This window comes from Streptomyces sp. A1136 (genome assembly GCF_004795055.1).
In the GTDB taxonomy this organism is placed as follows: domain Bacteria; phylum Actinomycetota; class Actinomycetes; order Streptomycetales; family Streptomycetaceae; genus Streptomyces.
On sequence record NZ_SSBJ01000014.1, the window covers coordinates 115,344 to 172,844 of the forward strand.

The 57,501-nt window shown below is 72.7% G+C and carries 52 protein-coding genes and 1 pseudogene (1 of these 53 cut by a window edge); 48 read left to right on the top strand and 5 right to left on the bottom strand.

Features of this window, described 5'->3' with window-relative positions:
• From E6R62_RS15895 to E6R62_RS15925, 7 genes are all read left to right on the top strand, one after another.
• Positions 1-559 carry the 3' portion of a 4'-phosphopantetheinyl transferase superfamily protein gene (locus tag E6R62_RS15895; protein ID WP_136214080.1) on the top strand. Its footprint begins 269 nt before the window's first position, so the window shows 559 of its 828 coding nt (coding positions 270-828); the start codon falls outside the window, past its left edge; the stop codon is at positions 557-559.
• A 23-nt stretch (positions 560-582) separates the two neighbouring features.
• A complete protein-coding gene (locus E6R62_RS15900; protein WP_136214081.1) occupies positions 583-1,593 on the top strand; it encodes an ACP S-malonyltransferase in 1,011 nt (336 codons plus the stop codon).
• Positions 1,590-1,895, top strand: coding sequence for an acyl-CoA carboxylase subunit epsilon (locus E6R62_RS39525; protein WP_168714068.1), 306 nt, complete (start codon positions 1,590-1,592; stop codon positions 1,893-1,895). The genes E6R62_RS15900 and E6R62_RS39525 overlap by 4 nt, the downstream gene beginning before the upstream one ends.
• Positions 1,896-2,149: 254 nt before the next feature.
• On the top strand, positions 2,150-2,416 hold the full coding sequence (locus tag E6R62_RS15910) for a uracil phosphoribosyltransferase (RefSeq protein ID WP_136214083.1): 267 nt from the start codon (positions 2,150-2,152) through the stop codon (positions 2,414-2,416).
• Positions 2,413-3,321, top strand: a complete 909-nt coding sequence (locus E6R62_RS15915; RefSeq protein ID WP_136214084.1) for an EamA family transporter — start codon at positions 2,413-2,415, stop codon at positions 3,319-3,321. Before E6R62_RS15910 ends, E6R62_RS15915 begins: the two co-directional genes overlap by 4 nt.
• Positions 3,322-3,804: 483 nt before the next feature.
• Entirely contained in the window at positions 3,805-7,653 is a 3,849-nt protein-coding gene (locus tag E6R62_RS15920; RefSeq protein ID WP_136214085.1) for an amino acid adenylation domain-containing protein, read from the top strand.
• Positions 7,654-7,764: 111 nt separating this feature from the next.
• On the top strand, positions 7,765-8,595 hold the full coding sequence (locus E6R62_RS15925; protein WP_136214086.1) for an AfsR/SARP family transcriptional regulator: 831 nt from the start codon (positions 7,765-7,767) through the stop codon (positions 8,593-8,595).
• A 133-nt stretch (positions 8,596-8,728) separates the two neighbouring features.
• On the opposite strand, the gene E6R62_RS15930 is transcribed toward E6R62_RS15925, so the two are convergent.
• Complete coding sequence (locus E6R62_RS15930) at positions 8,729-9,217, bottom strand: DUF1772 domain-containing protein (protein WP_136214087.1); 489 nt, start codon at positions 9,215-9,217, stop codon at positions 8,729-8,731.
• A gap of 231 nt (positions 9,218-9,448) precedes the next feature.
• On the opposite strand from E6R62_RS15930, the gene gdhA reads away from it, so the two are divergent.
• Positions 9,449-10,804 (top strand): NADP-specific glutamate dehydrogenase, encoded by a 1,356-nt coding sequence (gdhA, locus tag E6R62_RS15935; RefSeq protein WP_136214088.1) that lies wholly within the window; start codon positions 9,449-9,451, stop codon positions 10,802-10,804.
• A gap of 133 nt (positions 10,805-10,937) precedes the next feature.
• Here the strand turns inward: gdhA and E6R62_RS15940 are convergent, their stop codons facing one another.
• The gene (locus E6R62_RS15940; RefSeq protein ID WP_136214089.1) at positions 10,938-11,792 is read right to left on the bottom strand and encodes an alpha/beta fold hydrolase; all 855 of its coding nucleotides are present in this window, start codon (positions 11,790-11,792) and stop codon (positions 10,938-10,940) included.
• Positions 11,793-11,940: 148 nt separating this feature from the next.
• On the opposite strand from E6R62_RS15940, the gene E6R62_RS15945 reads away from it, so the two are divergent.
• The 7 genes from E6R62_RS15945 to E6R62_RS15975 all read left to right on the top strand — a co-directional run bounded on the left by E6R62_RS15945 (position 11,941) and on the right by E6R62_RS15975 (position 18,748).
• Positions 11,941-13,308: an AMP-binding protein gene (locus E6R62_RS15945; RefSeq protein ID WP_136214090.1), complete on the top strand. Its 1,368-nt coding sequence runs from the start codon at positions 11,941-11,943 to the stop codon at positions 13,306-13,308.
• Positions 13,305-14,138: a thioesterase II family protein gene (locus E6R62_RS15950; RefSeq protein WP_136214091.1), complete on the top strand. Its 834-nt coding sequence runs from the start codon at positions 13,305-13,307 to the stop codon at positions 14,136-14,138. Before E6R62_RS15945 ends, E6R62_RS15950 begins: the two co-directional genes overlap by 4 nt.
• A gap of 76 nt (positions 14,139-14,214) precedes the next feature.
• Positions 14,215-15,150: a DMT family transporter gene (locus tag E6R62_RS15955; RefSeq protein WP_136214092.1), complete on the top strand. Its 936-nt coding sequence runs from the start codon at positions 14,215-14,217 to the stop codon at positions 15,148-15,150.
• A 253-nt stretch (positions 15,151-15,403) separates the two neighbouring features.
• A complete protein-coding gene (locus tag E6R62_RS15960) occupies positions 15,404-16,261 on the top strand; it encodes an AfsR/SARP family transcriptional regulator (protein ID WP_136214093.1) in 858 nt (285 codons plus the stop codon).
• Positions 16,262-16,554: 293 nt separating this feature from the next.
• On the top strand, positions 16,555-17,376 hold the full coding sequence (locus tag E6R62_RS15965) for an AfsR/SARP family transcriptional regulator (protein ID WP_136214094.1): 822 nt from the start codon (positions 16,555-16,557) through the stop codon (positions 17,374-17,376).
• A gap of 137 nt (positions 17,377-17,513) precedes the next feature.
• The gene (locus tag E6R62_RS15970) at positions 17,514-18,467 is read left to right on the top strand and encodes an aromatase/cyclase (RefSeq protein ID WP_240801699.1); all 954 of its coding nucleotides are present in this window, start codon (positions 17,514-17,516) and stop codon (positions 18,465-18,467) included.
• 98 nt (positions 18,468-18,565) lie between these two features.
• Positions 18,566-18,748: a DUF5302 domain-containing protein gene (locus E6R62_RS15975; protein ID WP_136214096.1), complete on the top strand. Its 183-nt coding sequence runs from the start codon at positions 18,566-18,568 to the stop codon at positions 18,746-18,748.
• 229 nt (positions 18,749-18,977) lie between these two features.
• Here E6R62_RS15975 and E6R62_RS15980 read toward each other — a convergent pair whose 3' ends face one another.
• Positions 18,978-19,835, bottom strand: a complete 858-nt coding sequence (locus E6R62_RS15980) for a LuxR family transcriptional regulator (protein ID WP_136214097.1) — start codon at positions 19,833-19,835, stop codon at positions 18,978-18,980.
• Positions 19,836-20,077: 242 nt separating this feature from the next.
• Here E6R62_RS15980 and E6R62_RS15985 point away from each other — a divergent pair, with 242 nt between their 5' ends.
• The 20 genes from E6R62_RS15985 (at position 20,078) to E6R62_RS16080 (ending at position 45,239) form a co-directional block, all read left to right on the top strand.
• Positions 20,078-20,374, top strand: a complete 297-nt coding sequence (locus E6R62_RS15985; protein WP_136214098.1) for a hypothetical protein — start codon at positions 20,078-20,080, stop codon at positions 20,372-20,374.
• 73 nt (positions 20,375-20,447) lie between these two features.
• Positions 20,448-21,275 carry a thioesterase II family protein gene (locus tag E6R62_RS15990; RefSeq protein ID WP_240801700.1) on the top strand — a complete coding sequence of 276 codons (828 nt, stop codon included), beginning with the start codon at positions 20,448-20,450 and terminating at the stop codon, positions 21,273-21,275.
• A gap of 28 nt (positions 21,276-21,303) precedes the next feature.
• The gene (locus tag E6R62_RS15995; RefSeq protein ID WP_240801701.1) at positions 21,304-22,227 is read left to right on the top strand and encodes an oxaloacetate decarboxylase; all 924 of its coding nucleotides are present in this window, start codon (positions 21,304-21,306) and stop codon (positions 22,225-22,227) included.
• A complete protein-coding gene (locus tag E6R62_RS16000; RefSeq protein ID WP_136214100.1) occupies positions 22,224-23,195 on the top strand; it encodes a 3-oxoacyl-ACP synthase in 972 nt (323 codons plus the stop codon). The genes E6R62_RS15995 and E6R62_RS16000 overlap by 4 nt, the downstream gene beginning before the upstream one ends.
• 1 nt (position 23,196) lies before the next feature.
• On the top strand, positions 23,197-25,503 hold the full coding sequence (locus E6R62_RS16005; RefSeq protein ID WP_136214101.1) for an iron-containing redox enzyme family protein: 2,307 nt from the start codon (positions 23,197-23,199) through the stop codon (positions 25,501-25,503).
• Between the two features lie 17 nt (positions 25,504-25,520).
• Positions 25,521-26,708 carry an acyl-CoA dehydrogenase family protein gene (locus E6R62_RS16010; protein ID WP_136214137.1) on the top strand — a complete coding sequence of 396 codons (1,188 nt, stop codon included), beginning with the start codon at positions 25,521-25,523 and terminating at the stop codon, positions 26,706-26,708.
• A 33-nt stretch (positions 26,709-26,741) separates the two neighbouring features.
• Positions 26,742-27,875: a cytochrome P450 gene (locus E6R62_RS16015; protein WP_136214102.1), complete on the top strand. Its 1,134-nt coding sequence runs from the start codon at positions 26,742-26,744 to the stop codon at positions 27,873-27,875.
• 113 nt (positions 27,876-27,988) lie between these two features.
• Positions 27,989-29,050 (top strand): saccharopine dehydrogenase, encoded by a 1,062-nt coding sequence (locus E6R62_RS16020; protein WP_206308733.1) that lies wholly within the window; start codon positions 27,989-27,991, stop codon positions 29,048-29,050.
• Complete coding sequence (locus tag E6R62_RS16025; RefSeq protein WP_136214103.1) at positions 29,040-30,263, top strand: saccharopine dehydrogenase C-terminal domain-containing protein; 1,224 nt, start codon at positions 29,040-29,042, stop codon at positions 30,261-30,263. Before E6R62_RS16020 ends, E6R62_RS16025 begins: the two co-directional genes overlap by 11 nt.
• Positions 30,260-31,591: an acetyl-CoA carboxylase biotin carboxylase subunit family protein gene (locus E6R62_RS16030; RefSeq protein ID WP_136214104.1), complete on the top strand. Its 1,332-nt coding sequence runs from the start codon at positions 30,260-30,262 to the stop codon at positions 31,589-31,591. Before E6R62_RS16025 ends, E6R62_RS16030 begins: the two co-directional genes overlap by 4 nt.
• Complete coding sequence (locus E6R62_RS16035; RefSeq protein WP_136214105.1) at positions 31,581-32,912, top strand: MFS transporter; 1,332 nt, start codon at positions 31,581-31,583, stop codon at positions 32,910-32,912. Before E6R62_RS16030 ends, E6R62_RS16035 begins: the two co-directional genes overlap by 11 nt.
• Positions 32,913-33,019: 107 nt before the next feature.
• Positions 33,020-34,348 (top strand): lysine N(6)-hydroxylase/L-ornithine N(5)-oxygenase family protein, encoded by a 1,329-nt coding sequence (locus tag E6R62_RS16040; RefSeq protein WP_136214106.1) that lies wholly within the window; start codon positions 33,020-33,022, stop codon positions 34,346-34,348.
• Entirely contained in the window at positions 34,348-35,436 is a 1,089-nt protein-coding gene (locus E6R62_RS16045) for an FAD-binding oxidoreductase (protein ID WP_136214107.1), read from the top strand. The genes E6R62_RS16040 and E6R62_RS16045 overlap by 1 nt, the downstream gene beginning before the upstream one ends.
• The gene (locus E6R62_RS16050; RefSeq protein ID WP_136214108.1) at positions 35,433-37,706 is read left to right on the top strand and encodes a class I tRNA ligase family protein; all 2,274 of its coding nucleotides are present in this window, start codon (positions 35,433-35,435) and stop codon (positions 37,704-37,706) included. Before E6R62_RS16045 ends, E6R62_RS16050 begins: the two co-directional genes overlap by 4 nt.
• Positions 37,703-41,038 (top strand): non-ribosomal peptide synthetase, encoded by a 3,336-nt coding sequence (locus tag E6R62_RS16055; protein ID WP_136214109.1) that lies wholly within the window; start codon positions 37,703-37,705, stop codon positions 41,036-41,038. The genes E6R62_RS16050 and E6R62_RS16055 overlap by 4 nt, the downstream gene beginning before the upstream one ends.
• Positions 41,035-42,621, top strand: coding sequence for an AMP-binding protein (locus tag E6R62_RS16060; protein ID WP_136214110.1), 1,587 nt, complete (start codon positions 41,035-41,037; stop codon positions 42,619-42,621). The genes E6R62_RS16055 and E6R62_RS16060 overlap by 4 nt, the downstream gene beginning before the upstream one ends.
• Positions 42,614-42,892 (top strand): acyl carrier protein, encoded by a 279-nt coding sequence (locus E6R62_RS16065; protein WP_136214111.1) that lies wholly within the window; start codon positions 42,614-42,616, stop codon positions 42,890-42,892. Before E6R62_RS16060 ends, E6R62_RS16065 begins: the two co-directional genes overlap by 8 nt.
• Positions 42,893-42,895: 3 nt before the next feature.
• The gene (locus E6R62_RS16070; protein ID WP_136214112.1) at positions 42,896-43,513 is read left to right on the top strand and encodes a GNAT family N-acetyltransferase; all 618 of its coding nucleotides are present in this window, start codon (positions 42,896-42,898) and stop codon (positions 43,511-43,513) included.
• Positions 43,510-44,523 (top strand): C45 family peptidase, encoded by a 1,014-nt coding sequence (locus E6R62_RS16075; protein WP_136214113.1) that lies wholly within the window; start codon positions 43,510-43,512, stop codon positions 44,521-44,523. Before E6R62_RS16070 ends, E6R62_RS16075 begins: the two co-directional genes overlap by 4 nt.
• Positions 44,524-44,555: 32 nt before the next feature.
• Complete coding sequence (locus tag E6R62_RS16080; RefSeq protein ID WP_136214114.1) at positions 44,556-45,239, top strand: 4'-phosphopantetheinyl transferase superfamily protein; 684 nt, start codon at positions 44,556-44,558, stop codon at positions 45,237-45,239.
• A gap of 129 nt (positions 45,240-45,368) precedes the next feature.
• Here E6R62_RS16080 and E6R62_RS16085 read toward each other — a convergent pair whose 3' ends face one another.
• Positions 45,369-46,355 carry a winged helix-turn-helix domain-containing protein gene (locus tag E6R62_RS16085; RefSeq protein WP_136214115.1) on the bottom strand — a complete coding sequence of 329 codons (987 nt, stop codon included), beginning with the start codon at positions 46,353-46,355 and terminating at the stop codon, positions 45,369-45,371.
• Positions 46,356-46,410: 55 nt separating this feature from the next.
• Between E6R62_RS16085 and E6R62_RS16090 the strand changes: the two genes are divergently transcribed.
• A complete protein-coding gene (locus E6R62_RS16090) occupies positions 46,411-47,640 on the top strand; it encodes an MFS transporter (RefSeq protein ID WP_136214116.1) in 1,230 nt (409 codons plus the stop codon).
• 79 nt (positions 47,641-47,719) lie between these two features.
• On the opposite strand, the gene E6R62_RS16095 is transcribed toward E6R62_RS16090, so the two are convergent.
• Positions 47,720-48,121, bottom strand: coding sequence for a diadenosine tetraphosphate hydrolase (locus E6R62_RS16095; protein ID WP_240801702.1), 402 nt, complete (start codon positions 48,119-48,121; stop codon positions 47,720-47,722).
• Positions 48,122-48,576: 455 nt separating this feature from the next.
• Here E6R62_RS16095 and E6R62_RS16100 point away from each other — a divergent pair, with 455 nt between their 5' ends.
• From E6R62_RS16100 to E6R62_RS16150, 12 genes and pseudogenes are all read left to right on the top strand, one after another.
• Positions 48,577-49,230: a helix-turn-helix domain-containing protein gene (locus tag E6R62_RS16100; RefSeq protein WP_206308734.1), complete on the top strand. Its 654-nt coding sequence runs from the start codon at positions 48,577-48,579 to the stop codon at positions 49,228-49,230.
• A gap of 128 nt (positions 49,231-49,358) precedes the next feature.
• Positions 49,359-50,051 carry a hypothetical protein gene (locus E6R62_RS16105; RefSeq protein ID WP_136214117.1) on the top strand — a complete coding sequence of 231 codons (693 nt, stop codon included), beginning with the start codon at positions 49,359-49,361 and terminating at the stop codon, positions 50,049-50,051.
• The gene (locus E6R62_RS16110) at positions 50,048-51,247 is read left to right on the top strand and encodes an MAB_1171c family putative transporter (protein ID WP_206308735.1); all 1,200 of its coding nucleotides are present in this window, start codon (positions 50,048-50,050) and stop codon (positions 51,245-51,247) included. Before E6R62_RS16105 ends, E6R62_RS16110 begins: the two co-directional genes overlap by 4 nt.
• The gene (locus E6R62_RS16115) at positions 51,244-51,855 is read left to right on the top strand and encodes a hypothetical protein (RefSeq protein ID WP_206308736.1); all 612 of its coding nucleotides are present in this window, start codon (positions 51,244-51,246) and stop codon (positions 51,853-51,855) included. Before E6R62_RS16110 ends, E6R62_RS16115 begins: the two co-directional genes overlap by 4 nt.
• 192 nt (positions 51,856-52,047) lie before the next feature.
• Positions 52,048-52,512: pseudogene (locus E6R62_RS16120) on the top strand (DNA polymerase III subunit beta); the annotation flags it as partial.
• Between the two features lie 268 nt (positions 52,513-52,780).
• A complete protein-coding gene (locus E6R62_RS16125) occupies positions 52,781-54,106 on the top strand; it encodes an MFS transporter (RefSeq protein ID WP_206308737.1) in 1,326 nt (441 codons plus the stop codon).
• 621 nt (positions 54,107-54,727) lie between these two features.
• A complete protein-coding gene (locus tag E6R62_RS39530; RefSeq protein ID WP_168714069.1) occupies positions 54,728-54,883 on the top strand; it encodes a hypothetical protein in 156 nt (51 codons plus the stop codon).
• Positions 54,884-54,947: 64 nt separating this feature from the next.
• Positions 54,948-55,568 carry an OvmZ protein gene (locus tag E6R62_RS16130; RefSeq protein WP_206308738.1) on the top strand — a complete coding sequence of 207 codons (621 nt, stop codon included), beginning with the start codon at positions 54,948-54,950 and terminating at the stop codon, positions 55,566-55,568.
• The gene (locus E6R62_RS16135; protein ID WP_136214118.1) at positions 55,565-55,774 is read left to right on the top strand and encodes a transcriptional regulator; all 210 of its coding nucleotides are present in this window, start codon (positions 55,565-55,567) and stop codon (positions 55,772-55,774) included. The genes E6R62_RS16130 and E6R62_RS16135 overlap by 4 nt, the downstream gene beginning before the upstream one ends.
• A 321-nt stretch (positions 55,775-56,095) precedes the next feature.
• A complete protein-coding gene (locus E6R62_RS16140; protein WP_168714070.1) occupies positions 56,096-56,470 on the top strand; it encodes a dehydrogenase in 375 nt (124 codons plus the stop codon).
• Positions 56,467-57,018 carry a nuclear transport factor 2 family protein gene (locus E6R62_RS16145; protein ID WP_136214119.1) on the top strand — a complete coding sequence of 184 codons (552 nt, stop codon included), beginning with the start codon at positions 56,467-56,469 and terminating at the stop codon, positions 57,016-57,018. Before E6R62_RS16140 ends, E6R62_RS16145 begins: the two co-directional genes overlap by 4 nt.
• Positions 57,015-57,497, top strand: a complete 483-nt coding sequence (locus E6R62_RS16150; protein WP_136214120.1) for an ester cyclase — start codon at positions 57,015-57,017, stop codon at positions 57,495-57,497. Before E6R62_RS16145 ends, E6R62_RS16150 begins: the two co-directional genes overlap by 4 nt.
• Positions 57,498-57,501: the final 4 nt, after the last annotated feature.

The window sequence follows — 57,501 nt, forward strand, 5'->3', positions numbered from 1 at the left end:
GCCGCGGGACGTGCGTTTCATGCGCGAACCCTGCCCGGGGTGCGGCGAACCGCACGGCCGCCCGGCGGTGGCCCCGCCGCCGCCACCGCTGCACTACTCCCTCTCGCACAGCGGTGGGGTGGCGCTGGTGGGCGTGGGCACGGTGCCGCTCGGCGTCGACCTGGAGAAGCTGCCCGGAGCGGAGACCGTCGACATCTGTTCGAAGGCGCTGCACCCGGACGAGCAGTCGGAGATCGCCGAGGCCGCGGCGGGTGAGGCGCGTCGACAGCTCTTCGGTGAGATCTGGACGAGAAAAGAAGCGTTTCTCAAGGGACTCGGGACAGGGTTGAGCCGATCCCCCGCCGAGGACTACCTCGGCACCGACCACGACCGGCACCCGGACGACTGGACCATGGTCGGCATCCCCGCCGACACCTCCCACGCCGCCGCCATCGCGGTGGCCGGGACCGCCACCGCGGTGGTCGACGTCCGCTGGGTTCCCGACAGCTGGCTGTCCGTCGCGGGCGTCGTGTGCGGTGCGTCGGCCCCCTGGCCGGACCGCACGCCCCCGGCCGGTTGACCGCAGATTAAGGACGTGACCGGATGACCCGTACCGCCTTCGTCTTCCCCGGCCAGGGCTCCGAACGCGCCGGCATGTGCACGGAGTTGCTCGCCCGGCGCCCGGAACTGGCCGAGACCTACTTCCGGGCCGCCGACGACCTCCTCGGGATCCCGCTGGCCCGGCTCTGCCGCGACGGCTCCGACCGGGACCTGGAGGACCCCGTCGTGGCGCAGCCCGCCCTGTTCCTGACCAGCCTGGTGGCCCTGGAAGTGCTGCGCGGCGAGGGTCTGGAGCCGTACGCCGTCGCCGGGCACAGCCTCGGCGAGTACACGGCGCTGGTCGCCGCGGGGGTCCTGGAGTGGACCGACGCGCTGTGGCTGGTCCGGCTGCGCAGTGAACTCGTCGCCACCGTCGGCGACCGGGTCGGCTGCGCCACCGCGGCCGTCATCGGCCTCAGCCGGCGCGACCTGGTGCGGCTGTGCGCCGAGACGCGCGCGGCGACGGACCGGGTCGTGGAGGTGGCCGGGGACAACGAACCCCGCCAGACGGTGGTCTGCGGGGAGGCCGAGGCGGTGTCCCACCTCGCCGAGGCAGCCCGCGCGGCCGGGGCGCGGGTGCGTCCGCTGCGGTCCGGCGGCCCCTTCCACTCCAGCCTGCTGCACGAGGCGGAGGCGGAGTTCACCGAGACCCTGATCGCCACCGCCTTCCGGGACCCGGTGCTCCCGCTGGTCTCCAGCGTCACCGGGGGGCGGATCGAGACGGCCGCCGAGGCCGTCGTCGCGCTGCGCGGCCAACTGACCAGCCCGGTGCGGTGGACGCAGGCCGTCATGACGCTCGCCGCCTCGGGTGCCGACCGGTACGTGGAGGTGGGGCCCGGGCGGGTGCTCGGCGGTCTGGTCCGACGCATCCTGCCGGGGGCCCGGGTCCACACGACGCACGCCGCCGTCGGGCCGGCCTCGCGGGTCGGCGCGCCGAGCGACACCACCGTCGGACCGGCGGGCCTTCCGTACGCGGGCGGGCCGGCCGTCCGCGAGGAGAGGAGCACCGTGTGAGCGGGAACGATCCGGGCCGGTTCATCCGCTCGCTGAGGGGCCGGCCCGACACACGCGAACTCGCGGCCCTGACCGCCGTCGTGCTCGCCCGGGCCGCGGCCTACGAGGGCCGGTACGGCGGCACGGCGGGCGCCGGGCCCGCCCCGGCGAGCCGGCACCGCCCCGAACGCCGCCGCGCCTTCGGCGGCGGACCCGACAGGCGGGACGACTGCGCCGCGGACCCCCGCCCGATCGGTCCGGGGGTCCGCGGCGTCCCGCACCCGGCCGCATCGCCCGCCCCGCCGACTTTGGCCGACAACTGACGGTCCCTGACATGGACCTGGCGAAGGTTGACACTGATCTGACATAGGGCCCGTTGACCCACGGATCGGTACCAACGAGGCTTTTCGTGAGCGTCCGCAACGTGTACTGAAAGCCGTCATACCGGGGCGCAACCCCCCGGGCGATGCCGGCAAGAGTTCTGGTCGATCAGCTTCACCCTGAGGCCGCCCCGGGGCACCCCCCGTCGGGCCCCGGCCGCAACCCGTCTCCACCGACCGACGAGAAGCAGGTTCCCATGGCGACCGGCCACCACAACGTCCATCCGCTGCCGCAGACCGACCGGCCACGGGCGACGCACACGGTCATCCGAGACCGTGCCGCCTCCCGCGCCGCCTCCGTCTCCTCTTCCCGACGCGTCGTCCGCCTCCTGCTCGCATCCGCGCCGGACCCGTTGCCGTTCGACAAGCAGGAAGTGGTCACGCCGATCGGCGAGACCTTCGACAGGGTGAAGTCCACGCCGAACCCGTGCGCCGTGCCCGTGATCCGGTGCGTGGTCCGATGAAGAACCGCGCGTTGTCCGACTCGGCCCTGACCGCGCTCGCACCCGCCGTCTGGGGTTCGACGTACCTGGTCACCACCGAGCTGCTGCCGGAGGGCCGTCCGCTGCTGGCGGCCGTGTTGCGGGCACTGCCCGCGGGCCTGTTCCTCGTACTCATCGGCCGCACCCTGCCCCGCGGCATCTGGTGGTGGCGTGCGCTGGTCCTGGGCGTCCTGAACATCGGCGCCTTCTTCTACCTGCTGTTCGTCGCGGCGTACCACCTGCCGGGCGGGGTCGCGGCGCTGGTGATGACCGTCCAGCCGATGATCGTGCTGCTCCTGGGCGCCCTGCTGCTCAAGCAGAAGATCAGGCAGATCCACCTGGTCGCCTGCGTGCTCGGCGCCGCCGGGGTGGCCCTGCTGGTCCTCCAGCCGGACGCCGGCCTCAACGCCACCGGTGTCGTGGCCGGTCTGCTGGGCGCTCTCAGCATGGCCTCCGGCATCGTCTTGACCAAGCGCTGGGGCCGCCCCGAAGGAGTGGGCCTGCTGACCTTCACGGGCTGGCAGCTCGCCGTCGGCGGCCTGGTGCTCCTACCGGTCCTGCTGATCGGCGAGGGCCTGCCCGACACGATCAGCGGCAAGAACGTGGCGGGTTTCGCCTACCTCGGCATCATCGGGGCCCTGCTCGCCTACGCGATCTGGTTCCGCGGCGTGGAGCGGCTGCCCGCGCTCGCCGTCTCGTTCCTGAGTTTCGGCTCGCCGCTCGCGGCCACCCTGCTGGGCTACTTCGTCCTCGACCAGGCCCTGTCGCCGCTGCAACTCCTCGGCGCGCTCACCGTGGTCGCCGCCGTCCTCCTGGCCCAGCCGCGCCCCGGCCGGGCCAGGAGGCAAGCGGCCAGGGCCGGCGCGCGGGAGACCGTCGACGCCTGACGCGACGGAGACCCTCCCCGACTTCCCGGCCCACCGCCCCCCTGGTGGGGACCGGGAGCGGCGGTGGCACACCGAGGCATCCCCCGTCCTCGGTGTGCCACCCGTCCGCCGCCGACCAGGAAACGAGAAGTGAGAGACCTTCGATGAGCACAAGCGGCGGCGTCCCCGTCGTCCACACCGAGCAGGACCGGTACGGGAGGGGCGGGCGGCCCGAGGGGGCCCGCCCGTTCCCCGGGGCCGTGCGCGGGGGCGCACGTCCCGACAGCCCTGCCGGGGGAGTGCGTCCGGTCCCCTGTCCGTCGGTTCCTCCACGCCGGGTCGCCGCCCGGCGCTTCCGGCTCACCCCCGCGGTGCGCCCCGGCCCCGCGGGTGCCGTCCGTACCGCGTGAGCCGCTGCAGACCGGTCCGCCGCGAAGCGCGGCGGGTGCGCGGGCGTCGGGCACGCCCGCTGTTCCACGAAGGAAGTCAAGGAAGAAGCGAGAAATGACCTTTCAGGAGACCAGCGTGCTCGAGCCCACCCCTCTGGGGACCAAGGCGTTGCCGGATCTGCTCGCCGAGCGGGTCGCGGAGCACCCGGAGGCGACCGCGGTCGTCTACCGCGACCAGCGCCTCACCTATCGCGAACTGGCGGCCAGAAGCTCGGCCCTGGCCGAGTACCTGAGACATCTCGGTGTCTCGGCGGATGACTGCGTCGGTCTTTTCGTCGAGCCGTCGCTCGACCTGATGATCGGCGCCTGGGGCATCCTGTCCGCCGGCGGCGCCTACCTGCCGCTGTCCCCGGAGTACCCCGAGGACCGGCTCCGTTACATGATCGAGAACAGCCAGACGAAGATCATCCTCGGTCAGCAGCGCCTGGTGGCCCGACTGCGCGAGCTCGCGCCCAAGGACGTCACCGTCGTCACCCTGCGCGACTGCGACGCGTTCCTGCTGCCCGAGGGCACGCCCGCGCCCGCCGCCGAGGGCATCCGCCCCGACAACCTGGCCTACGTCATCTACACCTCCGGCAGCACCGGGAAGCCCAAGGGCGTGATGATCGAGCACCGCAGCGTCGTCAACCAGCTCGGCTGGCTGCGCGAGGCGCACGGGATAGACCGGAGCAAGGTCGTCCTGCAGAAGACCCCGATGAGCTTCGACGCCGCCCAGTGGGAGATCCTCTCCCCGGCCAACGGCGCCACCGTCGTCATGGGAGCCCCCGGCGTCTACGCCGACCCCGAGGGCCTGATGGAGACCATCCGCAAGCACGGCGTCACCACTCTCCAGTGCGTCCCGACGCTGCTCCAGGCGCTCATCGACACCGAGCAGTTCGACGCCTGCTCCTCGCTGGAGCAGATCTTCAGCGGTGGCGAGGCGCTCTCGCGCAACCTCGCCCTCCAGGTCACCCGCGAGATGCCGGGCCGCGCCCTGATCAACCTCTACGGGCCGACGGAGTGCACCATCAATTCCTCCTCGCACACCGTCGACCCGGAGGTCTTGGACGAGGGCCCGCAGTCGATCTCGATCGGCAGCCCCGTCCACCGGACCGAGTACCACATCCTGGACAAGGACCTGCGGCCCGTCGGCGACGGCGAGATCGGCGAGCTGTACATCGGCGGCGTCCAGTTGGCCCGCGGCTACCTGCACCGCCCCGACCTGACCGCCGACCGCTTCCTGGACATCGCCCTCACCGAGGACGCCGCACCCACCCGCCTCTACAAGACGGGCGACCTGGCCCAGTGGAACCCGGACGGCACCGTGCAGTTCGCCGGCCGCGCCGACAACCAGGTCAAGCTGCGCGGCTACCGCGTCGAACTCGACGAGATCTCCCTCGCGATCGAGAACCACGAGTGGGTCCGCAACGCCGCCGTCATCGTCAAGAACGACGGCCGCACCGGCTTCCAGAACCTGATCGCCTGCGTCGAGCTGAGCGAGAAGGAAGCCGCCCTGATGGACCAGGGCAACCACGGCTCCCACCACGCCTCGAAGAAGAGCAAGCTCCAGGTCAAGGCGCAGCTGTCCAACCCGGGCCTGCGCGACGACGCCGAGCTCGCCGCGCGCCCGGCCTTCGACCTGGAGGGCTCCGAGCCCACCCCCGAGCAACGCGCCCGGGTCTTCGCCCGCAAGACGTACCGCTTCTACGAGGGCGGCGCCGTCACCCGGGCCGACCTGCTCGACCTGCTCGGCGCCAAGGTCGCCGCGGGCTACACCCGGGGGGCGGCCGACCTGGCCCCCGCCGAACTGGGCCAGATCCTGCGCTGGTTCGGCCAGTACGTCAGCGAGGAGCGGCTGCTGCCGAAGTACGGCTACGCCTCCCCGGGCGCGCTGTACGCGACGCAGATGTACTTCGAGCTGGAGGGCGTCGGCGGTCTCAAGCCGGGCTACTACTACTACCAGCCCGTCCGCCACCAGCTCGTCCTGATCAGCGAGCGCGAGGCCACCGGCAAGCCCACCGCTCAGATCCACTTCATAGGCAAGAAGAGCGGCATCGAGCCGGTCTACAAGAACAACATCATCGAGGTCCTGGAGATCGAGACCGGCCACATGGTCGGCCTCTTCGAGCAGATCCTGCCGGCCTATGGCCTCGACATCCACGACCGCGCCTACGAGCCGGCCGTGCGCGAACTGCTCGACGTCGCCGACGAGGACTACTACCTGGGCACCTTCGAGCTCGTCCCGCACGCGGGCCCGCGCGAGGACCACGCCGAGGTCTACGTCCAGACGCACGGCGGAAAGATCGCCGGCCTGCCCGAGGGCCAGTACCGCTACGCGAACGGCGAACTGACCCGCTTCTCGGACGACATCGTCCTCAAGAAGCACGTCATCGCGATCAACCAGTCGGTGTACCAGGCGGCCTCCTTCGGCATCAGCGTGTACAGCAGGGCCCCCCAGGAGTGGCTGCGGTACATCACCCTCGGCAAGAAGCTCCAGCACCTGATGATGAACGGGCTGAACCTGGGCTTCATGTCCTCCGGCTACAGCTCCAAGACCGGCAACCCGCTGCCCGCCTCGCGCCGCATGGACGCCGTCCTCGCCGCGAACGGAGTGGAGGGCGGCCCGATGTACTTCTTCGTCGGCGGTCGCGTCAGCGAGGAGCAGATCGGCCACGAGGGCATGCGCGAGGACAGCGTCCACATGCGCGGGCCGGCGGAACTCATCCGCGACGACCTCGCAGGCTTCCTGCCCGACTACATGATCCCGAACCGGGTCGTGGTGTTCGAGCGGATGCCGCTCTCCGCCAACGGCAAGGTCGACGTCAAGGCACTGGCCGCCTCCGAGCAGGTCAACGCCGAACTCGTCGAGCGGCCCTTCGTCGCACCGCGCACGGAGACGGAGAAGGAGATCGCGGGCATCTGGGAGAAGGCGCTGCGCCGTGAGAGCGCCTCCGTCCAGGACGACTTCTTCGAGTCGGGCGGCAACTCGCTGATCGCCGTCGGCCTCGTCCGCGAGCTCAACGCGCGCCTGGGCGTCTCCCTGCCGCTGCAGAGCGTCCTGGAGTCCCCGACCATCGAGAAGCTGGCGCGCCGCCTGGAACGCGAGGTCGCCCAGGAGTCCTCGCGACTGGTGCGCCTGCACGCGGAGACCGGCAAGGCAAAGCCGGTCATCTGCTGGCCGGGTCTGGGCGGCTACCCGATGAACCTGCGCAGCCTGGCCGGCGAGATCGATCTCGGCCGCTCGTTCTACGGCGTCCAGTCGCACGGCATCAACGAGGGCGAGACCCCGTACGCGACCATCACCGAGATGGCCAAGGCGGACATCGAGGCCATCAAGGAGCTCCAGCCGACCGGCCCCTACACCCTGTGGGGCTACTCCTTCGGCGCCCGCGTGGCCTTCGAGACCGCCTACCAGCTGGAGCAGGCCGGCGAGAAGGTGGACAACCTGTTCCTGATCGCGCCGGGCTCCCCGAAGGTGCGCGCCGAGAACGGCAAGGTGTGGGGCCGTGAGGCGTCCTTCGCCAACCGCGGCTACACCACGATCCTCTTCTCCGTGTTCACCGGCACCATCTCCGGCCCGGACCTGGAGAAGTGCCTGGAGACCGTGACGGACGAGGAGTCCTTCGCCGAGTTCATCAGCGAGCTCAAGGGCATCGACGTCGACCTCGCCCGACGGATCATCTCGGTCGTGGGCCAGACCTACGAGTTCGAGTACTCCTTCCACGAGCTGGCCGAGCGCACCCTCCAGGCGCCGATCAGCATCTTCAAGGCCGTGGGCGACGACTACTCGTTCCTGGAGAACAGCAGCGGTTACTCGGCCGAGCCGCCGACGGTCATCGACCTCGACGCCGACCACTACAGCCTGCTGCGCGAGGACATCGGCGAGCTGGTCAAGCACATCCGCTACCTGCTCGGCGAGGAGTGACAGCGCGGATCACACGGTGACGGCCGCCCCGCCGGAGCGATCCGGCGGGGCGGCCCCATCCGTCGAGGCCGTCGGGCCACCGCCGCAGTTTGCCGACGAGGAGTCACTCCCATGCGTTTCCGTCTCATCGGCCCGTTCGAGATCGTCTCCGACGACGGACGGGTGTACCGGCCCGGAACCCCGAAGGTCTGCCAGACCCTGGCACTGCTGCTCACCCGGCCGCATGAGATCGTCACGGCGGAGGCGCTCATCCACGAACTGTGGGGCGACAGACCGCCGCGCAGTGCCGTCAACACCCTCCAGACGTACGTCTACCACGCGCGCAGGATGCTGGTGCGCGAGAACCTGGTGCCGCCCGGGCGCTCCCTGATCGTCACCAGCCCGCCCGGGTACCGCCTCCTCGCCGACGACGGCGAGATCGACGTCCGCGTCTTCGAAGGGCTCGTCGCCGGGGCCCGTACCGCCCTCGCCGACGGCGACCCGGCCACGGCGCTGCGCGGCGTCCGGGAGGCACTCGACCTGTGGCGCGGCCCCGCGCTGTCGAACCATCCCGTCGGCGACGTGCTCGCCGGCCACCTCGTCCACCTGGAGGAGCTGCGCGTACGGGCCTTCGAGATCGGCATCGAGGCGCAGGAACACCTGGGCCTCACCCGCGAGTCCATCCCCGAGCTGCGCAAACTCATCAACGACTACCCGCTCAACGAGTGGTTCCACAGCCGGCTCATCACGGCCCTCGTCGCCGCGGGCCGGCGCGCGGAAGGCGTGCGGGCCTACCAACACGTCCGCCGGGTGCTCGCCGACGAACTGGGCATCGACCCCTCGCCGGAGCTCAGGCAGCTGGAGGCCCGGCTGCTCAGCGCCGCGCCCCACGTCCCGGGGGCGTCCGCCGTCGCGGTCCGCCGGGCCGGCGGCGAGCGGTCCCCCGTGCGGTCCGCCACCTGATCGGGGGCACTGGACTGCAAGGTCGCCGGTCCCGGGCGCCGCCCTGCTCTCGCCGCGGGACCCGGTGATTCCGCCGGACGTCGCCTCGGGGCGTCCGTGCCTCGGGGCGTCCGTGCCTCAGGGCGTCAGGGCGTCAGGGCGTCAGGGCCAGCGCCCAGGCCAGCAGGCCCGTGGCCGCCGTGCACAGCAGCGTGCGCCCTACGTTGGCCCGCACCCACGGTCCCTCGAACGCGCGGCGGACGGCGGCCGGATCCGCGATCCCCGCGACCGGACCGGCCTTCTCCAGGGCGTTGTTCAGCGGGATGTTGACCCGGCCCGTGACGGCCATCGAGGCGAGGTAGCAGACGAACGCCCCGACCAGCGGCACCAGGACGGCGCCGCGCGCGGACACGACGTGCAGCAGGAGGGCGAGGCCGGTGAACAGCAGGGCGCCGATGTATCCGAGGACGAACCAGCCGTTGAGGATGGCGACGTTGACGCGCTGCATCACCTCGATGACCGTCCGGTCGTCGGTGCGCCGCAGGGCGGGCATCACGGACACGGCGAACCCGTAGAAGAGACCGCTGACCAGCCCCATGGTGATCGTCGCGGCGACGAGCGACGCCAAACGTGCCATTTCCATACGGGTGCTTCCCCCCGGTCGACCGTCCCCCCACGCGCTGCGCCGATCCTAAGGGCCCCTCGTGTCACGGCCCGGGGCGAAGGCCGGTCGAAGCGCGCGGCTCCGGCGGGACGCGAGAGGGAGTCGAGGGGTGTTCCAGGGGGCGGAAGCCCTCTCCACGCCCGTGCCACGCACGGTACTCTCCGGCCTGGGCCCGCACGCCCGCTGCCACCCTCCGAGAGGAAACACGCCGTGAAGGACCCCAAGGACAGGCTGGACGCACTGCGGGCCGACATCGAGCGCCGCAACCCCGCCCAGCCCGAGTTCCACCAGGCCGTACGGGAAGTCCTGGACACCCTCGCCCCGGTGTTCGCCGCCCGCCCCGAGTACGCCGACCCGGCCGTCGCGCTGGTCGAGCGGATCACCGAGCCGGAGCGGCAGATCCTCTTCCGCGTGCCCTGGACGGACGACCGGGGCCGGGTGCAGGTCAACCGCGGCTACCGCGTCGAGTTCAACAGCGCCCTGGGTCCGTACAAGGGCGGCCTGCGCTTCCACCCGTCCGTGGACATCGGCGTGGTGAAGTTCCTCGGCTTCGAGCAGATCTTCAAGAACGCCCTGACGGGCCTCGGCATCGGCGGCGGCAAGGGCGGAAGCGACTTCGACCCGCACGGCAAGTCCGACGCCGAGGTGATGCGTTTCTGCCAGTCGTTCATGACGGAGCTGTCCCGGCACATCGGCGAGCACACCGACGTCCCCGCCGGTGACATCGGCGTCGGCGGCCGCGAGATCGGCTACCTGTTCGGCCAGTACCGGCGCATCACCAACCGCTGGGAAGCCGGCGTCCTGACCGGCAAGGGCCAGGGCTGGGGCGGTTCCGCGATCCGCCCGGAGGCCACGGGCTACGGCTCGGTGCTGTTCGCCGCGGAGATGCTGAAGGTCCGGGGCGAGTCCCTGGACGGCCTGAGCGCGGTGGTCTCGGGCTCCGGCAACGTCGCCCTCTACACCATCGAGAAGCTCCAGCAGCTCGGCGCCAACCCGCTGACGGCCTCCGACTCCTCCGGCTACGTCGTCGACGACAAGGGCATCGACCTCGCCCTGCTGAAGCAGATCAAGGAGGTCGAGCGCGGCCGTATCAGCGAGTACGCCGCGCGGCGCGGGGCTTCGGCCCGCTTCGTGCAGGGCGGTCGGGTCTGGGAGGTCCCGGCGGACGTCGCGTTCCCGTCGGCCACGCAGAACGAGCTGGACGTGGACGACGCCCGCACGCTGGTGGCGGGCGGCGTCAAGGCCGTCTCCGAGGGCGCCAACATGCCGACGACGCCGGAGGCGGTGCGGGTGCTCCAGCAGGCCGGCGTCGCGTTCGGCCCCGGCAAGGCGGCGAACGCGGGCGGCGTGGCCGTCAGCGCGCTGGAGATGGCGCAGAACGCGGGCCGTGTGGCCTGGGGCCGCGACCGGGTGGAGGAGGAACTGGCCCAGATCATGCGGTCGATCCACGCCGTGTCCTACGAGACCGCCGAGCGGTACGGGGCGCCCGGCGACTACGTCACCGGTGCGAACATCGCGGGCTTCGAGCGGGTGGCGGACGCGATGCTGGCACAGGGCGTCATCTGACCCCCGCCCACAGGCCGTGAGCCCCGGCCGGGCCCGTTCGCGACGCCGTCCGACGCGCGGGTCCGGCCGGGGCGCCCACCTCGGCCACCTCCGGACCGGTCGGGCACCCGGCGGGTGCCCGGGCCGGCGGGTGTCAGTGCGCCACGAGGTCGGCGAGCAACTTTGCCGCGGGCTTCGGGTGGACGAGCCAGCTCAGGTGGCTCCCTTGGAGCGTCCGGACCTCGAAGGGGTTGTCGGGGGTGAGCGCGTCGGCTTCGCGGATCATGCGGTCCTGGGCGGCGAGCGGGATGCTGGCATCGTCGGCCAGGCGCACATAGGTCTTGGGAACCCGGCCCCAGGTCGCGGCCTGCGCCCGGTCGGCGGACGTACCGACGTCGAGGTTCTCGTCGGGCTGGAAGGTGTTCAGGATGGTCCGGAACTCGTCATCGGTGAGGTCGGCGGCGAACGCCGCCTTGAACGCGGCGAGTGCCGCCGGGTCGGCGGTACGGAAGTTGACCCGTAGCAGGCCGAGTTCGGCCGGGTTGCCGACGAGCGCGGCGGCGAAGGCCGTCGCGTCGACGTCCGCCATCTCCGGTTGGGCGTAGTAGTCGCCCACCGTCAGATCGACGGGGCACCAGGCGCAGACGTAGACGATCCGGTCGATCAGCTCGGGCCGGGCGTTGGCGACGGCCGTGGCCGTGACGCCGCCCCTGCTGTGCGCGACGAGGACCGTGGGCCCGTTCCGCTTGGCCCGTTCCAGGACCTCGATCACGCGGGCCGCGTTGTCCGCGAGCGTGACCCCCTTGATGCCGCCCGGTTCCGCGGCGAGCGTCCCCAGGTCCTGGGGAGCCTGGTAGCCGGCGGGGAAGGTGGCCTCGAAACCGTGCCCCGGGAGGTCGACCGCGAGCGAGCGGTGCCCGTGCAGGGCGAGTTCGGCCTGTAGCGGGGCGAACGGGAACGAGTTCGCGAAGGCCCCGTGCACGAATATGAACGTCGGTGGATTCTGCATGCCTCAGCCTCCGACAGAACGATCTTCGGATCAAGATCATGGCGGCACCGCCCCGCCCCCCGCGCCCCGAACGCCGGCGGGGCCGACTCCGGGGGTGGGGTCGGGGGTCGGGTCGTAGCCTGGGGGGACCACTAACGAGGAGTCGCGCGTGCTTACCGCACTGAACGGGGTGTACGGGGATCGGCCCGATGCCGTCGGCGTCGCCGGACGGGTCTGTTCGTACGAGCAACTGCTGGGCGCCGCCAGGGCGGTGGCGGCCGATGCCACCGAAACCGGGGCCCCCGCCTTCGCCGTCACCGCGACCGCGTCGCTGGAGACCGTCGCCGCAGCGGTCGGCGCGCTGCTGGCCGGCGTGCCGCTCGTACCGCTGCCGCCGGACGCCGGGCCGGCCGAGCGGGAGCACATCCTGCGCGACTCCGGGGCGGTCGAGATCGATGTCGACTTCGCGCGCAAGGGCCCCGACCGCGGACACCGGCCCGCCGCCGACGGGGAACCCGCGCTGATCCTCTACACCTCCGGAACCACCGGGCCGCCCAAGGGGGTGGTGCTCACGGCGGCGGCCATCGCCGCCGACCTGGACGCCCTCGCCGAGGCGTGGCAGTGGAGCGCCGAGGACACCCTCGTGCACGGCCTGCCCCTGTTCCACGTGCACGGCCTCGTCCTCGGTGTGCTCGGCGCGTTGCGCACGGGCAGCCGCCTCGTGCACACCGGGCGGCCGACGCCCGAGGCCTACGCCGCGGCCGGCGGCAGCCTGTACTTCGGGGTGCCGACCGTCTGGTCCCGCGTCGCCGCCGACCCCCGGGCCGCCGCCGCCCTGTCCGGTGCCCGGCTGCTCGTCTCCGGCAGCGCCGCCCTCCCCTCGCCGGTGTTCCGCGACCTGGAGGCCCTCACCGGCCACCGGCCCGTCGAGCGCTACGGCATGACCGAGACCCTGATCACCGTGAGCGGCCGCGCCGGCGGCGACGTACGCCCCGGCACGGTCGGGACCCCGCTGCACGGCGTCCGTACCCGCGTCGCCGCCGAACCCGGCGCCGAGATCGGCGAACTCCAGCTCACCGCACCCACCTTGTTCTCCGGGTATCTGGGCCGGCCGGAGGCGACCGCCGCCGCCTACACCGAGGACGGGTGGTTCCGTACGGGCGACATCGCCGCCGTCGACGAGGACGGCGTGCACCGCATCGTGGGCCGGGCCTCCATCGACATGATCAAATCCGGCGGCTACCGGATCGGCGCGGGCGAGATCGAGAACGCCCTGCTCGATCACCCCAAGGTCAGCGAGGCCGCCGTGGTCGGCGTCCCGGACGCGGACCTCGGGCAGCGCATCGTGGCCTTCGTCGTCGCCGAGGGCGTCAGCGGCGCCGAACTCACCGACTTCGTCGCCGCGCACCTGTCGGTGCACAAACGCCCCCGCGAGGTGCGCTTCGTCGCGTCGCTGCCGCGCAACGCCATGGGCAAGCCGCAGAAGCGGCTGCTGCTCACGGACGCGACCGGCGTCGGCACGGGCGAGCGCCGGTGAACGGGCTCTACAGCGCCCCCCACGCCACCGGCAGCCCCTGGCTGCGCCGCTTCGACGCCGGCCCGTCCTCGCCGGACGCACCCGTCATCGTGTTGCTCCCGCACGCCGGCGGGAACGCCGCCTACTACCGCCCGTTCTCCCCGGCCCTGTCCGTGTACGCCGACGTGCTCATCGCCCAGTACCCGGGCCGTCAGGAGCGGTTCCGGGAGCCGGTCCCGGAGCGCGTCGAGACCCTCGTCGAGGCTCTCGCGGAGGCGCTGCGGCCCTGGCTGGAAAGGCCGTTGGCCGTATTCGGGCACAGCATGGGCGCGCTGGTCGGGTACGAGCTCACGCGCCGCCTGGAGCGCGCCGGCGCGGCCCCCCGCGGGCTGATCCTCTCCGGGCGCCGCCCGCCGCTCCCGCACCGCGCGGAGGACGTCCACCTCCGGGGCGACGACGCCCTGATCGCGGCGCTGACCGCACTGGGCGGGACCGGCGCCCGGTTGTTGGCCGATCCGGCGTTCCGGGAGCTGATCCTCCCGCCGCTGCGCGGCGACTACAAGGCGGTCGAGACCTACCGGCACGAGCCGGGTCCGCCGCTGCGCACGCCCGTCAGCGTGCTGGTCGGGGAGTCGGACCCGCGCGTCGGCGTCGAGGAGGCCATGGCCTGGCGGGAGCTGACCGAGGGCGCCTTCACCTTCCGCTCCTTCCCGGGCGGACACTTCTACCTCGCCGACCGGCGCGAGGCGGTGACCCGGGCCGTCATCGAGGACCTGGGGGCCTTCACGGCCTGTGCCGCAACGGCCCGTGCCGGACGGGCCGATGCCGGGCCGGCCGGTTCCCCGGGGTAGCCGCAGGCCCTCGACGGGTGGCCGGATCGTGGGAGTTGATCTGGGCAGGGTGGGCGGGCGTGAGTACGTTGCTCGCATGGATCAAACGGCTGGCGCTCCCAGAACCGATCACCGTGCCCTTTTGGCGGCCTCCGTCACCGTCGTGATGTGGGCCTCCGCTTTCGTCTCCATCCGCGCTTCGGCCCAGCACTTCGGGCCCGGCGCCCTGGCGCTGGGCCGGCTGCTGACCGCGTCGATCGCGCTCGGCGCGGTGCTGCTGGTCAAGCGGGTGCCACCACCGTCGCGGCAGGCCTGGCCGGGCATCCTCGCGTCCGGCGTGCTGTGGTTCGGGCTCTACATGGTGGCGCTGAACTGGGGCGAGCAGGGCGTCGACGCGGGCACCGCGGCGATGATCGTCAACATCGGCCCCCTCGTCATCGCCCTGCTCAGCGGATGGTTCCTCAAGGAGGGTTTCCCGCCGAAGCTGCTGGCGGGGATGGCCGTCTCCTTCGTGGGCGCGGCCGTCGTCGGGATGTCCACCTCCAAGGGCGGTTCCTCCTCCCTGACCGGCGCCCTGCTGTGTCTCCTCGCCGCCGTCACCTACGGCGCCGGCGTGGTGTCGCAGAAACCGGCGCTGCGGCACGCGAGCCCGCTCCAGGTGACCACGTACGGCTGCTTCATCGGCACGGCCGCCACCCTGCCGTTCGCCGGACAGTTGTTCACGCAGCTCCCCGAGGCGCCGCCGGCCGCCACCCTCAACATGGTCTACCTGGGCCTCTTCCCGACCGCCCTTGCCTTCACCACCTGGTCCTACGCGCTGTCGCGCACCACCGCCGGGAAGATGGGTGCGACCACGTACGCGGTCCCCGCCGTGGTGGTGCTGATCGCCTGGCTCGTCCTGGACGAGGTACCCGGCCCGCTCACCCTGCTCGGCGGCGCGATCTGCCTCGGCGGCGTGGCGGTGTCCCGTACGAGGCGCGGGCGTCCGGCCCCGGCGGCGGTCCCGGCGACGGAGACCGCCGACCGACCGTGATCAGCGGCGCCGTCCTGTTCTCGCCTCCCCACATACCCAGAATCAAGACCACTCGGTCTGTTTTTGAGTGACCGTCAGGTCGAATCCGTGCGCCGAACGGGGGTGTTGTGAAGTGCTCCCCGGCTCGATGTCGAGCCTGGGGGAGCACTTCATGCGGTATCCCCGATTAAAACAGCGCAGTTGGTTTGATATTGACAAACCGTGGGGCCTGTTTTTTACTGAGTCAGGCTCATCCACGGACAGGGGAGTACGGGTGGACATCGAAGTACTTGGCACACTGGCGGTGCGGGAGCACGGGGTCTCCATCACGCCGACCGCCCTCAAACCGCGGCAAGTCCTGGCCCTGCTCGCGCTCCACGCCGACCAGGTCGTACCCGTATCGGCCCTGATCGAGGAGCTGTGGGGCGGGAAGCCGCCGCGCAGCGCCCGCGCCACCCTGCAGACCTACGTGCTCCAGCTGCGCGCCCTCATCACCGCGGCACTGGAACAGGGCGGCGAGGAGGACCGGACCGCGAAGGACGTCCTCGTCACCCTGCCCGGCGGCTACCAACTCGACAGCAACGGCGGCACCAGTGACGTCCGCGAGTTCGACCGGCTCGCGGGCCTCGGCTACCGCGCCATGGACTCCGGCGACCACCCCGAGGCGGCGCGCCTGCTGCGCGAGGCACTGGCCCTGTGGTCCGGCCCCGCGTTCGCCGACGTCGCCGGCGGCGTCCAACTGGACATGGAGTGCCGCCGACTGGAGGAGACCCGGCTCTGCGCCCTCGACCAGCGCATCGAGGCCGACCTGCGACTGGGGCGACACCGCGAACTGCTCGCCGAACTCACCGTCCTGGCCGGCCGCTACCGCACCCACGAGAACCTGCACGGCCAGTTCATGCTCGCCCTGCACCGCTCCGGCCGCCGCGGCGAGGCCCTCGACGTCTACCAGCGGCTGCGCACCACCCTCGTGCGCGAACTCGGCATCGAACCGTCCGTCGCCCTGCGCAGACTCCAGCGCTCGATCCTCATGACCGGTCCGGAGACCGCCGCCGGCGCGACCGACGCGTCCGACCGGCCCCTCGCGTCGTCCGCGCGGAACCCCGACGAACGGCTCGTCCGCGTCGGCTGAACACAGGGACCGGTTCCGGACAGGCTAAAGCCGCCCCCGGGTCCGCGACACCATATTTTTCGTAATCCGGAGAAACCCCGCCGGAAGAATTGACACGGCACGGCCACCGGCCTCCCGGTAGGCCGTGAATGCGATGTTTGTGCAGGTCGCGGCAGGGGTGATCGTTTTCGGAGAGCGCGGTCAAGAGATTCTGGAAAGGCGCTGGACCATTCGGAGAAGCGTCCCCGCGTTTCGCTACCGTCGACGACAGAGACCGAAAATCGACGGAACGCGACCAGGTGCGGAGGAAACTTGTGAAGATCCAGGTTCTGGGTCCGTTGAGTGCCGAGGTCAACGGGGGCTCGATCGTTCCGACCGCGGGGAAACCGCGCCAGATCCTGGCGCTGCTGTCCCTGTATCCGGGACGGGTGGTCCCCGTCCCCACCCTCATGGAAGAGCTCTGGCGGACGGAACTCCCGCAGAGCGCCCTGACCACCCTCCAGACCTACATCCTCCAGCTGCGCCGACGCCTGGGCACGGCCATGGGGCCCGGCGCCCCCTCCGGCGCCAAGGACGTCATCGCCACCCGGCACGGCGGCTACCTGCTCCAGATCGCCCCGGAGGCCGTCGATGTGCACGCCTACGAGGGCCTCGTCCGCGCCGGCCGGCAGGCCTTCGACGCCGGTGACGACGTGGGCGCGGCGGCCCGGCTGCGCGAGGCGCTCGCCCTGTGGCAGGGCCCGGCCCTGGTCGACGTACACGTCGGGCCCGTCCTCGGCATCGAGGTGCTGCGGCTGGAGGAGAGCCGGCTCGTGACGCTTGAGCGGCGCATCGACGTCGACCTGCGGCTCGGCCGGCACGCCGAACTCATCGTGGAACTGACCGGGTTGATCGCACGCCATCCGCAGCACGAGGGTCTGCACTCCCAGGCGATGGTCGCCCTCTACCGTTCCGGCCGGCAGGCCACCGCCCTCGACGTGTACCGCCGGCTGCGCGCCCGGCTCGTCGAGGAGCTCGGCGTCGAACCCAGCCCCCAGCTCCAGCGCCTGCACCAGGCGATGCTGACCGTCGACCCGGCCCTCGACGTCATCGCCGGCCCGCGCCGCTCCTCCACCTTCGACCTCTTCGCCGCGTAGCGTCCCCACGCCCACGCCTACGCCCACGTCCGACGGCCGACCGAGGTTCGAGACGCCGTCGACCGGCCCTCCGGCACCGGCCGCGATCGTCGGAGGCCGGGGGTCGAGAGAGGTGTGGGCCGATGTCAGGTGAGCGTGTGCGTCAGACGTCGTACGTGGTGGAGGTGGCGGCGCCCGCCGGGGTGGTCTACGCCCTGCTCGCGGACACCACCCAGTGGCCGCTGTTCATCCCGCCGAGCATCCACGTCGAACGGCTGGACTTCGACGGGACCCACGACCGCTTCGGTATGTGGGCCACCGCCGGCGGCACCGTCACGTCCTGGATCTCCCGCCGGTCCCTGGACAGCGCCGCCCGGACCATCGACTTCCGCCAAGAGGTCCCGGCGCCCCCCGCGACCTCCATGGGCGGCCGTTGGGCGGTCGAGGAACTGGGCTCCGGGCGGGCCCGGCTGACCCTGCTGCACCACTTCACCGTCGCCGACGACAACCGGGCCGACGCCGAGTGGGTCACCCGCGTCACCGACGCCAACAGCGCCGCGGAGCTGGCGCGGCTCAAGGAGACCGCCGAGCGCTGGACGCGCCTGGACGACCTCCTGCTCACCTTCGAGGACTCCGTGCGCGTCCGGGGTCCCCACGAACTCGTCTACGAATTCCTCTACGGGGCCGCCGACTGGCCCGTCCACCTGCCCGAGGTGCTGCGCGCCGACGTCCGCGAGGACCGCACCGGCGTACAACTGCTGACCCTGGACACCCGCGGGCCGGACGGCCGGACCCACACCGCCGAGTCCGTGCGCGTCTGCTTCCCGCACGCCGGACGGATCGTCTTCAAGGAGACGCGGGGCTCCCTGCCGCTGGCCGCGCACACCGGCGAATGGTCGCTCATCCCCGACGAGAGCGGGCTGACCGCCGTGGCCCGCCACAGCGTCGTCCTGCGGGAGGAGGACATCGAGGGGTCCCTCGGCCCGGGCGTCGACATCGCCCAGGCCCGCGACCACGTTCGCCGCACCCTGGGCGCCGCGAGCACCGCCACGCTGCACCGAGCCCGCCGGTACGCGGAATCCGCCGTCCGCGTCCTCACCCCGGGAAGATGACCCCGCCCCCACCCATTCGCCTGCCCCTCCCGGGTGCCGCATTCGTCGGACCGCATTCGTCGGGAGAACAGATCCGCACATCACGCAGGAGGCACCGCATGACCGATACGCCGGACAACCACCCCGTCGAGCCCGAAGGCAGGCGCAGGTTCCGTGAGGCGCTGGAGCGCAAGACACGCGCAGCCCGGTCACAACAGGCGCGCCACGAAAGCAGTTCGAAGCTCAAGGGGTACAGCGGTCCCCAAGGTCAAAACCGCAGCTTCCGCCGCAAGGCCGGCTGAGGCCGCACGGCAGGACAAACCCGCAGGGGCTGCCGCGATCCGATTCCCGTTCGGATCGCGGCAGCCCCTCTTTTTTCGTTGCGCCAGGGTCCCGCCCACGAATCGCCGCAATACGGCGGAGTATGGCCGGAGTACGGCTTGAGTGCCGCTTGAGCACCGCGCGAGTGCCCTCACTCCCGCTCCGGCCCGGGGCGCGGCATCCGGCCTCCCCGCCTTTCACCTGCTCGCGTCACAGAACGTAAGTGGCCTCGTTGCGGCCGAGCAGATAGCCGAGCTGTAATCGGTTGAGCGCGCCCAGTTCCTGCTTGATGGCCGCGATGTGCGCCTGGAGAGAGCGCTCACTGATGCCGATCCGGCGGGCGATCGCCTTGTCCGAGTAACCCTCCACGAGCAGTCTGCTGATGGACTCCCGGATGGCGGGGACCACCTCGTCGGCCGCCTTGGCCGCGTGCAGCGGAACAAACGGAAAGGGCTTCGCGCGGTCCCACGCCTTGTCGAACGTGTCGCGCAGAAAACGGATGATGGTGGGTTCGGTGATGGATATGGCGGTCGTGCGTTCGTCGTTCGCCGGAATGAAGGCGACATCGTCGACGATGATGAGCCGGTCGAAGAATTCTTCCAAAGTCCTTACCTGTGCCCCGTATTCGGTGACCGTGCGCACGTAGTCCTTGGTCGCCTCGTCGAAGCGCGTGGTGTGCTGGTAGAGCGTTCGCATGGAAATGCCCGCCGCGATCTGCCGGCGTACGGACTCCAGGGCTTCCTTCAGTACCGCGCTCGGCCGCGCCCCGTCCGGCTGGGCGGTCAGGATGTCCTTGCGGCACGCGCCCAGCGCTTCGTCGATCGCGGACGTGATGCTGCCCAGCCCGTGCAGATAGCGCACCCCGGGGCCGACGACCTGCTCGTCCGGGCCCGTCCCCGTCTCGGGGAGGGCTGCCGCGCGCGTGGCCTGCTGTGCGGCTTCCTGCGCCAGCAGGCCGAGGTGCGTTGCGAGTTCCCGCAAAAACGCCTGCGGCTCCTCCTCCGCGGGCGCACGCGGCTCCTCGGGTGCACCATTTTGTACGGATCTGACGTATTTCACTACGTCCACACGCCACCTCTGTCCGTCCGGTATGGGGGTGTTCGGGGTGATTGAGACCCCGTGGATTCCCGCAATGCGGAAACCGGAGCCATCGTAGGTCTATCTCGGGATCTCCCGGCAGAGGAGATTTGGTCTCACCGCAGGAACACACACCGAGAAGGCGCCGGGCGGATCACCGCAGCCACACACCGGATTCGGACTTCCGTTTCGGGAAATGGCCAAAAGGCGAAAACGACTGAGGGGCTGGGGAAATGACGAAGAACCAGATGGTTACCGGTGAGGCCGGCCGGGTTTCCGGAATCCGCGGACGAGTGGTTCTGGCCGCCGCCGGACTCGCCCTCGCACTGGGAACGGTCGCCACCGGCGTCGCCCACGGCGCCCTGTCCGACGCGTCCGACACCCACCTGCGCCTCGGTGACGTCGGCTGGAACCACACGGCCCCCCGCGTCCTCGCAGATGGCGCCGGTGACGTCGGCTGGAACAACCCGAAGCCCGGCACCACGCCCGCCCCCCAGCCCGCCAACCCGGGTGACGTTGGCTGGAACTGATCCCCGCCGTCATCCCGTCCTGCGCTTCCTCCCCTCCCGCTCCGCCCGACCGGCAAAGGAATGGCTGATCTTCGTGGCTGCCTCCCCCTGGTTCCTGACCTCCGAGACCGCCCCCGGCGCCACCCCCGCCGCCGACCGCGCCGACGACTCCCGCACCCGCGTCTACTGCTTCCCGCACGCCGGCGGCAACCCGCGCACCTTCCTCGACTGGCAGGCCGGCATGGGCGTCGACGGTCGGATATTCGCCGTGTGCCCGCCCGGCAGGGGCCACCGCTTCCGTGAGCCCGCCGCCGCCACCGTCGCCGAGCTGGCGGACGGCGCCGCCCTCGCCATCGCCCTCGACGCGGCCCCCGACCGGCCCTTCGTCCTCTTCGGCCACAGCTTCGGCGCGGCCCTCGCCTTCGAGGTCGCCCGCCGTCTCGACGGCGTACCCGGCCTCGCCGCCCTCGTCGCCTCCGGCTGCTCCGCCCCCTCCCTGCTGCCCACCCCCCGCGTGGTCGAGGCGGCCCGGCTGGAGGGCCGCCGGTTCACCGAGGCCGTCGGTTTCTTCGGCGGGCTTCCGCCCGAGGTGCTCCAGGACGAGGCCATGCAGGAACTGCTCCTGCCCCACCTCAAGGCCGACTTCGCCATGGTCGCCGGTTACCAGTACCGCCCCGCCGGACCGCTGCGGGTGCCGCTCACCCTGCTCAACGGCATCGACGACCCGCACGTTACCACCGCCTCCCTCGCCCCCTGGGCCCGCGAATGCCCGGGAGAGCCGACCCGTCACTGGGTCGACGGAGGCCACTTCTACTTCGAGGGCCGGCCCCACACCGTCACCGACGTACTGCGTCCGCTGGCCCGCGCCGCCCGCCGGGAGGCCGCAACGCCCGCCCGCGATGAGTACGTTGAGCTGATCTGACCGCAGGCCGAGCACCAGCGAGGACACCGTGAACCACAGCACCGACGCCCGCCGCCCCCGATCCCAGTACGCCCGCGCCGTCGCCTTCCGCGACCTGCACGACGGTCCCGGCCCGTTCGTCGTCCCCAATCCCTGGGACGCCGGAACCGCCCGCGTCCTCGCCTCCTTCGGCTTCGCCGCCCTCGCCACCACCGGCGCCGGACTCGCCCACAGCCTCGGCCGCCCCGACGGGGCCAACCAGGTGGGCCGCGCCGAACTCCTCGCCAACGCCGCCGCGATCGTCGACGCCACGGGCCTGCCGGTCACCGCCGACCTGGAGAGCGGCTTCGGCGAGCGTCCCGAGGACATCGCCGAGACCATCCGGCTGGCCGCGGCCGCCGGTCTGGTCGGCGGCTCCATCGAGGACTCCACCGGCCGTGACGAGGACCCCGTACGCCCCCTCGGCGAAGCGGTGGAGCGCGTCGTCGCGGCCGTCGAGGCGGCGAAGGGGCTCGACTTCCCCTTCACCGTCACCGCCCGCGCCGAGAACTTCTTCCAGGGCCGCCCCGACCTCGACGACACCATCCGCCGCCTCCAGGCGTACGAGGCCGCCGGCGCCGACGTGCTCTACGCCCCCGCCCTGCCCGACGCCGAGGCGATCCGCGCCGTCTGCTCCGCCGTCTCCCGCCCCGTCAACGTCCTGATGGGCGGCGCGCTGAAGCTGTCCGTCGCCGACCTCGGAGCCCTCGGCGTACGCCGGATCAGCACCGGCTCGGCCCTCTCCCGCGCCGCCCTCGGCGCCCTCACCCGGGCCGCCCGCGAGATCAGCGAGCACGGCACCTTCGGCTTCGGCGCCGACGCCCTCCCGTACGCGGAGGCCAACGCCCTGCTGGCCGCCGCCGACCCGACCGCCCCCGTCCCGACCGTCCCGACCGTCCCGTCCGACGACCGAGAGAGCGATCCGGCACCGTGAGCCTTCCTCCCGCAGCCTTACCCGCCGTCCACCTGTCCGCGCCGCGCTACGTGCTCGGCGAACAGGTCGCCGATCACACGAGCATCGACAACCTCCTCGAACGGGCCCGCCGGTTCAAGATGGCGCCACGGGCCGAGCTGTGGGGCTGGGGCGCCATCCGCAGGACCGCCAAGAGCCTGGAGGCCCTCGCCGTCGAGAGCGCCCGCGCGACCGTGGCGGCGGCGGGCGCCGACCCGGCCGGCATCGACTGCCTGATCCTCTGCTCCACCCGCTTCCCCGGCGGCCCGCGCACCCACGGCGGCTTCGTCGAGAAGGTGATGAGCGGCATCGGCCTGGTCGACGCCGCCGTCACCGGCCTCACCCTCAACCGCTGCACCAACCTCCTCACGGGCATCCGCACCGCGCACGCCCTCGTCGCAGCCGGAACCCACCGCCGGGTCCTGGTCGTCACCACCGACCGGGTCACCGACGAATCCGTCCGCATGGAGAACTTCGCCCTCTTCAGCGACGGCTCCGCCTCCTGCCTGATCTCCGCCGACGCCGACCCCCTCGGCGCGGACACCTACGAGATCCTCGCCGGCGCCGCCGCCCAGGACCCCACCTCCCTCGACTGGTCCCACGAGATCAGCTCGGAGCTCGCCCGCACCGTCAACCGGCGCATCCTGGACGCCGTCGGCATGAAGCTCGACGAGATCGACGGCCTGCTGCACCCCAACCTCTTCAAGCCCCTCATCGCCCTCAAGGAACGCCAGGCCGGCTTCACCCGGCAGCAACTCCACCTCGACAACATCACCCGCTTCGGCCACTGCTTCGCCGCCGATCCGCTGATCAACCTCGTGGACCGCCAGGACGCGGGGGAGCTCCGCCCCGGCGGCCACTACCTCCTGGCCTCCAGCGTCCCGGGCTCCCGCGTCGGCGTGCTGCTGCGGGCGTCCTCGCCCGTCACCCCGGACCGGGGGGAGAACTGAGATGACCACCGCACCCTCCCTCGACAGCGCCCGCACCCGCCCCGCACCCGCCTTCCCGCTCCCCGACCTGACCACCTCGCTGCCCGCGGGGCCCGTCGAGGCGAGCCCGGCCGCACTCGCCGAAGCCGAGCGGATCACCGCCGCCGCACCCGACGAGCTGTTCCGCCGCCTGCTCGCCGACCAGGAGAGTGAGAGCGCTCTCCTCGCCGCCCGCCGCGTCCTCACCGCGTTCCTGACGCCGGACGCCCAGCCGCCGACCCGACCTGGCACGACCACGACCACGACCGCGACCGATGCCGACGGCGATGCCGACGCCCTCGCCGATGCCGTCGCCGCCGACGTCCTGGCCGCCCGCGCCGAACTCGCCGCCGCCCTCGCCCCCCTGCGCGACCACGAGGACCCCGAGATCCGCGCCGCCGTCCTGCGCCAACGGGCCCCCCTCGCGCTGACGGGCGGCTGCTGGCTGGACACCGTCTCCCAGGCGGCCACCCAGCCCGCCGAGATCGTCGGCCGCCTCTTCGGCCAGCACTGGCTGCTCCAGGGCCAGGGCACCGCCGAGGCCGGTCAGCCCGCCCGCCGCCGCCGGGCACTGGCCGCGCAGGGCGTGTACCTGCCCCAGGTGGAGGCCGCCGGTTTCCTGCGCGACACCGGGGCCCGCCCGCTCACCGCCCTGCACGCCGCCTTCCGCGTCGCCCTCTCCCGCCTGCCCGCCGCCTTCCTCCCCGAGGTGGTCGGCGTCCACTACGCCGCCCACGCGCTCGGCGTGGACGAACTCCTGCTGGGCGGCGAGCCGATGCTGGCGGAGAGCGACGTCCGGCCCCTGCTGGCCGAGTACCTCGCCTTCACCGCGCACTCCCCGACCGGGCCCGAGGACCGCCGCCGCGCCCTGGCCGCCGTACGCCTCCTCGTCCGGCTGGAGCGCGAACACACCGAGGCGCTCACCGCACTGGCCCGCCGGAGGGAAGGGTTGTCGCTGGACGACAAGGTCGCCGCGATCGTCGCCCGGCACGCCCCGCACGCCGGCCGCCAGCACCGCGCGGTCCGCCTCGGCACCCGCAAGCTGACCGACTGGCTGGACGACGAACACCTCGACGCGGCCGCCTTCGTCGCGGAGTTCCGCACCGCCCGCCAGGTGCGCCCCGCCCGTGACGGCGGTCCCTGCCGCTTCCTGAAGTCCATCAAGTTCGGCGGCCCCATGTTCGGCATCTTCGACGAGCGCGAGGCGGCCGTCTTCACCGCCTGGACCCGCTCCATCGCCGCCGGGGAACCCGCCGGCCCCCTCTCCGGCCCCGAAACCGCCGGGGACGAGGCCGCCCGCCGCTGGAGCGCCCGCCTCGCCGCCGCCCGCCCCGCGGGTCTGGTGGTCCGCGAGGCCGAGCCGGCCCTCGACCACCGCGCCTTCTTCCACCGGCTCGTCAACTTCGAGCGCTACCCCAACGTCCTGCCCCTGGCCCGGGCCCGCGCCGAATCCGGCCTCGCCGACGCCGAGCTGCTCTTCACGCACGGCGCCGGGGGCCTGCTGACCAACGCCGAGTACTTCGACTACACCCCCGAGGCCCTGCTGGAACGCGTCGAGCGGATCTACTGGGACAAGCTCGTGGACCCGTACGAGCCGCTCACCGAGATCCCCGACCGCGAAGAGGTCGTGTTCGAGCAGTCGACGTACGCGCTCGGCAGCCTCATCGACGGCACCTGGGCCCACCGCGTCGCCAACCTCGGCCGCCGCGGCCGGCGCGCCGACGACATGCTCTTCTCCATCTACGCCGACGAGATGGGCCGCGGCGACATGGCGAAGAACCACATCACGATCATCCACAAGGTCCTCGCCAGCATGGACATGGACCTGCCGCACATCCGCCAGGAGGCCTTCCTCGACCAGGGCGACCTGCCCGACCACCTGTACGGCTTCTCCGTCCACCAGGTCTGCCTCTCGCTCTTCCCCGACACCCTCTACGACGAGATCCTCGGCTACAACCTGGGCATCGAGATGTTCGGCCTCGGCGCGATGCGCCTGCACGAGATCCAGAAACTGCGCCGCCACGGCCTCGACGTCTCCTACGAGGAAGCGCACCTGTCGATCGACAACTTCTCGGCGGGCCACGCCCGCCAGTCGGCCGAGATCGTCGTGGCCCACCTGGACGACGTCCGCCGGGCCTCGGGAGAGGAAGCCGTCCGGCAGGCGTGGCGCCGCGTCTGGCGCGGTTACGCCTCCTTCGCCTACTTCGTCGAACACGCCCTGGTCAAACGGGTGCGCTCGGCGCAGGCCGGTCCCACCACCGCCCCGGCCGCCGCCGACCTGGTCATCTGAGGAGCCCCGCCGTGGAACTGACGACGAGTTTCGACCCCGAGGTCCTCGACCTCCCCTTCTACGACGACGGCCACCGCCGCCTCGCCGAGACCGCCGGGACCTGGTGCGACAGCAACCGCGTGCTGTGGGAGGAGGTCCGCGCCCTGGACCCCGACGCCGCGGGCCGCCGCCTGGTGCGGACCCTCGGCGACGCGGGCTGGCTGGCCGCGCTCGACCCCGCGGCCGGCCCCGCGGAGGACCTGCGCGCCGTGTGCCTGCGCCGCGAGGCCCTCGCCTACGCCGAGGACCTGGCCGACTTCGCGTACTCCATCCAGGCGCTGGCCGCGACGCCCCTGCTGCGCTTCGGCAGCGAGGCCCAACAGCGCCGCCACCTCCCGGGGATGGCCGCCGGGACGACGATCGGCGCCTTCGCCGTCTCCGAACGGGAGGCCGGTTCGGACGTGGCCGCCGTCGGCCTGGAGGCCGTCCGAGACGCGTCGGACGGCTCGTACGTCCTCAACGGGCGCAAGGCCTGGATCGCCAACGGCACCATCGCGGACCTGTTCGTCGTCATCGCCCGCACCGGCCAGGGCCCCGGAGCGCTCGGGCTCTCCGCGTTCCTCGTCCCCGCCGACACCCCCGGCCTGCGGGCCGAGCGGATCGACGCGATCGCCCCGCGCTCCTTCGCCCACCTGGTCTTCGAGGACTGCCGGCTGCCCGCCGACGCCGTCCTGGGGCGCCCCGGACGGGGGTTCGTGGTCGCCGTGGACCTGCTGGAGCGTTTCCGCACCACCGTCGGCGCGGCCGCCATCGGCTTCGCCCGTCGCGCCTTCGACACCGCCTTGGCGCACACCCGGCAGCGGGAGGCCTACGGGCAGACCCTGTTCGACCTCCAGCTCGTCAAGGCCTCCCTGGCCGACATGGAGGTGCGGCTGGGCGCCTCGGCGCTGCTGGTGGCGCGCGCCGCCTGGGAGACCGACCGGGGCAACCGCCGGTTCGCCCGGCACTCCAACATTGCCAAGGTCCACGCCACCGAGGCCGCCCAGGGCGTGGTGGACTCCGCCGTGCAACTGCTCGGCGCGACGGGTGTGGTCCAGGGCGCCGTCACCGAGCGGCTGTACCGGCAGATCCGGTCGCTGCGCATCTACGAGGGCGCCTCGGAGGTGCTGCGGATGGCCATCGCGGGCTCGCTCGACATGCGCCGCGCCGCCCGAGCAGGAGCCTGACCCGTACGTGTTCACCCCGGCAAGGAGCAGGACGTGACCAGCACCACCACACCGATCGAGGCGGTCCGCCTCCCGGACCCCTACCCCTTCTACGCGACCCTGGTGGCCGAGCGCCCGTTCGCCTACGACGAGGCGCTCGGGGCCTGGGTGGCCGCCGACGCCTCCGCCGTACGCGCCGTGCTGGGCAGCGACGCGCTGCGGGTACGGCCGCCGGCCGAGCCGGTCCCGGCCGGGATCGACGGGACCGCGGCGGGCGAGGTCTTCGGCGACCTGGTGCGCATGACCGACGGCACGACGCAGGGCCGCCTCAAGGCGGTGGTGGTCGACGCCCTGACCCGCGCCGACACCGGCCACGCGGCCCGCCTGGCCCGGGAGTTCACCCGGGAGGCCCTCGCGGCGGGTGGCGAGGTCCCCTACGAGGAGCTGATGTTCGCCGTCCCGGCCCGGGTCGTCGCCTCGCTCGGCGGCCTGACGGACGGCGCCGACCGGGAGGCCGCCCGCGCCATCGGCGACTTCGTCCAGTGCATCCCCGCGAACGCGACGCCGGCGCAGCAGGATGCCGCGGCCACGGCGGCGGCCCGGCTGCGCGAGCTGCTGGCACCCGGTCTCACGGAGCGGGGCGACGGGCTCCTCGCGGAACTGGTCCGCGCCGCCGACCGGGCCTCGTGGCCCCACCGCGCCCCGCTGCTCTCCAACGCTGTGGGGTTCCTCTCCCAGACCTACGACGCCACCGCCGGCCTGATCGGCAACACCCTGGTCGCCCTGGCCCGCGGGGCGACCGTCGCGGCCCCGGCCGACATCGAGGCACTGGTGCGCGAGGTGGTCCGCCACGACGCCCCGATCCAGAACACCCGCCGCTTCGCCGCCGAACCCTTCGTCCACGCCGACGCGAAGGTGGAGCCCGGCGGGCAGGTCCTGGTCCTCCTCGCCGCCGCCAACCGGGACCCCGCCGTCAACCCGGACCCGCACGCGCTGCACCCCGGCCGGGTGAATCCGACGGTGTTCACCTTCGGGGCGTCCGCCCACCGCTGCCCGGGCGAAGCCCTCGCCGTGGCCCTCGCCACCGCCGTCGTCACCGAACTCCTCGCGGCAGGCTTCTCCCCGTCCACCTTCCCCTCGACCCCGGTCTACCGCCCCCTGGCGAACGCCCGCATCCCACTGATCTGAGCCCGCCGCCACCCCACGCACCGGACCGCGACCCCCGTCACAGCGCACCCCCGTCACAGAGCAATGGCCGGGGGCCTCCCACCCCCATGCCTCCCGATAGGACAAAACGTAAGATGTCGGACAGTATTCACCTCTGGATGCGGCACGAGGCCCGCCCCACCGAACGCCGCGCGCCCCTCACCCCCGCCGACGCCGGCCGACTCGTCGCCCAAGGCCTGCGCATCACCGTCGAAGCCAGCGACCAGCGCGTGTTCCCCCTCGCCGACTACACCGCCGCGGGCTGCGCGAGCGCCCCCACCGCCTCCTGGCACGAACAGGCGCCCGACGACGCGTACGTCCTCGGCCTGAAGGAACTCCCCGAAGCCCGCACCCCGCTGCGCCACCGGCACGTCTACTTCGGCCACGCCTACAAGGGGCAGTCCGGCGCGGCCGACCTGCTCTCCCGCTTCAGCGCCGGCGGCGGCGCCCTCCTCGACATGGAGTACCTCACCGACGACCGGGGCCGCCGCGTCGCCGCCTTCGGCTACTGGGCCGGCTACGTCGGCGCGGCCCTCGCGGTCCTGCACCGCCGCGGGCGGCTGACCGCCCCCCTGCGCCCCACGGACCGGCCCGCCCTGGACGCCCTCCTCGCGGCCACCGCGCCCGAGGACACGACCAGCGCCCTGGTCATCGGCGCCCTCGGCCGCAGCGGCCGCGGCGCCTGCGACGCCCTGACCGCGGCCGGCCTCACCCCCACCCGCTGGGACCTGGCCGAGACCCGCCCGCTCGACCGCGCCGCCCTCCTCGCCCACGACGTCCTCGTCAACACCGTGCTGACCACCGACCCCGTACCGCCGTTCCTCACCAAGGCCGATCTCGACGACCCGGCCCGCCGGTTGTCCCTCGTCTCCGACGTCACCTGCGACGTCACCTCCGACTGCAACGTGCTGCCCGTGTACGACGAGACCACCACCTGGGACGAGCCCGTCCGCGCCCTGCGCGCCGACGCCCCCCGCCTCGACCTCATCGCCATCGACAACCTGCCCTCCCTCCTCCCCGTCGAGGCCAGCACCGCCTTCTCCGCCGAACTCGCCCCGCACCTGGCGCGCCTGGCCGAGTGGGACGGCGTCTGGTCCCGAGCCCTGCACACCTTCGAGACGGCCGTCCAGGCCCAGGAGACCCACCATGTCCGATGACGCGATAGCCGCCTCCGGGACCGTCCACTGGATAGGCACCGGCCTGTCCACCGGCCGCTCCGGCCTCTCCCTCGTCTGCGACAGCGCCGCCCGCGTCGTCCTGTGGGACCGCACCACCGAGCGCGCCGCCGCCCGACTGGACGCGCTCGGTCTCACCGGACGCGCCGAAGTCCGCGCCCTCACCCCCACCGCCCCGGCCGCCCTCGCGGCCGAGGCGGGCCCGGGCGACGTCATCGTCTCGATGCTCCCGGCCGCCGAGCACGCCCCGCTGCTGCGCCTGGCCCTCGAACGCGGCGCCCACTTCGCCTGCACCAGCTACGTCTCGCCGGAGCTCGCCGAACTCGCCGCGGACGCGGCGGGCACCACCCGAACGGTCGTCCTCACCGAGGCCGGACTCGATCCCGGCATCGACCACCTGCTGGCCCACGACCTGGTGGCGCGGGGCCGCCGGGCCCTCGGCGAAGCACCCGCGACCGCCCGGTTCACCTCCTACTGCGGAGGTGTCCCGGCGGTGCCCAACGCCTTCCGCTACCGCTTCAGCTGGGCTCCGTACGGGGTGCTCGCCGCCCTCGGGTCCCCGGCCCGGTACATCGAGGACGGGGCGGAGGCGACCGCCCCCCGGCCCTGGGAGGCGACCCGCACCCGGACCCTCGCGGGCGAGGACTTCGAGGTCTACCCCAACCGCGACAGCGTCCCCTTCATCGCGCAGTACGGCATCCCCGACCACTGGAAGCCCGAGACCTTCGTCCGCGGCACCCTGCGCAACGCGGGCTGGCGCACCGCCTGGAAGGAGGTCTTCGAGACCGTCGCCGCCGAAGATCCCGTCGCCGTCCGTGCCCTGGCCGGCGAACTCGCCGCCCGTCACCCCACCACCGCCGACGACCGGGACCGCGTGGTCCTCTCCGTCGCCCTGGACCTGCGCACCGCCGACGGCGCGCACTGGCAGGGCTCCCACCTCCTCGACGTCACCGGGACCGAGGCCGAGTCCGCGATGGCCCGCTGCGTCTCCCTGCCCGTCGCCTACGGAGTGACCCGCGTCCTGGCCGGCGCCCTGCCCGCGGGCCTGGTCCGCGCCGCCGAGGGACCCGCCGAAACCGACCGCTGGCTCTCCTTCCTCGCCGCCCGGGGCCTCGGCGGCACGTACGAGGAAAGCGCCGCCCCCGCCCCCGCCGCCGCGACCACCACCGCCACCCCGTCAGGAGCCACGGCATGAGCCCCGCCACCCCACCCGAAGCCTTCGTCCTCACCGGCGCCTTCCGGGTCGTCTGCCGCAACCCCCGCTACCTGGAGGAACTCGCCGCCCGCGGCCTGAGGATCCTGCTCATCACCTCCGAGACCTACCGCGACGCCGCCGAGACGGCCCGCAAGGACCCCGACCACCCGGCGTTCCTCATCGACGACATCGCGTACGTCGACGGCTCCCTCGACCAGGAGGGTTCCTACACCCCCGGCTTCGTCGCCCGGGCGCGGGGCTGGCGCGAGCGCTACACCGTGCGCGGCGCCTACGCGGTCGGCGAGACCCTCGTCGAACAGACCGGGCTGCTGTGCGACGCGCTGGGGCTGCCGGGCCCCGGGCTGCGCGCCACCCGGGTCTGCCGCAGCAAGTACCTCCAGCGCTGGTACCTGGAGGAGTTCGGCCCGGCCTGCCTGGTGGTGCCGCCCGGCGGCCGCGAGGACATCGACACGGCCGCGCTCGGCTACCCGGTCGTCGTCAAGCCGGCCACCCGCCACTCCAGTTCGGGAGTGGTGGCGGTCGACGGCGCTCAGGCGCTGCGCGAGTCGCTCATGTCGTACCCGGCCCACGAGACGGTGCTGATCGAGCAGAAGGTCACCGGCCAGGAGTACTCGGTGGAGTCCCTGGTCCAGCACGGCCGGCCCGTCTTCACCTCGGTGACCCGCAAGGAGACCACCGAGTCCGGCGCGCAGACCTTCGTGGAACTCGCCCACTCCGTCCCCAACTCCCGCACGGAGTCCGACGCGGCCCTGCTGGACGCCAACCATCGGATGCTCGACGCGCTGGGCTTCCGCGACGGCATCGCGCACGCCGAGTGGCGCACCGGCGACGACGGCCGGCCCTACCTGATGGAGGTGGCGGCCCGCACGCCCGGTGACGGCCTCATGGCCCTCTACCACCTCGCCACCGGCCGGCCGCTGGAGCCCGAGATCATCCGGATCGCGCTCGGGGAGCCGGCCTCCTACCCGGCCCCGGCCCGCTTCGCCCGCCAGGTCTACCTGGAGCACGGCACGGGCGCGCTCGCCGACGTCACCCTCGACTGGCCGGGCGTACGACCGCTGTGGGTCGGCGAGTCCGGCATGTGGCCCGAGCTCGCGCCCGGCGCGCCGGACGACCCGGCAGCGCTGCGCGCGTTGTTCGTCCTCAAGGAGGCCGGGGCGCCGCTGGGCCCGCTCGCCAGCTCCGACGACCGGGCGGTGACCTTCCTGATCGACGCGCCCACTCCGCAGGAGCTGGACGAGCTGGAGCGGCGGGTGCGCGGCGCCGTCACCGTCACCACCGACCCGGAGACCGGCGATGAGCACTGACATCAGGACGGCCGAGACCGCCGAGACCGCCGAGACCGCCGAGACCGCGCGGGCCGCGGAGGCCGCCGGGAAGGAGACGGTCGACGCCCGGACCCCGGCGAGCGCCGAACGGGCCGGCGTGTGGGCCACCTTCAAGGAGGCCACGCCCGCCGTCAAGACCGTACTGGCCGGGGTGCTCGTCAACCGGCTCAGCGGCTTCCTCCAACTCTTCCTCGTCCTCTTCCTCACCGACGCCGGCCACTCCGAGGGCCGCACCGTCATCGCGATCGGCGTCTACGGAGCCGGCGCCGTCGCCGGCTCCCTCGTCGGCGGCACCCTCGCCGACCGGCTCGGCATCCGCCACGCCACCGTGCTGTCCATGAGCAGCACCGCCGTGCTCACCGCCGCCCTGCTCTACCTCCCCGACTTCACCTTGCTGCTCGGCGCCATCGCCCTGGTCAGCCTGGGCGCCCAACTGTTCCGGCCGGCCTCGGCGACCTTGCTGGCCGACCAGACCGACGGCGACCGGCAGATCATGATCTTCGCGATGTACCGCTTCGGCCTCAACGTGGGCGCGACCGCCGCCCCCCTGCTCGGCTACGCGCTCTACAACGCGGGCGGACACTCGTACACCCTGCTCTTCTGGGGCGAGGCCGTCATCGCGCTCGCCTACGCCCTCGTCGCGCGAGCCACCCTCCCGGCCAAGGCACCGCGCGCCGCGGCCGGACCCGTCCCGAGCGGCGCCGCCCCCACCGGACCACGCGGCGGCTACGCGGCCGTGCTGCGCGACCGCCGCTACCTCCTCTACCTGACCGCCGCGTTGTGCCACGCCGCCGTCTACACCCAGTACCTCTCCACCCTCCCGCTGTACATGAAGGACGCCGGCATGGCGCTCTTCTGGTACACCTTCGCCGTCGCGCTCAACGGCCTCATCGTCATCGCCTTCGAACTGCTGGTCACCAAGGTCTCCCAACACTGGCCGCTCAAGATCACCGTCGGTCTCGGCTTCGCCCTCGTCGGCGCCGGTGTCGCCTGCTACGGACTGCCCATCGGCCCGGCCGCCGTCGTCATCGGCACGCTCGTCTGGTCGCTCGGCGAGATCCTCGGAGGCCCCGCCGTCTTCGCCTACCCGGCCGGCGCCGGCCCCGAGCCCCTGCGCTCGCGCTACATCGGTAGCTTCCAGTTCGTGTTCGGCCTGGGTTCCGCCCTCGGGCCGATGGCCGGTACCTGGCTCTTCCTCCGGTACGGCGCCCTCGTGTGGCCGCTGGTCGGAGCCTGCTCCCTGCTCGCGACCCTGGCCGGCGTCGTCGCCGTACGCGACCGCCGGACCCGTACCGCCTGAGCCGTACCGCCCTGTCCGTACCGCCCTGTCCGTACCGCCCTGTCCGTACCGCCCGATCCCTTTTCCCCCGCGCCATCCTTGACGATTTCGAACGAGAGGTCACGACCATGGGGCACGAGAGCTTCCCGCCCGACGCCGCACACTTCCGCTGCGTAGGAGTGGGCGTGGGCCCGGCCAACCTCAGCCTGGCGTCACTGCTGCACCGCCGAACTGACATGCCCAATCTCTTCCTCGACCGCAAGGAGTCCTTCAGCTGGCACGACGGCCAGCAGATACCCGGCACCACCCTCCAGGTCTCCCAGTTCAAGGACCTGGTCAGCCTCGCCGACCCCGCCAGCCCCTTCTCCTTCCTCGCCTACCTGCACGAGAAGGGCCGGGTCTACCACTTCCTCAACGCCCGCTTCGACGACGTGCCGCGGCTGGAGTTCCGCAACTACCTGGCCTGGGCAAGCCGCCGCAACGAGAACATCGCCTTCGGCGAGGACGTCCGGGAGGTCGGCTTCGACGACCGGCTGGGCACTTACACGGTCCGCACCGACCGCCGCACCGTCACCGCCGACAACGTGGTGGTCGGCGTCGGCAGTCGCCCATGGGTCCCGCCGCAGGGCGCCGGCCTGCTCGGCCCCACCCAGTTCCACGTCGCCGACTACCTGAACGCCGCCCACGACCTCGGCGGAAAGCGCGTCGTCGTCATCGGCGGCGGCCAGTCCGGCGCGGAGGCCTTCCTCGACCTGATCTCCCGCCCCGGCCGGCAGTTGCCCCGCCGCGTCTCCTGGATCTCCCGCCGGCAGAACTACTTCCCGATCGACGATTCGCCGTTCACCAACGACTACTACATGCCCAGCCACGCCGACTACTTCTACGGACTGCCCCGCGAGCGCCGCCAGTCGCTCAACTCCCGTAACATCCTGACCAGCGACGGCATCTCGGAATCCACTCTGCGCGAGATCTACCAGCGCATCTACGTCCACCGCTTCGTGGACGGCAACGAAGACCTGGTCGCCCTCCACCCGGGCCGCGAGGTGTTCGACGTCAGCCCCGCCCCCGTCGCCGGCTGGGAGGTGGCCGCCCGCCACAACGGCGAACCCGAATCCGCCGAGAAGTTCGACGCCGACGTCGTCGTCTGGGCCACCGGCTACCGGCCCGCCGCCATGGACTTCCTCGCCCCCGTCGCCCACCGCCTGGAGCGCGAGGGCGACGAACTGCGCGTCGACGAGGACTACGCCGTCCGCTGGGACGGCCCCGAGGACCGCCGGATCTTCGTCCAGAACGGCGTGCGCGGCCAGCGCGGTCTCGCCGACCCCAACCTCAGCCTCAACGCCTGGCGCAGCCGGCGCATCGCGGACCGACTGAGCGGCGTGCGCGGCGACGAACAGCTGGCCTCCTTCATCGAGTGGTCCACCAAGGCCGCGCCGCAGGAACGTTGGAGCGCCTGATGAGCGCCTCCGCCCTCGCCGGGGCCCACTGCGACGTCGCCGTGGTCGGCGCCGGGATACTCGGCGTCCTCGTCGCCCGGGAGATCCTGACCCGCCACCCGGCCGCCCGGGTCACCGTCCTGGACCGCGACATGATCGGCTCGGGCGCCACCCGCCGCTCCGCCGGACTGCACTTCCCGCGCGGCGCCACCGAGACCGTGCGCACCCTGGCCGCCGAGAGCCAGGACTTCTACGCCGACCTCCACACCATCCGTCCCGACCTGCCCATCCACCCCCTGCCGATGACGGTCCTCGCCCCCGAGGCCGCCGAGGAGCGGCTGCGCGAGGTCTACCTGCCCGAGGCGAAACTGCGCCGCGCCGGCGAACTCCCCCCGACGATCACCGCGTTGCCCGCCCGGTACGGGGCCTGGGAGGGCGACGGCTGCCAGTACGCGGACGTCCACACCCTCACCCAGACGCTCGCCGCCGAGCTGCGTCACCGGGTCCTCTTCCGCGAGGGCGTCGCCGTCACCGCCCTCGACTCCGGCCCGGACGGCGCCCACCTCACCCTGACCGGCGGCGCCACCCTGACCGCCGGGCGCGTGGTGCTCGCCCCCGGGCCCTGGCTGGCCGAACCCGCCTGGCGCGAGCTCGTCGCCCCGCTCGGCGCCCGCGTCAAGAAGATCGTCGCCCTGCACGTCGACGTTCCCCCGCGAGCCGGGGACGGCGCGATCGTCTTCCAGGACGAGGACGCCTTCCTGCTGCCCTTCCACCACCGCGGCCACTGGCTGTTCAGCTACACCTGCCGCGAATGGGACGTCGACCCCGGCGCCGTCGACCCGGCGCTCACCGCCGACCACCTCGCCGAGGCCCGGGCCCTGCTCGTGCGCTACGCCCCGGAACTAGCCGACCGCTGCCACGCGGGCCGCGTCTTCTGCGACGCCTACGGGCCGGACGGCCGGCCGCTGGTCACCCCGCTCGCCGAAGACGGCCGGATCGTCTTCGCGGGCGCCGCCGGCGGCTCCGGCTATCGCCTCGCCCCCGCCCTCGCCGCCCGCACCGCGGATCTCCTCTCCCTGCCCGCCTCACCCCGGAAGGCCACGAAATGATCATCGCCAGCTATGACGCCGACGTCCTGGAACAGGCCTTCGGCATCGACATGAGCGGGGTCGACGGCCTGGGTACCGGAGCCGGCTGGGGCCGCGTCGCGCCGGGCCGCTCCGCCGACCGCCACCAGCACGACGAGACCGAACTGTTCGTCATCGTCTCCGGGCGCGGCGAGTTCGTCACCGACGGCGGCGCCCGCCACGCCGCCGAGCCCGGCACCGTCGTCCTCTTCGAACCGTTCGAGACGCACGTCCTGGCCAACACCGGCCCCGAGGACCTCGTCTTCTTCACCCAGTACTGGCGCGACGGCGAACGGGCCGCGGCCTCCGCCGCGAACCCCGCCCGCAAGGGCTTCGGCGAGCGCCCCGTCTTCGTCTTCTCCACCCCGCCCACCCCCAACGGCGACCTGCACCTGGGCCACCTCTCGGGCCCCTACCTCGGGGCCGACGCCTTCACCCGCTTCCAGCGCATGACCGGCGCCGAGGCCTATCACCTCACCGGCAGCGACGACTACCAGAGCTACGTCGTCGGCGCCGCCCGCAAGGACGGCCGCACCCCCGCCGAGACCGCCGCGCACTACAGCGCCGAGATCGCCGAGACCCTGCGGCTGATGGACATCCCGCTCGACCAGTACACGGTCACCGACCAGGACGCCGACTACCGCGAAGGCCTCCAGGACTTCTTCAGCCGCGTCGTGGACTCCGGCCAGATCGCCGTCACCGCCCGGGACGCCCTCTACGACGCCGAGAGCGGCGCCTACCTCTACGAGGTCGACGTCAAGGGCGGCTGCCCCGGCTGCGGCGCCACCACCTCCGGCAACATCTGCGAGGAGTGCGGCGAGCCCAACACCGTCGCCGACCTCACCGACCCCGTCTCCGCCCATTCCACGGCCGCCCCCCGGCGCGCGCCCGCCGCCCGCTGGACGCTCCCGCTGCACGCCTTCGCCGCCGACGTGCGCGCACACCACCGGCTCGGCCGGGCCCCCGCCCGGCTGCGCGAACTCGCCGACCGGCTCTTTCGCCGCCCCGCCCTCGACATCCCCGTCACCCACCCCTCCGCCTGGGGCGTCGAACCGCAGGAGAACGCCACCGAGGGCCAGGTCATCTGGGTGTGGCCGGAGATGAGCTACGGCTTCCTGCACGGCATCCAGTCACTGGGCGCCCGCCTGGGCCGCGGCTGGCGGGCCGCCGACCCCGCGCAGGACTGGAAGATCGTCCACTTCTTCGGCTACGACAACAGCTTCTACCACGCGGTCCTCTACCCCGTGCTCTACAAGCTGGCCTTCCCCGGCTGGACCCCCGACATCGACTACCACGTCAACGAGTTCTACCTGCTGGAGGGGAGCAAGTTCTCCACCAGCCGCCGGCACGCCGTCTGGGGCAAGGAGATCCTGAGCCCCGACACCGTCGACTCCGTCCGCTACTTCCTCGCCGCCACCCGCCCCGAGGGCCTGCGCACCGACTTCCGGCGCGCCGCCTACGAGGCCACCCTCGACGACACCCTCATCGGCACCTGGCAGCAGTGGCTGAACGACCTCGGCGCCCGCGTCGCCAAGCACCACGACGGGCACGCCCCCGACGCCGGGAACTGGACCCCCGAGCACTCCGCCTTCCTCGCCCGGCTCGGCACCCGCCTCACCGCCGTCACCGGGGCGCTGGGCAACGACGCGTTCTCCCTCAACCAGGCCGCCGCCGAACTCGACGGCATCGTCCGCGACACCGTCCGCTTCGCCCGCGGCGAAGGGCTCCTCGCCGACACCGAGGCGTGGGCCGCCGAGAACCGCACCGCCATCGCCCTGGAACTGGCCGCCGCCCGCCTCCTCGCGCACGCCGCGGCCCCCGTCATGCCCCGCTTCGCCGACAGGCTGGCCGCCGCCCTCGGCCTCGAAGCCCCGCGCACGTGGCCCCGTACCGTCGAACTCCTCACCCCCGGCACCGCCGTCACCCTCGCCGACGCGGTGTTCTTCCGGCCCGCCGCCGGCGACCCCGCCCCGCCCGCGGAGAACGCCCTCACCCCGTGGCTGACCGGGATCGTCCGTACCGCCCTGCGCCTGGAGGAGGGCGAGCGGATCGCGGGGCGCACCCTCACCCAGCTCGCCGCCGGCTCGCTCCAGGCGGTCACCGTCCAGTACCAGATCCTCGACGCCCTCGACGTGGACCTCTCCATGGACGAGCTCCTGCACGGCGGCACCCTCGACGAACTCGCCGCCCTCATCGCCGAGCGCGCCGACGAGACAAGCGTCACCGTTCTCACCGAGGGAGGGACCCGATGAGCCACCGCCGGATACTGCGCGAGATGGCCGAACGCGGGCTGTCGGTCACCCTCACCGACGGCGACCTGCGCATCCAGGGCAACCGCGACCGGATGGACCCCGACTTCATCGCCCGGGTCAAGGCCGCCAAGCCCGCACTCGTCGCCCACCTCGCCGAGGAGGCCCGGCTCGGCCCCGGCTTCCCCCTCACCCCGCTCCAGCGCAGCTACTACATCGGCCGCGGCGGCGTCTTCGAGATCGGCGACGTGGCCAGCCACGTCTTCCACGAGATCGAGGGCGCCTGGGACCTCGACCGGCTGCAGACCGCACTCGACACCGTCATCGGCGCCCACAGCGCCCTGCGCTCCCGCTTCCTCGCCGACGACCGCCAGGTCACCGAGTACGGCCACCACAGCCGGCTGCCCATCGGCCGCCTCGACCTGCGCGACCGCACCCCGCGACAGCAGGAGGCCGTGCGCGCCGAACTGCGCGCCACGCGCTCCCACCAGGTGCTGCCCGCCGACCGGGCCCCGCTGCTCAGTGTCGACGTCATCGTCCTCGCCGACGACAAGATGGTGCTCCACGTCGGCCACGACGGGCTCGTGATGGACGGGATCAGCATGTTCCTGTTCTTCCGCGCCTGGTGGCGCGCCTACCGCAGCCACCCCGTCGAAGGCGCCGAGGCGCCCGAGGAGTTCGCCTACGACGACTACCTCGCCGCCCTGGACGCCGCCCGCGACAAGGCCCCCGCCCGGCGCTCCCGGCAGTACTGGACGGACCGGCTGGACGACCTCGCCCCCCACCCCGACCTGCCGCTGCGCACCAGCCCCGCCGCCCTGACCCGCTCCCGCTTCACCCAGCGCCGGGTCCGCGTCGACCGCGAGCGGTGGACGGCCGTCAAGGAGCGGGCCGCCGCGGCCGGACTGACGCCCTCCGCGCTGCTGCTCACCGCGTACGCGGAGGCGCTGGCCACCTGGGGCGGGGGGGAGAGGTTCACCCTCACCACCACCATCGCGCAACGGCCGCCCGTCCACCCCCGGGTCTTCGAGGCCATCGGCCAGTTCTCCGACACCCTCCTGGTCGAGGCGGAGGTCGACCGGTCCCTCACCTTCGTCGAGCGGGCCAAGGCCCTCCAGGCGCGGCTGCACGCCGACATCGACCACCGCCACTTCTCCGGCATCGAGGTCATGCAGGAACTGGCCCGCCGTCGCGGCGGGGTGGCCGGGGCGCGGATGCCGTTCACCTTCAACAGCGCCATCGGACACGTCAGCAGCGAGGTCGACGGCTCCGCCCTGGAACTGTTCGGACCCGAGGTCTACTCGGTCAGCCAGACCCCCCAGGTGTGGCTGAACGCCTTCGCCATGGAGCAGCACGGAGCCGCCGTCATCCAACTCGACGGGCTGGACGAGCTCTTCCCCGAAGGGCTGCTGGACGACCTCGCGCACGGCTACGGGACACTGCTGGACGCGCTCGCGGACGAGTCGGCCTGGCAGCGGCACAGCTTCGACCTGCTGCCGCCCGCCCAGCGCGAACGCCGCCGCGCCGCCAACGACACGGCCGTCGCCCTGCCCGACGAGATGCTCGGCGACGCCATCGCCGCCCGCGCCGCCCACACCCCCGACGCCCCCGCGATCCTCACCGCCGACCGGGAGGTCGGCTACGGCGAACTGCTGCGCCGGGCCGGCGCGGCCGCGACCTGGCTGCGCGGACAGGGCGTGGGTCGGGGCGAACTCGTCGCCCTCGTCATGCGGCGCGGCCCCGAGCAGGTCATCGGCATCCTCGCCACCGTGCTCGCCGGCGCCGCCTACCTGCCCGTCGACGCCGCCCTGCCCGCCGCCCGACAGCGGTACATGCTGCGCGACGGCCGGGTGCGGTGCGTCCTGACCGACGGCGAGCCCGTCGAGGCCTGCGCCAGGGAGTTCGCCGTCCTCGACCTGAGCGCCCCGCCGGACGGGCCGGGCCACCCCGCCGAGGTCCCCGCCCGACTGCCCGGCTCCCACCCCGACGACCTCGCGTACGTCCTCTACACCTCCGGCACCACCGGCGCCCCCAAGGGCGTCATGGTCACCCACCGCAACGTCGCCAACGTCGTCGCCGACTGCCACACCCGCTTCCGGATCGGCCCACAGGACCGCTTCTTCGCCATCAGCGCCTTCAACTTCGACCTGTCCGTCTGGGACGTCTTCGGCGCCCTCTCGGCCGGCGCGGCACTGGTCATGCCTGACCGGGACAAGGCCGTCGACCCGGCCCACTGGCTCGACCTGTGCCGGCAGCACCGGATCAGCGTGTGGAACTCCGTCCCCGCCATCGTCGGCCTGATGCACGACCAGGCCGTCGCCGACGGCGACGTACCGCCCGCCCTGCGCCTGGTCATGATGAGCGGCGACCGGCTCCCGCCCGCCCTGCCCGCCGCGCTGCGCACCCTCAAACCCGGCCTGGAGGTGGTCTCCCTCGGCGGCCCCACCGAGACCACCATCTGGAACATCCTGCACCCCGTCCGCCAGGACGAGGACGGCAGCGAGTCCATCCCGTACGGCCGGCCCAACGCCAACAACCGCGCCTACGTCCTGGACCGCGACGGCCTCGACGCCCCCGACTGGGTCACCGGCGAGATCGTCGCCGCCGGCGCCGGCCTGGCCCGCGGCTACTGGGGCGACGAGGAACGCACCGCCGAGCGGTTCCACGAGGACCCGGTGCGCGGGGAACGCCTCTACCGCACCGGCGACCTCGGCCGGTACCTGCCGGACGGCGACATCCAGATCCTGGGCCGCTCCGACTTCCAGATCAAGGTCAACGGCTACCGCATCGAGGCCGGCGAGGTCGAGACCCGGCTCGCCGCCCTGGACGCCGTCGCCCAGGCCGTCGTCGCCGCCCGCGGCGGCTCCCTCGTCGCCCACCTGGTCGCCGAGGGCCCGCACCGCCCCGAACTCGCCGAGATCCGCCGGGCGCTGCGCGCCGACCTGCCCGACTACATGCTGCCCGCGGCGCTGGTCTGGCACGAGAGCCTGCCCCTGACCAAGAACGCCAAGGTGGACCGTACGAAGCTCGCGTCGATCGGCGCCGAGGACCCCGGGCCTGCCGCGTCCGCGACGGCGGAGGCATCGGCGGCCGACGCCACCCCGACCGGCGAGACGGAAAAGCTCCTGGCCGACATCTGGGGCACCGTCCTGCGCCGCACCGACATCGGCGCCCTGGACACCCTCGCCTCCCTCGGCGGCGACTCCATCGCCGCCGCCCGCATCCTCACCGCGACCCGCAAGCGCTTCGGCACCACCCTCACCCTCGACCAGTTCGCCGAGGTCGACACCGTCCGCGCCATGGCCGCGGTCCTCACCCCGCAGGAGGCCCGATGACCGCCCGTACGACGGCGCCGCCGCCACCGGCGGACGCCGCGGCGGGCCGCCCCGCCGCAGCGGACCTCTCGCCGCTCAACCGGCTCGTCCGGTCGGCCCCGACGGCCGGCGGCCTGATCCACGCGGCCCGCCTGGACGGCACCCGCTCCGTGACCCTGCGCGAGCTGTACGAGCGCTCCGGCCGCCTCGCCCACCATCTGCGCGGCCTCGGCGTCGGCCCGGGCGACCGCATCGGCATCCTCGCCGCCAACAGCCTGGAATGGGTACTGCTCGACCTGGCCGCACTGCGCCTCAAGGCGCAGACGGCCGGCCTGGAGCCCGGGAAGTTCACGCCGTCCCGCGAACTCCTGGACCGCTACGACATCACCCTGCTGTGCACGGACCGGCCCACCGACCTCCCCGGCACCCTGCGGACGGACGACGTCTGGGCCCTGACCGAACCGGGCGACGGTCCCGATACGCCGCTGCCGCCGGTCACCTGGGCGCAGCGGGACGTCACCACCATCAAGTTCACCTCCGGCAGCACCGGGGTCCCCAAGGGCCTCGGAGCCACCGCGGGCAGCATCGAAAGCTCCCTGGACGCCGTCCAGGAGATCTTCGAACACAAGCCGGACGACCACCTCTTCGTCTTCCTCCCGCTCTCCCTGCTCCAGCAGCGCTACTGGGTCTACTCGGCCCTACTGCACGGCCACGACCTCACCCTCACCACCTACGAGGCGGCCTTCGCCACCCTGCGCCGGGTCCGCCCCACCGTGGTCATGGGCGTCCCCGCCTTCTACGAGACCGCCCGCCGGCAGATCGAGGCCAAGCGCAAACGCCCCGGCGCGGGCAGTACCCGCGAGGTGGCGCGGGCCCTGTTCGGCGACCGCGTCCGCTACCTGTGGACCGGCTCGGCACCCGCCGCGCCCGCGATGGTCAGCTTCTTCACCGAGGAGGCCGGGCTGCCCCTCTTCGAGGGCTACGGGCTCAACGAGACCTGCATCGTCACCAAGAACCACCCCGGCGCCCACCGCGCGGGCAGCGTCGGCCGAGTCCTGCGCGGCAAGGAGGTGCTGATCGGCGAGGACGGGGTGATCGGCGTCCGCAGCACCCACCCCGTCAACGACCACTACGCGTACGCGGCCCCCGGCGACTCCGACAAGGTGTTCATGCCCGACGGCACCGTACGCACCGGCGACATCGGCCACCTCGACGAGGACGGCTTCCTCTTCGTCCACGGCCGCGCCGACGACGTCATCGTCCTCGACAACGGCAAGAAGATCGTGGTGCGGCCCGTCGAAGAACGGATGAAGGCCCATCCGGCGATTGCCGAGTGCGTGCTGTTCAGCCCCACCCAGACCGACCTCGTCGCCGTCGTCTCCCCGGCCGTGCCACCCGCCGACCCCGGCGCCGTCACCGCCCTGCTCGCCGCGGCGAACGCCGCCGGCACCCCCGACGAGCGGATCAGCCGGGTCATCGTCGCCGACGAACCCTTCAGCATCGCCAACGGCCTGCTGACCAGCCAGTACAAGCCCAAACGCCCCGCCATCCAGCGCGCCTACGCGCACCGACTGCACGACCAGGAGGCCGGAATCCATGCCTGACACCCTCACCCCCATCGAGTCGGCGGCCCGCGAACAGCTTTCGCTCGTCCTGATCCCCGAGGTCCCCGCCGAGTTGCTCGACCCCGACGCGGACCTGGCCGCCGCCTACGGCCTGACCTCCCTCAACAAGGTCCTCTTCCTCACCGAGGTGTGCGAGGAGACCGGCGTCGACCTCGGCCACTTCACCGAACACGACCTCGCCGCCATGCGCACCCTGCGCGACGTCACCACCGCCCTCGCCCGCCACCACGACGCACCGACCGGAGCCTGAACCATGACGAGCACGAACGACTGGGCCGAGCACGCCGCCGCCACCCTGGAGAACGACCGGGTCCGGGTGGCCCCGGTCACCGAGGCCGACCGCGAGGGCGTCCGCGCCGTCGCCATGGACCCCGACATCTGGCGCTACTTCGTCTCCGCCGTCGAGACCGACGCCGACTTCGAGACCTTCTTCGGCGCCATGCTCGCCGACCACGCGGCCGGCCGCCGCGCCGTCTACGTCATCTCCGACAAGGACACCGGCCGGATCGCCGGCAGCATGAGCTTCGGCAACATGGCCGAAGCCGACCGGCGCCTGGAGATCGGCTGGTCGTGGCTCGGCCGCGACTTCCGCGGCAAGGGCATCAACCACTGGGCGAAGGCCCTGCTCCTGGAGCACGCCTTCGGCGCCCTGGCGGCGGAGCGCGTCGAGTTCAAGACCGACGTCCTCAACATCCAGGCCCGACGCGGACTGCGCAACATCGGCGCCACCGAGGAAGGCACCCTGCGCAGCTTCAACTACATGCCCGGGGGTCGGCGCCGGGACGCCGTCTTCTACAGCGTCCTGCGCGCCGAATGGCCCGAGGTGCGCGCCGCCCTCGCCCGCGGCCCGAAGACGGCCCTCCCCGCATGAGCGTCACCCACGTCGACGCCCCGGGCACCCCCCGGGAAACGGGCCGCGCGCACGGCGCGGCCCTCGCCGGCCCGCTGCGGGCCTTCCTCGACGACGGCGTGGCCCGCCTCGGCCACCTCACCGCCGCCCCCGTTTCGCTCGACGGGCTCAGGCCGTCGATCGCCGCCTACCGGGCGGCGGTCGCGGCCTCCCTGCCGGACCTCGCCGAGGAGGTGGCCGGGCTCGCGGAAGGAGCCCGCATCACCGAGGACGAGGCCTGGCTGCTCCAACTGCGCCGCGAGCTCATGGGCTACTCCAAGATCCGGACCGGCGGGGACTGCACCACCTACGCCCGCACCGGGCCCGTCCCGGTCCTCGCCCAGACGGTGGACCTGAACGGCAACCTGGACACCCACATCACCGTCCTGCGCACCCCGCGCTCCCTGGTCCTCAGCTTCGCCGGGCTGCTCGGCTACCTCGGCCTGGGCCGCGCCGGCCTCGCCGTCGGGCTGAACCTGGTGCTCGGCGGCGCGTGGGGCCCGGGGGTGCCGCCGTACCTGGCCATCCGCCACCTGCTCGACAACGCCGGCAGCGTCGGGGAAGCCCTCAAACTCCTCGCCGACCTGCCGCTGGCCAGCTCGCGCTCCCTGACGCTGTGCGACCGCGAGCGCGCGCTGTACGTGGAACACCTGGGCGGCGAACTGCGGGTGGTGGAGGGGCCCGACCCGGTGCACACCAACCACTTCCTGCACCCCGACTTCGCGCCGGCGGACGAACTGAACGTCTTCGCCCGCAACTCCTCGGTGCGCCGCCTGCGCGCGGCGACGGACGGCCTGGCCGGGCTGGCCCCCACGGCCTCGGCGGAGGACCACTTCGGCGTGCTGGCGCGCCCGCCGATCTGCGTCCCCGATCGCGGGGACATCCGGGCCGAACGCACCGTCGCGGCGGTGGTGCTCTTCCCGGACGCCGGCGAACTGCACCTGCGCCCGGGCGATCCCTCGCTCGCCGCGACCCGGACCTTCACCCTCTGACGGAAGCACCCTCTGACCGAAAGGAGTGGAGGATGGACGCATGGCTGGTCGACCTCGACCAGGTCGTCCCCACCGACATCAGCGACCCGGCCGGACCTTCGGACGTGTTGGCCGGCCTCACCGAGGAGGAACTGCGGCGCGGAGCCGAGTTCGTCCACGCCCGGGCCGCCCACCGCTTCTACCGGGCCCGGCTCACCGTCCGCAGGCTGCTGGCCGACCGTCTCGGCCTCGACCCGCGCGACCTGCGCATCCACTACGACCCGGCGGGCAAGCCGTACCTGCCCGACCGGCCCGGCACCCACGTCAGCTGGTCCCGCTCCGACGGCCTGTTGCTGCTGGGCGTGACGGAGACCGGGCCGGTCGGGGTGGACGTGGAACTCGTCCGCCCGGACGCGGGCAGCATGGACGTCCTGTCCTTCGTCTACCCGGCGGCCCCCGCCACGGCCACGCCCCGCACCTTCTTCCACGCCTGGACGCTGCTCGAAGCAGCGGTCAAGGCCACCGGCCGGGGCCTGGCGCGGGGCGCGAAGGAGGTCGACCTGGACTTCGGTCCGGGCGGCACGGTCGCCCTCCGCGGCATCACCGGGCACGGCCACCGGCCCTGGCACGGCCACACCTCCCTGCACCCGACCGGTCCGACCGCCCCCTCGGCCATGACCGCCTTCGTCTCCCACGATCTCCCGCCCTTCCGGGTCCGCCCCTGGCCGCCGCGCTGACCCCGGGGCCCGCCGACCACGCGGTACCTGCGAGAGGTCGCGCGACCGGCCCGTGCCCGGCAGCCGGGCACGGGCCGGGGCCGGGGGCCGGCTCATCCTCGGCCACTCGGCCGGCTACCCGAACCGGTTTCAGTCCACCGCCGCGAGCGCGTCCCCGAGCGGGCTGCGTCGGTACAGCACCTGCCGGCCCTGTCGGGCCCGCGTGACCAGGCCGGCGGCGTACAGCACCCGCAGGTGCTGGGACACCGCGCTCGGGGTGACCCGCAGCCGACGGGCCAGTTCCACCGTGGCCAGCGGTTCCGCCAACAGCCGCAGCAGCCGCTCCCTCGGCGCGCCGAGCAGCGGCACGAGGGCCGTCCCGGCCCGGGCCCCGTCCGGTTCGGCGTCCCACAAGGTCGCCGCCCCGCGGCTCGGGTAGATCAGCCACGGCGCCTCCTGCGCGCTCACCGGGGGCGCGGGCTTGTGCGCGAAGACCGACGGCACCAGGAGCAGCCCCCGGCCGGACGCCTTGACGTGGTGCCTGTCGTTCATCTTGTCGATGTGCAGTACGCCGTGCCGCCAGCGCATGCTCGGATGGATGTCGGCGAACAGCAGCCGCGCCCCGCCCATGGCCAGCCGCCGGGCGCGGTAGGTCATGTCGGCCTCCACCACGAGCCGCACCTGCGGCCACAACGGCTCGACGGCGATCTCCCAGTAGCGCAGCAGCAGCGCGCAGACCCGGTCGCGCAGGGCGGCCACGGCCGTGTCGTCGCCGGTCTCGGCGGCGGCCAGCGGCGCCGGCAACCGGCCCGGCGCGTGCGCGGCCAGCAGGTCGCGGCGCACCTGCGCGGGCGGCGTCCGACGGGCCGCCGCGAGCTCCTCCCCGAAGGACGGGGCGAACGCCGTAGGTCGGGGGGTCAGGAAGTCGGGCAGGGTGAGCCGCGCCGCCACCAGCGACATCAACAGCCCCGTGTCCAGGTCGCCGAGCGCGCCGAGCACGGACCTGCGCCACGGCAGGTGGACGGCCGACAGGCCCGGATCGTGCAGCACCCGCAGGCTGAGCACCGTCTCACTCAGCGGCGACACGGCGAACCGGGTGTCGGCGAGATCCTCGACGCCGAGCTCGAAACTGATCATTAAGCCGTACGCTACATCGATTGGCGCTCCCCACCCCGTGCCGTGAACTTTCCCCATGACCTTCCCCACCCTCGCCCCCGGCCCGGGCCATGCGGGCGGCGACGGCCCCGCCCTGAGCCGCCGACTGGTGGCCCTCTTGGCCGTCACCTGCGCCGTGGCCGTGGGCAACCTCTACTTCCCGCAGGCCATCGGCCCGCTCATCGCCGCCGGACTGGACGTCCCCGCCGACCGGGCCGCCCTGATCGTCACCGCGACCCAACTGGGCTACACCGCCGGGATGGTCCTCCTCGTGCCGTTGGGCGACCGGTTCCGCCACCGCCCGCTCCTCGTCGTCCTGCTCGCGCTCAGCGGCCTCGCCCTGCTGGCCGCCGGCTGCGCCCCCGGCCTGCCGCCGCTGGCCGCGGCGAGCGCCCTGGTCGGGCTGACCACCGTGGCCGCGCAGATCATCAGCCCGCTGGCGGCCGGCCTCGCGGCGCCCGACCGGCAGGGGGAGGTGCTCGGCACGCTGCTCAGCGGCTCGACCGCCGGCATGCTGCTGGCCCGTACGTTCAGCGGGACGCTCGGCGAGTGGCTGGGCTGGCGGGCCCCTTACCTGGCGGCCGCTGCCGCGGCCCTGGTCCTCGCGGCCGTCATGGCGTACGCGGTGCCGCCCACCACCTCGACCGCCCCCAGTGCCCGGGGCTCCTACCTCGCGCTGTTGGCCGAACCACCGCGCCTGCTGCGCGCCGAGCCGGAACTGCGCCGCTCCTGCTTCTACCAGGCCGCCGTCTTCGGTGGGTTCTCCGCCGTGTGGACCTGCCTGGCACTGCTGCTGACGGGGCCGGTCTACGGCTTCGGCGCCGAAGCCGTGGGCGTGCTCGCGCTGGTCGGCGCGGCCACCATGTGGTGCACGCCGTTCGCCGGGCGCCTGGTGGACCGTCACGGCCCGGGCCCCGTCAACCTGGTGTCCCTGCTCGGGGTCCTCGTCGCGGCCGCGGTCCTCGCGGCGGGCGGCCTGGGCGGCCGGCTCGGCCTGACCGCCCTCGCCGTTGGCAGCCTGCTGCTGGACATCGCCCTGCAGTCCGGAACGCTGGCCAACGTATCGCGGGTGTACGCCCTGCGCCCCGACGCCCGCGGCAGGCTCACCACCGCCTACATGACCTGCGGCTACCTGGGCGGCACCGCCGGGTCGTGGCTCGGCGTCCATGCCTACACCGCCTTCGGCTGGCCGGCCGTATGCGTGCTCGTCGCGCTCCTCGCGTCGGCCGCCCTCGCCCGCCACCTGACGCCCCGCCGCGTCCCCTGACCTGCCCGCAGCCCCCCGGCCCCCGGGGCCCCGCCCCTGCGGCCGACCCCTGCGGTCGGTCCTCGCGGCGGTCGATCGGTCAGTGCTCCCGATACGCCTCGGCGAGGACATCGGTCAGCGCCCGGGTGAGGTCGGCGCGCAGGCCGTCGTGCCGAGGCCGCGGCGAGTGTTCGGGGGCGGTGCGGGTATCCCCGTAGCGCCACACCGGGCCCCGCCGGAGGTGCGCCGGCTCCCAGTCGTAGCGCGGGTGCACCAGCCCGTGCAGGTGGTGCCAGGAGTTCCCCGACACCTCGTAGTTCAACCGCCGCAACCCCGTCTCCGGCCCCCGGCACGCGATCTCGACGGCCTCGCCGAGGAGGGAGAGGTCGAGCGGGAAGCGGGCCCGCTGGCCCCGCGGGAGATCGGTGAGGTGGTCGGCGCGGCCCGCGTACAGCAGCAGGAGTAGCCCGGCAGGTATTGGCTGTCGTCGATCACGGCCCATCCGGTCCGCATCCGGGCGAGCACAGTGGGGTTCTCGCCCCGCTCCGCGGCCGCGAGCCGATCCTCTTCCACCGGGTTCATGTCCCTTGGACAGCAGGGGAGTCGCCCGGCCGGGGGCGATACGGGGCGGCGGCACCGAGGCGAAGGGGCGACGAGCGGGGGAGGGGGCGATCCGGGCGATCGGGGCGTGAGCCGGTCGCAACGGACACCCCCGTGCCCCATTGCGACCGCCTCGGCCCGATGGCGTTCTCCAGTCAAGTAGATGCCGGTGCCCGGCGGCCCGTCTCCAGTTGACTAGATGACCTCGCTGAAACATACGCGTCGGCCGACCGCCCCTGTCAAGTCGGTTAGATTGATGACGGGTGGGCCGGCCCGAGCCGCCGTCCAGTCGAGTAGAGACGACACACGACAGCGCGAGAGTGACCGCTGAGTCGGTGAGTACCGGGGAGTGCCGCGATGGGTGAGAACAACAGCGCGGGCGAGCAGGGCCAGGGCCCCATCGCCCACCGGCTCGATCACCTGATCCGCACGCTGCATCCCAAGGACCGCGGCCCCTACACCTACCAGGAGATCGCCGACTCCATCCGCGAGCAGGCCGGCCCCGACGACCCGACCGTCTCCCACGGCACCATCCACAGCCTGCACAAGGGCAAGGTCACCAACCCGAGCGTCGACACCCTGCGCGCGCTCGGCAAGTTCTTCGGCGTCGGGGCCAAGTACTTCCTCGACGACGAGGTCGCCGCCCGCACCGACGCCCGGATCAGGGAACTCCGGGAAGGCGCCGACCGGGCCGAGGCCGGCCGCGAACTCGCCGACGCCCTGGAGGACAAGCAGGTCAAGGCCGTCGCCTTCCGACTGAGAGGACTGTCGGCCGCCGCCCTGCGCGGCATCACGTCGATCGTCGACGGCGCCCGGCAGGCCGAGGGCCTGCCCCGGGTCGACCGCACGCCCGACAGGACGTCGGCAGGGACGTCGGACAGAATGCCGGACCGTGCGCCGGACAGGACACCGGACCGTGCGCCGGCACTGCGAACACCGGGACCCCGTACGCCCCACCAGCCACCCACCCGGCTACCCGACGCGGGCCACGACACGGCCCCCCGCCCCTAGCCGGCCGGCCGCACGTGGGCAACGCGGAGTTCGACCATGGATACGACCGTTGTGACCGGATGCCGTTCAAGTGGCGCACGGCGCACGAAGTCAGCCCGGACGACACCCGGGCCGGAATGGAACGCGATATGAGATGGCGCAGGCGACCGGCCGATCCCTGTGTCGCGATAGCGGACCGGCTCCAAATACCGCACCCCTTCGACCTGTCGTCCTTCTGCGCGCACATCGCCGAACAGCGCGGCCGTCCCCTGCTCCTCCTGCCCCTCGACGGTCCGCCCCAGCCGGACCTCCCCTGCGGCATCTGGATCGGACTCGACACCGCCGACCTGGTCTTCTACGACCAGAGCGCCTCCGACCTCCTGCGCGTGCAGATCATCCTGCACGAGATCTCCCACATGCTCCTCGGCCATGTCGCGCCGCAATTCGACGTCCCCCAGGACGCCTCACCCGAGGAACTGGCCGCGGCCGCGTCCCACTTCGAACGGCTCCTGGACATGACCGCCCCCGCGGTCGAGGGCCTGGACGAGCACACCATGGTGGCCGACCTCATGCGCGCCGAGGCCGAACGCCTGCGCGCCACCGCGGCCGAGCCCCGCCCCGGCGACGACGAACTCGAACTCTCCGGCAGCCGCATCCTCAGCCTGCTGGGCCGCACCAAATTCGACTCCGACCAGGAGAAGGACGCCGAGACCCTGGCCACCCTCGTCCTGGAACGCATCAGCCGCGACGAGGACCGATCGACCTCCGATGGCGCCGCCGACGTCATCCACCGCCTGCACGACGCCTTCGCCCACCCCGCCCGCACCCACCGGAACCGATGAGCCTCCTCAAGATCACCATCATGGTCATGCTGTGGGCGGTCGCGCTGTGGCGCCTGCCGTCCGCGATCCGCGTCCCACGACAGCGTTCGCTGTGGCTGGCGTTCACGGGCCTGGCGCTGGCGACCACCCTGGCCATGCCGCCCGTCAGCGGCTTCCTGGACACCTCCACCGGCGTCAACAACATCTCCGTACCCGCCAAACACGTGGTCGGCATCGTCGCCTGCGGCGCCATCCTCGACTTCGTCTTCTCCATGGCCCGCCCGCAACTCGTCCGGCGCACCCGGCTGCCGCACCTGGTCCTCGCGCTCGCCGTGATGATCCTCATGGGCGTCCTCTTCGCCCGGGTCGACCAGCCGACCCGCGTCGAGAACTTCTACGAGGCGTACGCCGGGACCCCCGCCGCCACCGCCTACCTGCTCACCTTCACCGCCTACCTCGGCCTCGCCATGGGTCTGTCCACCTGGCTCTTCCTCGCCTACGCCCGGCACGCCGGTGCCCGCTCCCTGCGCAACGGCCTGCGCATCCTGGGCATCGGCACCGCCGTCGGCGTCGTCTACGCCGTCATCCGCATCGCCGCCCTGCTCGCCCGGCTGTTCAGCGACGGGCCCCTCGCCGACGAGGAAACGATCCAGCGCACCGCCGACCTCGTCGAATACCTCGCCATCGGGCTGATCATCATCGGCAACTCCCTCCCGGCCGTGGGCGTACTCGCCCGCACCGCGGGCGACTGGCGGGCCGGCCGACGACTTCGCCCCCTGTGGGCCTCGCTGACCGAGGCCGTCCCCGACATCACCCTGCCCACGCCCGACCGGCACGGCATCCGCGTGCACCTGCACCGCACGGTCATCGAGATACGCGACGCCGGCCTCAGCCTCATGCCGTACGTCTCCGCCTCCGTCCGGGACCGGGCCGACCGCGCCGCCGCGGAGGCCGGGCTCCACGGCGAGGAACGCGAGGCGATGGCGGAGGCGTTGTGGCTGCGCGCCGCCCGCGCCGCCAAACTGCGCGGCACCGCGCCGGTCGCCGACCCCGCCCGCGGCCACGGCTCCGCCCTGGAGGACGTCGACTTCCCCGCCGAAGTCCACCGCCTCCTCCTGATCAGCGCCGCCTACCACTCGCCCACCGCGGCCACCTTCCTCGACGCCCCCGCAGACGACGCCCCCGCAGACGACGCCCCCGCCCCGGAGCCCCGATGACCCGCACCGCAGACGCCCCGCCCGCGCAGGCGCCCGCCGAGTCCCGCGCCGCGCGCCTGATCACCGACGGCCTGGAACCCAAGAACTGGATCATCGCCGTCACCCTGCTGACGGGCTGGCACGCCGACCGCCTGGCCGGCATCGGCTGGGGCCTGCTCGCCGCCCTGTTCTGCGGCGTCGTCCCGATCCTCTTCATCAAGTGGGGCGAGCGCCGCGGCCATTGGGGCGACCGCCACGTCCGCCGCCGCCAGGACCGCCTGCTGGTCATCCCCGGCATCATGGCGTCCGTCGCCGCCTGCGTCACCCTGATGGCCACGCTCGACGCGCCCCGCGAGATGATCGCCCTCATCGCCGCGATGCTCGTGACCCTGGTCGCCATCCTGGCCATCACCACGGTCTGGAAGGTCTCCGTCCACACCGCGGTCTCCTCCGGCGCCCTGGCCATGCTCGCCCTCGCCTACGGGCCGTGGGCGCTCGCCGCGTACCCGCTCGTCGCCCTCGTCGGCTGGTCCCGCGTCGAGCTGCGCGACCACACCCTCGCCCAGGTCCTCGTCGGCACCGCCCTCGGCGCCGCCACCGCGGCCCCGGTCTTCGCCCTCATCCGCTGAGTCCCGGCACACCTCGTCACGTCGGCCTGCTGCCCCCGGGCGTCCCGCACGCCCTGCGCCGCGCCTGCGACCCGCGGTACGAGGCACCCTCGTCGTCGTGGAACCCCTGCCGCGACCGCGGTCGGGCCCGTTGTCCGCGCCGGCGCACAGCGTGCCGGCCACCAGCCGCCACGACGGGACGGGGACGCGCGGATGGAATTCCGGATCGGGAGAAGTGCCCTTGCGCTGGCGGTGGGTCGGGCGGCCCGGGCGTTGCCCGCCCGTTCGCCGGTGCCGGTGCTCGGCGGCCTCTTGCCGACCGCCGAGGAGGGTCTGCTCCGCGTTTCGGGCTTCGACTACGAGGTCTGCGCGCACATCGAGGTACCGGCCGACACGGGGGGAGGCGGGTCGGGGTCCTCGTGCCGGGCCGCAGGCTGCTCGACATCTGCGAGGTGCTGCCCGGGGCGACCGTGGCGTGCGCGGTGGACGGCCCCCGCTTCACGATCGAGGGGCGGCGGTACGAGGTTCGGGCTCTCGACGCCGCCCCGCGAGGAGTACCCGAAGCTGCCGGAGCTCCCGGCCCCCCTCGGCGTCGTGGACGCGACGGAGCTCGCCGCCGCCGCCGCCGTCGCGCGGGCGGGCGTGGCCGCGGGCCGGGACGAGGCGCTGCCGGTGCTCGGGAGAGGGAGAGCACCGCCCGCGCCGCGCAGCAGGCCCGCGACATCCTCTACGCGAAACCCGCCACCACCCCGGACCACACCGCCTGAGCGTGCGCCCGGTGCGTCGGCGGGGGCCGTACCGGGGCACACCTGCGGCGCGGTTGCCGGGAGGAGGCGGCCGACGCACCCGACCACGCGCCGTCTCCACCCGCAGTCCGGCGGTACCCCTGCCGCGCCGGAGACGATCCGGCGTGCACCACTCACACCCCGGGCACCGAAAAGGCAGCATGGACTCCTCAGCCCTGTCGAAGATCTCCTCGACGTTCGAATCCCTGACCATCCGGAACTTCCGCCTCTTCACGATCGGCCAGGTGGTCTCCGCCGCCGGGACGTGGATGATGGTCGTGGCCCAGGACTGGCTGGTGCTGTCCGTGACCGCCGACTCGGCCACGGCGCTGAGCACCGTCACGGCCCTCCAGTTCACCCCGCTGCTGCTCACCCTCTACGGCGGTCTGCTCGCCGACCGTTACGACAAACGGCGACTGCTGCTCCTGGTCAACCTCGCCGCCGCGGTCCTCGCTCTGCTGGCGGCCGTCCTCGTCCTGACCGGGGTGGTGGCCCTGTGGCACATCTACCTCGTGGCTCTGGCGCTCGGCTGCGTCAACGCGGTGGAGATCCCGACCCGGATGTCCTTCGTCGGCGAGATGGTCGGCCCGGAACTGCTCCCCAACGCCTCCGCGCTCAGCGGCGCGTACTTCAACCTGGCGCGGATCGTCGGGCCGGCGGGCGCGGGCCTGCTCATCACCGTGTTCGGCATCGGCCCGGTGATGCTGCTGAACGCCGTCACCTTCCTCGGCACCATCATCGCCCTGGGCATGATGCGCCCGGGCGAGCTCCACAGACCGCCGCCCGCGCCCGCCGGTGGGCCGCCACGGCCCGCCCGCACCTCGGGGATCCGGGACGGTGTCCGACACGCCGTCGGCCGTGGCGACCTGCTTCCGGTCCTCGTCCTCGTCGCCGCGCTCAGCGTCTTCGGCTTCAACTTCCATCTGACCCTGCCACTGATCGCGAAGACCGTCTTCCACACCGACGCGGCCACCTTCGGCCTGTTCGCCTCTTCCATGGCGGTCGGCTCCCTCGCCGCTGCCTTCGCCACAGCGGGACGCCGCACCCGTCCTTCGGAGCGCACGGTGATTGCGGCAGCCCTCGTCTTCGGCGTCGTGGAGACCGCCGTGGGTCTGGCGCCGACCGTGGCCTGGTCCATGGCCCTGCTGGCCCTCACCGGTTTCACCACGCTCTACTTCGCCCAAGCCGCCAACCACCGGATCCAGTTGGGCACCGACCCGCACTTCCGCGGCCGGATCATGGCCCTCTACGCACTGATCCTGCAGGGCTCCACGCCCCTGGGGGCGGTGCTCGTCGGTGCGCTGACCGCCCGGCTCGGGCCCCGTTCCGGCCTGTGGGCCGGTGGCCTGGCCTCCTTCGCGACGGCTCTGGTGACCCTGCTCTGGGCGCGCGGCAGGCTCAAGCCGCCGCGACCGGACCGCCAGGAGACGCGGCAAACCATCCCGGAGTGTGTCCCACCCGCCACCGGGCGAGGCCGTGGGCACTGAACGGGCGATCCCGGTCAGGCACAGTGGCGGGAGGGCGACCGGAGGGTGGCCGGGTGACGGGCCGGTGCCCGCGGGCACTCGCCGGAGCACCGTCGGCTGCCTCCCTTCGGCTCGGTGCAGAGCCCGTCCGAGTCTGTTGGACGACTCCTTGAGAACGTCTGGAGCCAGGCGCCCGCCCCGGTCCCCGGCCGGGGCCGGACGGCGCGAAAGTGACGGGTGCGGGTGCTCGAATGTCCCTTTACACGCCGTATGTCTCTCGATGTGAACTCGATGACTGCTGGAGAGCGGCAGGTTTTCGCCGGGGGCCCCCGAGTTCCGGCTTGCGGCGCCTTCCGAGGCCCCCCTAATGTCGGATCAGGAGCAGGGGAGTATCAGAGAATTCCGTCCAGTGACGTGAACCGCAGGGGGGTGCGGTCTTCTGAATATCATGTCCGCCGCCCACACCGCTGCGCGCCCACACTGCTCCGGCTTCACCTGTAAATGAACTGAGATCGCTGCCTCCGTCTTTCCGACCGCCGTACCGTGCCGCGCACGATCGGCGCCCGGGCGTCTCAGGAGTGCGCAGCGTCGCGCACGGCACTGCGGAGTTCAGGAATAGGGAGGACCGTCAACGTGCCTATCGTGAATTCACCGAAAGTCTGTACGCGGCGTGCCGGAAAGCACATCGAGGACCTGATTCCGTCCGTGGAAAGGGAGCGGCGGTCCGGATTCCTGCTCGACGCCGACCTCCCCCGGTACCACCCGGCCGTCGAGGAACAGCATGCGGCCGCGTGCTGACCGCTCCGCGCCGCCGCGTCCCGTGCGGCGGCTGACCCAAGCGCCCCAGGAATCGAGGGACACGATGCCGCAGCCTCCCGTACTCCCCTCCAAGCACACCGGCAAGGAGTGCGCCACCCTGTGCGGCCGGATCTGCGGCATGTGCCGGGACCGGCTGCGCGGGGAGCTGCGCACCCTCCTCGCCCTGTACCAGGAGAGCGACCACGCGCTCACCCCGCCGCCCTCCCGGATGCGCGAGCGGGTCAGCGGCAGCCGCACGGTGGGGATCGTGCTCGACGAGCGCACCATGGCGGTCCGGCTGGAGATGGCCGATGTGCTCGCCTCCTGGGCGCGCCTCGTGGTGGAGGGCCGGCGCACGGCAGGCCCACCGGAGCGCGAGGTGGGGAGCATGGTGGCGTTCCTGCGGCGCCAGGTCGAGTGGATCGCCGACCACCCGGCCGCGGTGGACTTCGACGAGGAGATCGCGGCCCTTTTGGGCTCCTTCGGCTCGCTGTTCGGGCCCGGGCCGGTCCAGCGCTTCCCACTGGGGCCATGCGTGGAGCCCGGCTGCGACGGGACCCTGTACGGGGTGATGCGCGAGGTCGGCGGCGCGACCCCCAGCCACGTGGCCTGCGACGCCGGCCACGCGCTGCCGCCCCGGCAGTGGCTTCAGGTCGCCGGTCGGATGCGGGCGGGTGCGAGATGAGGGACACGACGGCCGTACGGCGACGGACGGTGCCCACGGAGTTGGCCGCGCTGGCGATGGGGGTCACGGAGGCGACCATCCGCAAGTGGGCCAGCCGGGGGAAGATCACCCGGTACGGGGGACCACAGCGGGCCGAGTACGACCTGGACGAGCTGTTCGCGCTGACCGGAGAGGCGATACAGGCACCGTTGGCCGGGGACGGCTGATGGCCGGCCGCCGCCACCACGACCATTCGAATGGGGATCCGTGCGGGGATCCCACAGAAGAGGCTCCTGCCCACCCGTCCCGCGGGTCGGCAGGGGCCTCTTTTCCTGCCGCCGTGAATCGTCAACTCACTTCAGTGTCCCGGTGGTTGACCATCCGGCGAAAGAGTGTCACACTTTTCGCGGCTCCCCCATGCCCTGACGGCCGCCCTGTCGCGCATTCCGGGTCCGCCACTCCCTCTCTTTGGTTCCCCTGAAATCCGTATCCGGACGTCTGTTCCGGGTGCGGATTTTTTTACGCCCTGACTCAAGGAAGTGTGGTCGATGTCTGTTTCTGCCTATACCACCGTCGTCGGTGAATGGAAGGGTACGGTCACTCACGACAGTGAGGTGGACGAGTACACGGTCGTCTTCGCCGAGGACGGTTCGCTCTCGGTCGTGACGCAGAAGAGCACCGGGTCCGGCTCCTGGTCCGCCACCGGCGACGGGGACTTCGCGTTCACCATCCGCGAGGACTTCAACGTCGACGTCACCCAGATCAGCCCCAACGGCCACCACGCCGCCTACATACAGATCGACATCACCGCGCGGCTCGACGGCGACACCTTCACCGGCACCGGCAAGGCCGTCGTGCACGGCCCCGACGACGCCGTGATCTACGGGACCGACGCCGAGACCACCGCCAGCCGGGTGTCATGACGACGCTCGCCCGGGACGTCGACCTGGCCGCGCTGGCCGCCGAGGTCACCCGGCTTTCCGACCTGGCCGCGCTGAGCAAGCTCAGCGAGCGCTACCTCGCCACGCTCGACGAGGGCACCTTCGACGCCGAGTGGGCCGCGTCCCTGTTCACCGAGGACGTCGAGCTCACCTTCCCCGTCGGCAGCCACCGCGGCATCGCCGGGGTGCCGAGGTTCACCTCCGAGATCATGGAGCGGTGGGGTCGCACCCACCACCACGGCTCGGACGTCTCGGTCGAACTCGACGCGGACCGGGCCGAGCTCAGCTGGAGCCTGATCGCCTCCCACGTCCACTTCGGCTCACCGCTGCCGCCGGACGCCTCCCGCTACTTCCAGTTGGGCGGCCGTTTCACGGCCTCGGCCCGACGCACCCCCGACGGCTGGCGCATCGACCGCCTGCGGCTGCGGATCGTGTGGACCACCGGCGCGGTCCCGCAGGGCGTGACCGAAGTCGACAACAAGACGCTCGACACCCGAGGAAACGACACACAAGAGGAGAACAAGGCATGAGCACCACGCTGACCGCAGAGCAGCAGCGCGAGCTGATCGAGAAGGTCTTCCACGAGGGCCTGGACCTGGGCGACCTGTCGGCCGCCGACCGCTACCTGACCGCCGACTTCCGCAACAACGGAAGCCACGACGACTCGATGCGCGGACCCGAGGCCTTCAAGCACACCATCCGCATCCAGCAGGCCGCCTTCTCCGACATCAAGTACGAGATCCTCGACTTCATCTCGCAGGGCGACAAGGCCGCGATCCGCTGGGTCATGCACGGCAAGCACACCGGCCCCTTCATCGGCATCGCGCCGACCGACCTCCAGGTGCAGCACCAGGCCATCATCTGGTTCCGCTTCGAGGGCGACAAGATCGCCGAGCGCTGGGGGATCGTCGACAACTTCACGCTGTCGAAGTTCCTGCAGTCCGGCGGCAAGCCGGTCGGCCCCCTCACCCCCGCCGGCCCGGGCGGGGGCAAGCCGCAGGCCGCCTGAGTCT

Bases quoted from the DNA above. Each gene is read 5' to 3' on its own strand.
- E6R62_RS16105 (WP_136214117.1), top strand. From the start codon at position 49,359: ATGAGATGGCGCAGGCGACCGGCCGATCCCTGTGTCGCGATAGCGGAC.
- E6R62_RS15930 (WP_136214087.1), bottom strand. From the start codon at position 9,217: ATGGAAATGGCACGTTTGGCGTCGCTCGTCGCCGCGACGATCACCATG.
- E6R62_RS16055 (WP_136214109.1), top strand. From the start codon at position 37,703: ATGAGCCACCGCCGGATACTGCGCGAGATGGCCGAACGCGGGCTGTCG.
- E6R62_RS16075 (WP_136214113.1), top strand. From the start codon at position 43,510: ATGAGCGTCACCCACGTCGACGCCCCGGGCACCCCCCGGGAAACGGGC.
- E6R62_RS15920 (WP_136214085.1), top strand. From the start codon at position 3,805: ATGACCTTTCAGGAGACCAGCGTGCTCGAGCCCACCCCTCTGGGGACC.
- E6R62_RS16125 (WP_206308737.1), top strand. From the start codon at position 52,781: ATGGACTCCTCAGCCCTGTCGAAGATCTCCTCGACGTTCGAATCCCTG.
- E6R62_RS16115 (WP_206308736.1), top strand. From the start codon at position 51,244: ATGACCCGCACCGCAGACGCCCCGCCCGCGCAGGCGCCCGCCGAGTCC.
- E6R62_RS15910 (WP_136214083.1), top strand. From the start codon at position 2,150: ATGGCGACCGGCCACCACAACGTCCATCCGCTGCCGCAGACCGACCGG.
- E6R62_RS15900 (WP_136214081.1), top strand. From the start codon at position 583: ATGACCCGTACCGCCTTCGTCTTCCCCGGCCAGGGCTCCGAACGCGCC.
- E6R62_RS15925 (WP_136214086.1), top strand. From the start codon at position 7,765: ATGCGTTTCCGTCTCATCGGCCCGTTCGAGATCGTCTCCGACGACGGA.
- E6R62_RS16110 (WP_206308735.1), top strand. From the start codon at position 50,048: ATGAGCCTCCTCAAGATCACCATCATGGTCATGCTGTGGGCGGTCGCG.
- E6R62_RS16135 (WP_136214118.1), top strand. From the start codon at position 55,565: ATGAGGGACACGACGGCCGTACGGCGACGGACGGTGCCCACGGAGTTG.
- E6R62_RS16140 (WP_168714070.1), top strand. From the start codon at position 56,096: ATGTCTGTTTCTGCCTATACCACCGTCGTCGGTGAATGGAAGGGTACG.
- E6R62_RS16050 (WP_136214108.1), top strand. From the start codon at position 35,433: ATGATCATCGCCAGCTATGACGCCGACGTCCTGGAACAGGCCTTCGGC.
- E6R62_RS16150 (WP_136214120.1), top strand. From the start codon at position 57,015: ATGAGCACCACGCTGACCGCAGAGCAGCAGCGCGAGCTGATCGAGAAG.
- E6R62_RS16100 (WP_206308734.1), top strand. From the start codon at position 48,577: ATGGGTGAGAACAACAGCGCGGGCGAGCAGGGCCAGGGCCCCATCGCC.
- E6R62_RS16070 (WP_136214112.1), top strand. From the start codon at position 42,896: ATGACGAGCACGAACGACTGGGCCGAGCACGCCGCCGCCACCCTGGAG.
- E6R62_RS16080 (WP_136214114.1), top strand. From the start codon at position 44,556: ATGGACGCATGGCTGGTCGACCTCGACCAGGTCGTCCCCACCGACATC.
- E6R62_RS16035 (WP_136214105.1), top strand. From the start codon at position 31,581: ATGAGCACTGACATCAGGACGGCCGAGACCGCCGAGACCGCCGAGACC.
- E6R62_RS16085 (WP_136214115.1), bottom strand. From the start codon at position 46,355: ATGATCAGTTTCGAGCTCGGCGTCGAGGATCTCGCCGACACCCGGTTC.
- E6R62_RS15940 (WP_136214089.1), bottom strand. From the start codon at position 11,792: ATGCAGAATCCACCGACGTTCATATTCGTGCACGGGGCCTTCGCGAAC.
- E6R62_RS16060 (WP_136214110.1), top strand. From the start codon at position 41,035: ATGACCGCCCGTACGACGGCGCCGCCGCCACCGGCGGACGCCGCGGCG.
- E6R62_RS16020 (WP_206308733.1), top strand. From the start codon at position 27,989: ATGTCGGACAGTATTCACCTCTGGATGCGGCACGAGGCCCGCCCCACC.
- E6R62_RS16025 (WP_136214103.1), top strand. From the start codon at position 29,040: ATGTCCGATGACGCGATAGCCGCCTCCGGGACCGTCCACTGGATAGGC.
- E6R62_RS16130 (WP_206308738.1), top strand. From the start codon at position 54,948: ATGCCGCAGCCTCCCGTACTCCCCTCCAAGCACACCGGCAAGGAGTGC.
- E6R62_RS15975 (WP_136214096.1), top strand. From the start codon at position 18,566: ATGACCGATACGCCGGACAACCACCCCGTCGAGCCCGAAGGCAGGCGC.
- E6R62_RS16040 (WP_136214106.1), top strand. From the start codon at position 33,020: ATGGGGCACGAGAGCTTCCCGCCCGACGCCGCACACTTCCGCTGCGTA.
- E6R62_RS16005 (WP_136214101.1), top strand. From the start codon at position 23,197: ATGACCACCGCACCCTCCCTCGACAGCGCCCGCACCCGCCCCGCACCC.
- E6R62_RS16095 (WP_240801702.1), bottom strand. From the start codon at position 48,121: ATGGGCCGTGATCGACGACAGCCAATACCTGCCGGGCTACTCCTGCTG.
- E6R62_RS16065 (WP_136214111.1), top strand. From the start codon at position 42,614: ATGCCTGACACCCTCACCCCCATCGAGTCGGCGGCCCGCGAACAGCTT.
- E6R62_RS16090 (WP_136214116.1), top strand. From the start codon at position 46,411: ATGACCTTCCCCACCCTCGCCCCCGGCCCGGGCCATGCGGGCGGCGAC.
- E6R62_RS16145 (WP_136214119.1), top strand. From the start codon at position 56,467: ATGACGACGCTCGCCCGGGACGTCGACCTGGCCGCGCTGGCCGCCGAG.
- E6R62_RS15985 (WP_136214098.1), top strand. From the start codon at position 20,078: ATGACGAAGAACCAGATGGTTACCGGTGAGGCCGGCCGGGTTTCCGGA.
- E6R62_RS16045 (WP_136214107.1), top strand. From the start codon at position 34,348: ATGAGCGCCTCCGCCCTCGCCGGGGCCCACTGCGACGTCGCCGTGGTC.
- E6R62_RS15955 (WP_136214092.1), top strand. From the start codon at position 14,215: ATGGATCAAACGGCTGGCGCTCCCAGAACCGATCACCGTGCCCTTTTG.
- E6R62_RS16030 (WP_136214104.1), top strand. From the start codon at position 30,260: ATGAGCCCCGCCACCCCACCCGAAGCCTTCGTCCTCACCGGCGCCTTC.
- E6R62_RS15915 (WP_136214084.1), top strand. From the start codon at position 2,413: ATGAAGAACCGCGCGTTGTCCGACTCGGCCCTGACCGCGCTCGCACCC.